Origin of the sequence: Blastococcus sp. MG754426 (genome assembly GCF_021699055.1) — a bacterium.
Lineage (GTDB): Bacteria > Actinomycetota > Actinomycetes > Mycobacteriales > Geodermatophilaceae > Blastococcus.
The window spans coordinates 1-50,953 of sequence record NZ_SSXC01000024.1 but is presented as its reverse complement, the minus strand read 5'-3'; the positions used below and the strand labels follow the sequence as shown (position 1 = coordinate 50,953).

The following is a 50,953-nucleotide window of genomic DNA, read 5'->3' as shown; positions in this document are numbered from 1 at the left end:
GGCGCAGCGGGTCCTGCAGGTCCTTCTTCCAGTCCAGCTTGACGGCGCCCTCGATGTGGCCGCCGTCGTAGGCGGTGGTGTCCTCGTCGACCTCGACGAAGACGATGCCGGGCTGGCCGAGGTGCTCCTGGACCCAGTCGACGGTGACGAGCACATCGGTACGGCTCACGGGGGATCTCCTTCTGGTCGGATGTTCAGGCTTTCAGACGGCGCACACGGACATCCACAACCGGCGCCCGCGGACGTGACCCTGCGCTCTCCGCTGCGGGCGCCGGTTCGAGAACTAGGCTATTACGATCGACCCTAGTAGTGCTTGCCGGCCATCCCCGTCGCGGCAGCTACTACTTAGCTCCGTACTATCCACGCGCGTACTGCTGTTGACGTTGAGCACTCCTCTCCCCCGGCGCCGAAGAAGGTGGAAGCTGCCCGTGTCCCCCGCTTCCCGGCTGCCGTACGACGCCTGCCCTGCTGGGCGGCAGGCTCAGCCGGATGCGGTGATCCAGCTGCACGGCATCGCGGTCGCGGTCGAGCGCACACCAGTCCTCCGGGACCTGACGCTCACCGTGGGAGCGGGCGAGGCAGTGGGGGTGATCGGGGCGAACGGGTCGGGCAAGAGCACGCTGTTGCGCCTGCTGGCCACCCTGCTTTCCCCTGCCGCCGGCACCGGTCGGGTACTCGGTTCGGCGCTGGGCAGCCGCGAGTGCGAGAAGATCCGTCCTCAGATCGCCCTGATCGGGCACTCCCCCGCGCTCTATTCCCGGCTCACGCTGGCCGAGAACCTGCGCTTCTTCTGTCGTCTGACCGGCGTCGACGTGTCGGCCGTCAGCTCGGCCCTGGACGCAGTCGGACTGGGTCGGGCCGCGGACCGGCCCGCGGACCGCTGCTCCCAGGGAATGCAACGTCGCGCGGAGCTGGCGCGGGTCATCCTCAGCGCGCCGGCCCTGCTGCTGCTGGACGAACCGCACGCCGGGCTGGACAGCGGGTCCGCCGGCCTCGTCGACGTCATCATCGACGAGGTACGCGAGCGCGAGGGCGCTGCCGTCGTCGTCTCCCACGATCGCGCCCGGCTGGACGCGGCCGTCGACCGGGTGCTGGATCTCCGGGAGGGGAGCCTCCGCGAAGTCCTTCCCGCGGCCACGATGGTCCCCGGGCAGGGATTCCGGTGACCCCGCCCGGCCCGGCGCGACAGGCTCTGGAACTGGCCCGGAAGGACCTGCTCCTCGAGGGGCGGGCCGGGGAGACTCTGCTAGTCACCGCCCCGTTCGGCGGCGTGGCGCTACTCCTCTTCCCGCTCGCCATCGGCACCGACGTCCCCCTGCTGCGCTCGGTCGGCTACGGCATCTACTGGGTCGTCGTGCTGCTCTTCGGCGTGCTGGTCAGCCTGCGGCAGAGCGCCGCGGACACGCCCGCCCAGGTGGCGCTGCTGCGGCTCACCGGAGTCCATCCCGTCGTCCGGCTCACCGGGCGGGCGGCAGCCAACGCCCTGCTGCTGCTGGCATTCGAGCTGACGTTGCTCCCGGTGGCAGTGATGATCTACGACCCGCCCCTGGACAGCTGGCCGTGGCTGCTCGCGGTCCTGCCGCTGGTCGCCGCGGGGCTGGCCGTGCTCGGGACCTTGGCCGGCGCCCTCGCGCAGGGCCTGGCAGGCCGCACGACCCTCGGCCCCCTCCTGGTGGTTCCGCTGGCGCTTCCCTTGCTCCTGTCGGCCACCCAGGTGGCCGAGGCGGTGCGCTACGGCCGGGAACCGTGGAGCTGGGTGGCCCTGCTGCTGCTCGTCGACGTCGTCGCCGCACTCGCGGTCGCCCTCTTCGCCCGATCCCTCGAGGAGTTCTCGTGACGTCCGTCTCCCGCCGGCTGACCGCCGTCACCGTCGTCGTCATGGCCGGGGCCCTGGCCGCAGCGCTGACCGCTCCCCCGGACCGGCTGCAGGGCAACCTGCAGCGGCTGATGTACGTCCACGTGCCGGCAGCGTGGCTCGCCTACCTCAGCTTCGCCATCACGTTGGGCGCCAGCGCGGGCTGGCTGTGGAAGCGCCGAGCGTCCCTGGACCGGCTCGCCTCGGCCAGTGCGGAGGTCGGGGTGTTCTTCACCGGACTGACCATCGCGCTCGGCTCGATCTGGGGGAAACCGGTCTGGGGAGTCTGGTGGACCTGGGATCCGCGCCTGGTGACGACCGCCATGATGTTCTTCGTCTACCTGGGCTACCTGGCGCTGCGCCGGGCGACCCTGGACGCCACCGTCCGAGCCCGGCGGAGCGCCGTGTTCGGGGTCCTGGCCTTCGCCCAGATCCCCGTCGTCCACATGTCCGTGGTGTGGTGGCGGGCGGTGCACCAGCCGCCGACGGTGCTCAAGCCGGCGGCCCCCACGATCGACGAGTGGATGCTCGCCGCCCTGCTGCTGAACGTCCTCGCCTTCACGCTCGTCTACGTCCTACTCCTGCGCACTCGCGTCCGACTGGCCGTCGCCGAGGAGACCTACGACGCCGCCCACGACCGTGCCGCCGGCGAGCTCGCCGGGCAGGCGATCACCACCCCGGACTACCGGAAGGAGTTCCCGAACCATGTCTGAGTGGGCATGGGTGGCGCTGGGGTTCGGCGTCACCTACGGGGCCATGAGCGGATACGCCGTCTGGTTGCAGCACCGGCTGAGTGGCGTCAACCGGCGCATCGAGAAGATCCGATGAGGCGATACCGGCTGCTGGCCGTGTCGGTGCTGGGCGTCGCGGGGATCCTGCTCGGGGTGCTCTTCGTCGGCAACATCAACGGGAACCTCGTGTACTTCCTGACGCCGCACGAGGCACTCGCGCAGAAGGCCGACTTCGAGGACGGCAGGCGCTTCCAGATCGGCGGTCTGGTGCAGGACGGCAGCGTGGTAACGACGGACGAGGGGCTGCGCTTCGTCGTCGTCTCCGGCCCCGCGGAAGTTCCGGTGGCCTACCGAGGGTCCCCCGCGCAGCTGTTCCGCCCCGGCATCGGAGTGGTGATGGAGGGAGCCTGGGACGGCGACACCTTCCGCTCCGACACCATGATCATCAAGCACGACGAGAACTACCAGCCTCCCGATAGCGCCGAGGGCGAACCCGGCGATGGGGCGCCGTGACGGTCCGGATGGTGCCCCGAGCGTCCGCCACCCGTAAGCGCTTGCTCGGACGGGCCGGTCGGGTTTCGGTCGCCGCGGCGCTGCTCACCACGGCCTGCACCGGCCCCGGTGAACCGGGGAGCGGCGTCATACCCCAGGCTCAGGAAGGCGACCTTCCCTCGACGACCCCCTGCCCCCACCCCCTGGAGGCAGGCGGCGGCGCGGGGACCCAACTCCCCGACATCACCCTGACCTGCCTGGGCCAGCCGACCGAACTGGCGTTGCGGGAACTGCCCGCGGTTCCGGTCGTCCTCACCTTCTGGGCGTCGTGGTGCGGGATCTGCCGCGAGGAGATGCCGGAGTTGCAGCGCCTCGCCGACGAGGTCGGGGACCAGGTGCTCTTCCTCGGCGTCAACGCCAAGGACGGGGAGCGGCCGGCGCGGTTCCTGCTGGACGATCTCGGCATCACCCACGCCAACCTGTACGACCCGTCGGGCCGGTCGCTCGATCTGCTGCCCAGCCCCGGGGTTCCCACCACCCTGGTCCTCGCGCCCGACGGAGAGATCGTCGACAAGGTCATCGGCGCGACGGACCAGGAACGGCTGCGCACGCTACTCACGGAGCGGCTAGGGGTCCAGCTCGCCGACGGCCCCTCCGCGGCCACCGACTGAGCAGCGCCGTCCGTGGACCTCCTGCCTCTGGCTTTCCTGTCGCTGATCGCGGGCGTGGTGTCGTTCACCTCGCCGTGCGCGCTGCCACTTCTGCCCGGCTACGTCTCCTACGTGTCCAGCCTGGCCCCTCCGGCCGGCGTCCCGGCGGCCGCCACCGGTGGGGCTCCCCCTGCGCCCGTCCGTGACCGGGTGCTGGCCGGGTCCCTGCTGTTCGTGCTCGGCTTCACCATCGTGTTCACCGCCCTGGGTGCAACCGCCTCCGGCCTGGCGCTGCTCCTGGCCCAGCACCGGGCAACCATCAACGTCGTCGGAGGCGCGTTCATCATCGCGATGGGGCTGGCCACGGCGGGTGTCCTGCGGCTGCCGCTGCTGCACCGCCAGGTACGCATGGACCTCAGCCGGATCGGGCGCGGCCCGGGCAGCGCACTCGCGCTCGGCGCGGCCTTCGCCTTCGGTTGGACGCCGTGCGTCGGCCCCGTGCTGGCCGCGATCCTCACCACCGCCGCAGGGTCGGGGACGGTCGCCAGGGGCGCTCTGCTGCTGCTCGTCTATTCCATCGGTCTGGGCATCCCCTTCCTGCTCGTCGCCCTCGGGGTCCGGCGCGGCCGGCTGCGCCTGGACTGGCTCCGGCGCAACTCCCGGAAGATCGAGGTATTCGGCGGAGTGCTCCTCGTCGCCATGGGCATCGGCATCGCCACGGGCAGCTGGACGCGGCTGATGAGCGGACTGCTGGCCTTCTACGCCCGGTTCGGCTGGCCGCCGATCTGAACCCGACCGGCTGCAGGTGATCACCCCACCGCGAGCTGACCCTGCACAGGACCGCCTCCCGCAGACACGTGGGAGGCCCGCCTGCCCAGCCGGTCCCGAGCTGCGCTACTCCCGGTCCACGTAGGGCTCCCCCGGCGCGGGCTGCACCGAGCCGGAGGTCCGGGACTGCGGGTCCCGCCCGGCCAGCACCTCCTCCACCGCGCCGGCCAGGAGGGGAAAGGTGGAGGCGCCGGTGATCTTGCCTCGGATGACGCCGTCACGGTCGATGATGAAGGTCTCGGGAACGCCGAAGACGCCGAAGTCGAGCGCGGCGGTGGAGTCCGGGTCGGTGACGTAGCGGTAGTTGTCACCACCGCGACCCATCTCGTCGAGGAACCCGACCGCGGCATCCTGCTCGTCCTGGTAGACGATGCCGACGAAGGTCACGCCGGCATCCCGGTAGGTATCGGCCACGGCCAGCAGCGCCGGGTGTTCCTCGCGGCAGGCGACGCACCACGACGCCCAGAAGTTGACGACGACGACCTCGCCCCGGAGGTCGGAGAACCGCAGCGGCGCGCCGCCCTCCAGGGCAGGCAGCTCCAGATCGGGGACGGCCGTACCGATCAGCGGCGTCTCGACAAGCGACGGGTCGGCGTCCAGCCGGCTGCCGAAGACCACACCGGTGGCGACGGCGGCAACCGCCACAACCACCGCCACCCAACGGACGGCGCGTCCCCGTCGCACCGGTCTCATCCCTCCCGGTGACTCCTCCGGCGCCACGACCGAACCCGGGGCTGTCAAGTCCTTCACCCGCCGTCACCCCCGGCCGCATCGAGCTGCGCGCGGGCAGCTGCGGCCAGCTCCTCGACCTGGTCGGCCACATCCGGCGGCAGATCCGGACGTTCCGCCATCTCGGCCAGCACCTCGAGGGCACCGCCCGGATCGTCGAGCCAGTGCAACCGCAGATTCGCGTCGAACCACAGTGCATCGAGCAGCGTGGGGTCCAGGCGCCGCGCCTGGGTGATGTAGTCCTCGGCCTTGTCCGGTTGCTCGGCGAGGAGATACGCCCAGCCGACGTACGCCAGCGCCTCCGGGTTGTCCGGCTCCCGCTTGAGCGCCTCGGTGAAGTGCAGCATCGCCGAGGGCAGGTCGCCGACCTCCACGTACCGCCGTGCCAGAGCCAATCGCATGCCCACGACATCGGGATTGGCCTGTACCACGGCCTCCATCTCGCTGTTGGTCACCGTGGAGAGGTCGCGGCCCCCGGGCACCGGCTCGGCAGCCGCGTCCGGCTGGTTGCCGTCCAGCTCGTTGCCGGTGACGAAGCCCCCGGCAGGGCGGTCCAGCACCGACTGTGGCAGGAGCACCGTGGCGGCGATGACGGCGGCCGCCAGGGTGACCAGGTAGGCCGCTCGACGTGCCCGGACAGCCCTGCCGCCTACCCTGGCCGCTGCCGGAGACAGACCTCGCTCCGGCGCATCCAGCTCACGAATGGCGGCGGCGGCCTCGGCCTCGTAGCGGGGACGTAGCCGCGCGACGTCGGCGTCGGTCAGCTCTCCCTCGGCGTGCTGACGCTCGATCTCCTCGAGATCCCGCAGCGCGTGGTCACGCCGCTCCTCCAGTTCCTCACGGCTCACGGTTCGTCGTCCTCGTCCGGGTGGCGGCGGGTCCGTGCGTCGGCGAGAGCGGCAGCGACCCTATCCCGGTCGTCATCGGACAGTTCCGGCACATCCGGGGAGCGCCGAGCACGGGTCAGAACCAGGACCACGCCCCCGATGGCGACGACGGCAGGCAGCACCAGCAGCCAGACGCCGCGGCCCTGCGCGGGCGGGTCGAGGAGGACCCATTCCCCGTAGCGCGCCTCGAAGTACTGCAGGATCTCGGCGTCGGAGCGGCCGGCCGCCACCTGCTCGGCCACGCTGCGCCGCATGGCCACCGCCGTCTCCGACGGGGATTCGGCGATCGAGACCGACTTGCACACCGGGCAGCGCAGCTGGCCTTCCAGCTCGGCGACCCGGTCACGCGGACCGGGACCGGCCGCGAACAAGCCGACCACGGTGACGGTCAACAAGGTAAGCAGCAGAGCCGACGTCACACCCACCCGGCGGCGGTCAGGCACGGTCGCGCCCTTCGCCCTGCTCGGCGGGCGGATCGGACAGCACCGCGACAGCCTGTGGAGCCCCTGCGTCTGCGTTTGCAGGCGCATCCGCCTCGACGGCGGCAGGGGTCGCGCTGCGGACGCGGCGCCGAGGCCTGCCGCCCACCGCCCAGAAACCACCGGCGGCGACCAGGAGACCGCCGGCCCACAGCGTCCACATCAGCGGATAGCGGTAGAGGTTCACCGACACCTGACCGTCTTCCAGTGAGGTGAGGGCGACGTAGATGTCCTCGCGCGGTGTGGACCAGACCGAGGGCGTTGCCACCGCCTGCTGCTGGCTGGGGTACTGGTTGAGTGAAGGCCCGGCGATCCGCACCACGTCGGCGCCCTCGCGGATCTGGAACTCCGCCGCCACCTCGGTGCGGTGGGATCGCTGGATGGTCTCGTTGCCGGTGTAGGTCACCGTGTAACCGCCGAACTCCACCGATTCCCCCTGCCGCAGGGTGGCCGTCGTGCGCTCGGACAGGTCGGCCGAGACGGCGATGGCGAGAGCGACCAGCACCAGACCGATGTGGGACAGCTGCCCACCCCAGTAGCCGCGCTGTCGACGGACCATCTGGAACAGGGTGGCCGGCCGACGATCGGGCGCGCTGGTGACCAGTTGCCGCGCGCTGGCCGCCACGATCGCCGTCGCCAGCAGGGCCACGGCGACGACCGCGACCGACCGGACTCCGGCCACCACGAGACCGGCACTGACCAGGCTGCCGGCCAGCAGAGCCGGACGCAGCCGCGCCCATAGCAGCCGGCCGTTGGCAGCCCGGTACGGGGTGAACGGCCCCACTCCCATCGCGAGCAGCAGGGCGAAGGAGATGGGCACCGCCATCCGGTCGAAGAAGGGACGTCCGACCGACGTCTGCGCCCCGGTGAACGCCTCGACGAACACCGGATACAGGGTGCCGAGCAGCACGACGAAGGCGAAGAGGGAGAGCAGCAGGTTGTTCACGAGGAACGCTCCCTCGCGGCTGGCCAGGGACTCCAGCCGGTCGGGGGAAGCCAGCCCGGGCGCGCGCAGTGCGAACAGTGTGAACCCGCCGACGACCACGACGACGAAGAAGCCGAGCAGCGCCGGACCCACCGGCGACTGGGTGAAGCTGTGCACCGAGGCGACCACCGAGGACCGGGTGAGGAAGGTCCCCAGGATCGTCAGGGCGAAGGTCGTCAGGACCAGGACGAAGTTCCAGGACTGGAGGGTCCCGCGCCGGACCTGGACGACGGCCGAGTGGATGAAGGCGGTGGCCGTCAGCCACGGGATCAGGGCGGCGTTCTCCACCGGGTCCCACGCCCAGAAGCCACCCCAGCCCAGCACCTCGTAGGACCACCAGGCGCCCAGGACCAGCCCGGCGGACAGGAAGGACCAGGCGACGAGGTTGGCCCGGCGGGTGCGGCGTAGCCAGTCGATTCCCGGCGTACGGGTCAGCAGGGCCGACATGGCGAACGCGAAGGGCACAGTGAACCCGACGTATCCGAGGTAGAGCAACGGGGGGTGGATGGTGACGAGGAGGTGGTTCTGCAGGAGTGCGTTTGGCCCGGGGCCGTCGGCCGGCGGCTGGGCGAGGACCTCGAACGGGTTCGCCACGGTGGAGACCAGCCCGAAGAAGAAGGTGGCCACCAGCCCCATGAACGCCAGCGCACCGACGCCCAGCCGGTCATCGACCGAGCGGACCTGCCGTAGCACCACGGCGGTGAAGCCGGCCAGCACCACGACCCACAGCACGATGCTGCCTTCCAGAGCCGACCAGGCTGCGGTCAGCTTGAAGAGCACCGGTGTCGCCCGCGAGCTGTTCCCCGCGACGAAGGACACCGCGAAGTCGTCGGTGAGCAGCGCGATCTCCAAGGCGATGAACGCCACCGCGGCGCCGACCACCATGCCGACGACCGGCTGTTGCAGCTGTCCCCGCGTCGCTCGGTCGGGAGTGCGCAGCGCTCGGAAGCCGAAGACGGCCAGCGCGATGGAGCTGGCGAGGCCGAGCATGACGCCTGCCCAGCCCGCGGCCGCGAGGATCACCGGTCCACCCCCACCTGCGGCCTGACCGTGGCCATGTCGTTCGTGCCTCGCTGAGCTCGAGCGCCTGCAGCCGCCGCGAACCTCAGCGAATCGCTCCCCCAGGACATCAGGGTGCGACCTCCCTCATACGAGTCCAGCATCGAAGCGCGGATCCCCTGGGCGCTGTCCGGCGGAGCGGCAGCCGCTCCCACAGAGGGGACGCGCAGTGGCGACTGGCAACTATGGCACATAGGAGAGGAGCCCCAGCGTCGGCACCTCCAGGGACGCAGGGGCCGGCGACACCGGTCCGCCGAGCAGGACGACGGTCCCGCCGTCGGCCGGGCCTCGGGCCTGGCGGTCCGCCGGGTCAGACGCTCACCAGTACCGAAAGTGCCGCCAGCAGCACCAGTCCGGCGACCGCGAGAGTCAGCCTGCGCCCGTGCTTCGTCTGCCGCGGCAGCCCCCGGAGTGGGAACAGCACCTGGCGCCCGAAGGTGTAGGCCGCCACCCCCGCCACGAAGAGCAGTCCGTCCACCCCAGGGTCGGCCAGCACCACTGCTGCGAGCGTCGCTGCGGCGATGAGGCCGGCCAGACTGGACTCGAGCAGCTGTACCGGGATCCGGCGCACGCCTACCCGACGGTCGGAGGACCAGATCCCCCACCGAGAGGCCGTGGGGCGCCCCACACAACAGCCTCCGAGCAAACACCCCAGGCGTCCGATGGTCATGCCCACCAGCAGGCCCGGCGCCGTCACGTCGAGCATCGGGCCGACCGGGATCCCCGCCCACCAACTCCCCAGGACGACCGAGCCGACCGCACCGACCACAAAACCCTGGACCGACATGCCGGCGCGCAGCAGGCCGGCCTTCTCCTCGCGGTGGGTGAGGAGGTAGTACACCTTGGCACCCACCAGCCCGATCAGGCTCGCCAGCACCGACACCAGGAGCAGTCGCGCGACCGGCAGGTCGCGGTCCGCCGCCAGCACACCTTGAAGAGCCAGTGCGAACAGCCAGCCGAGGGCCACCAGTGCGGGCCAGGCTCCGATCCGGACCCCTGGCGCGCGGACATCGGCCACGGGCTTGAAGGTCGTTCTCCCGACGGTCGTCCCACGGGGAAGTGGCCCGGGAGGTAGATTCGGAGGCGCAGGGGAGTCTGCAGGGGCGTGCCGGACGACGGGGGTTGCGGTGACCTCCCACTCCCCCGGCGCCAGTCCGGGGACACGGGCGGTCACGGCGACCCGCCCGCTTCCCGGGAGCACGTCATTCAGGGTGTGCACGACCTCGAACTCGTCGGCCCTGCCGGGGGTGTCGGGTCCGGTCAGCCGCCTACCGCTGAATCGCACGTTGACCGGATAGGGGTCGCCACTGAGCGCAGCGTCGAACCAGTAGGTCACTCCGAGCGCTTGGGGATCGACGTCGTCCATGGACTCGCACGACCAGGACGTGACCTGGACCGCGCCCGCAGGCATGTCCCGAGCCAGGACAGGACGGCGCACCGGGGTGACAGCCTCCCGTGCCGGTGACCGGGGAGCGCCTGGGACCGGCGGCGCAGACGGAGGGAGGCCAGCGGAGGGAGATCCGGTCACCGTCCCGGACGCCGCGGACTCAGGCCGAGCTCCCGGGGAGGTCGGTGTCCTCTGAGCAGCGGGATCCGGGCGGGTCGGAGGCGCTAGTGGTGCCTTTCTCGCCGGCAGGACCACCGGGAGCGACGGTGCGGCGGTCCTCGACCGCGGCACCTGTGGACGCTGGAATGCCTGTAGCGGCGCCGGCGCACGGCTGGGGACAGGTCGCGGCGGGCTGACTTGCTGGGCGGCAGTGGTGGGCCCGACCCTTGAGCCCGGCCCTGGCCTACCCGATCGGGAGGGACCGACTCGGGATGAACGCTTGTTGGACATGAGACTCCGCCTCGCGAGATCGGGTCGGCCACAGAGCCAGCTCCACCGAGTCGGCCCCAGCGGACGCTCGATCAGCCGCGCGCCGGTCAGCTCTACTATGGCGCTACGGAGAGCGTACTACTAGGCAGCTACGTAGAAGTTGCGCGCCAGGCGCCCGTCCGCGAGCGACAGCCAGATCTACTAAGGTGCGTAGTATCTGCAGCGTCATGCAGGTACACGGCAGGGCCCGTACGACGGGGGCCCCGCCGGGCGGCGGCCGCCGGCGGACCTCATGGCGGCACGCCGCTCGGACAGCCGCCGGCGGCTGTCGTGTGACCACATCGGCACGACCTACACAAGGACAGGTGGCAGGTGACCGGCCCCTCGATCTCCCGGCGCGGACTGCTCCTCGGGGCGCTGGGGCTGGCCGGAATGGCGGCGACCGGCGGCACCTGGGCGGCCTTGCCCACGACGGCCACCGCAGCGGAGGGCCGAGTGCTGGCCGGCTCCGACGCGGTGCGCCGCGTCGAGCAGGCCCGACTCGCCCGAGGCACCGGCCGTCGTGTCCGCGCATCGGTCACCGCCCAACCGGTCGAGGTCGACCTCGGAGGACGAGTCGTCCGCACGTGGTCCTACGGCGACCAGGTGCCCGGGCGGCCCCTGCGCTGCACCGCCGGAGACCTGCTCGAGGTGGACGTCCGCAACCGGCTTCCGGAGCCGACCACGGTGCACTGGCACGGTCTCCGGCTCCGGAACGACATGGACGGCGTACCCCACCTGACGCAACCCGTGGTCCCCCCCGGGGAGACCATGCGCTACACCTTCGTCGCTCCCGATCCGGGGACCTACTGGTTCCACCCGCACGTGGGCATGCAGCGCGAGCGGGGGCTCTTCGCACCGTTGATCATCGACGACCCGCGCGAAGCCGGCGACTACGACGTGGAGTTCGTGGTCGTCCTCGACGACTGGATCGACGGCGCCGCGGGGACCCCGGATGAAGTCCTGTCCGAGCTCCGCAACGGAGACATGGAAGCGAGCTACAAGGTTCCCGTCCAGGCCGGACAGATCGAGGACCGGTCAGCGTCCTGGGACTACCACCAGACCGCCGAGATGGCCAACATTCCGGCAGGGCAGACGCCGGTGTCCGCGGCGTCGCGCATGGCCGACAGCGTGCGCTACCCGTTCTACCTGCTCAACGGGCGCCTGCCCACGGCCCCCGAGACGTTCGCCGCCATGCCGGGTCAACGGGCACGAATCCGGCTGATCAGTGCCGCCGGGACGACCACCTTCCGAGTAGCTCTCGGAGGCCACCGGCTGACCGTCACCCATACCGACGGGTTCCCGGTCGAGCCGATCACCGTCGACAACCTCCACATCGGCGCCGGCGAGCGCTACGACGTGCTCGTCACCCTCGGAGACGGGGCCTTTCCACTGGTGGCGATCGCAGAAGGCCATGGGGCCCAGGCGCTCGGGGTGGTCCGCACAGCCAGCGGTGAAGCCCCGTCAGCCGCTGCGGCTCCCCGGGAGCTGAGTGGGCGACTGCTCCGGCTGACCGACCTCCGCGCGGCGCCCACCGTTGGCCAGGACAACTTGCCCCCGGACGTGACCCACACGCTCCATCTGACCGGAGACATGTTCAGCTTCGCCTGGCGCATCAATGCCCAGAGCTACGACCACGCACGCCCCTTCGCCGGCATCACTCCCGCGGAGATCCGGGAGGGCCAGCGTGTCCGACTGGAGCTGGTCAACCAGACTCCGATGTACCACCCGATGCATCTGCACGGCCACAGTTTCACCGTGCGAGGCTCTGGTGACCTCTTTCCGGGGGCAGCTGCCGGTGAGCTGCGAGATCCGGCACGGAGCCGCCTCCCGATGTTCGCCGGTGCGGTGAAGGACACGGTGATGGTGGCGCCGGGGGAACGGGTGATCGCCGACTTCACAGCCGACAATCCGGGCCAGTGGCTGACCCACTGCCACAACGCCTACCACATGGGCACGGGCATGGCGACGATCGTCTCCTACATCGCCACGTCCTCGGCCTGAACGGCGTACTGCATCCGCGGTCACCACCCGAGAGGGCCACCACGCGCCTCGCAGCGCGGTGAGAGTTCGCCCCGCCGGTGGGCGCCCGCGTCAGCGGCGCGCCTGCCGTGTCAGGCGGGCGCCTGATTGCCCCGGTCACCCAGCTGCTGGCGGGCCCGGGCGATCGAGACCTCCTCGCGCGCCTGCCGCAGCTCCTCGTCGACGTCGACGGAGGGGGCTGCCACAGAGCGGCCCCCTCCCGAGGCGCCACAACTACCGCCGCCCCGATTCATCTGCCACATCATCACTCCCATGGACAGGGGGCAGACCAGCGCGATGAGCAGCGGAAGTGCCGCGGTACTGGCGGCCGGGGCCATCAGCCAGAGCGCCACGCCTGCGGCGATCAGACCCCCGATGACCTTCGGGTTCAGGCAGCACCGCATCGACCTGAGCATGTCGTTTCTCCCTGCGCTCGCAGACGTGGTCTTACTACTATCCAGGCTAGTAAAGCCGATCGCCGGACGGCCCCGCAAGCGCATCCGCCGGCCTGTGCCCCGGCGTGGCGATCAACTAGTCCCCTGCACCTGCGGCTCAACCACGGCCGTCGCGGCACTGTGCGCAGTGATCTCCCGGGGACGCCTTCGCCGCCGCAGGATGGCGATAACGGTGGCGAAGAGCATGGCCACCCCGTAGGTCGCCGCAATTCGTCCGGCGGTCTGCTGGTCCTCGATCGGCATCGGCCCCCAGAGGCGTAGCAGCTGACTCCACCACTCCGCGGCCAGGAGTGGGCCGCTGCGGAGCACCACGATCGCAACCGCACCGTGGACCGCTGCCCACCCTGCGAGCGCCGCGAGGACGACGGGGAGCCTCGGCGCCGCCGCGGTGCCCGGTCCGGCGGGGCCGAGCAGTGCGCGGAAGAAGAGCGTCCCACTCATCAAAAACAGGGGGAAGAAGACGACGTCCGCGACCTCCGACCGTAGTAGCCAGCCGTACAACCCGGAGACGTAGACGGAGTAGTTCACCACCAGGTAGACCGGCAGAGCGACCAGTGGGTGCAGGACTGTCCCCATCACCGGACGACCACGGAGTGCCACCAGCCACTCCCGCGGTCCTCGCAGGTCCTGCCCCGTCGAGGGCCGCAGGGCGCTCATGGCAAGTCGGCCCGGTCGAGCCAGCACCATCAGCAGCGGCGCGGCGAGGGACAGAGTGAAGTGCTGGAGGACGTGCACGCTCGACAGCACCCCGCCATAGCTGGCAAGCCCGCTGCTGGTCACGAGGAGGACCAGAGCCCAACTCGCGGACCAGGCGAGGGTCCGCAGCCATGGCCACGGACGTCCTCGAGCGGACATCCGCCGGACGCCGGCGAGGTAAAACCCGATCGCCGCTGCGGCCAGAACGGGGAACACGAGGCCCGGATGGACGTCCAGCAACGCGCCGGGCGATGGTGAAGCCGGCACGACGACGTCAGGAACGGCGTGGCCCCCTCCGCCCTGGGCCGCGGCGGGGGCTGTCGGGGGCGGTGTGCGGCTGAGACCGACGGCCACCCCCATGGTGGCTCCGAAGAGCACCACCTCCACGGAGAGCAGCCGGAGGAACGCTGCCGGACGTCCGGCGACGAGGGCGGGCATGGTCCAGCGCCGATGCCACGCCCCGACCACGATCAAGCCCACGAACGCCACCAGCTTGATCAGGACCAGCAACCCATAGCTGGAGCCCAGCGCCTGGGCCGGGTCGGACAGCCGGGTCAGCGCGGTAAGTACCCCACTCCCACCGACGAGCAACGCCAGCGGTCCGGCGAGTCGGCTGAACCGGGAGACGGCGGCACCGACGGCTCCGACGCTGATCGAGCGGCAGACCAGGAGGGCGACCAGTCCTCCCGCCCACAGGACCACGCCCAGGACGTGCAGGGCGACCGCGGTCGGGCCGTAGACACCGCCAGTGCCGCCGGCGTGCCCGACAAGGGCCGGCGGAAGCGCGGCGAGCAGCGCGACCAGGAGCAGACCGAGCGTCCCCCCCATGGTGAGCACCACCCTGGCGGCCATGGCGAGCACCGCAGCGAGGACAGCCACGACGACACGGGCCTGGGCCTGAGGGCTGTCCGCCAGGAACTGGACGACCGCCGTCGGCGTGACCACCGAGAAACCCCGTCCGAGGAACTCGGCCAGCAGCGCCGGAACCGCGGCCAGCGACAGCAGGCTCCATACCAGAGCCGACCACCCGGCGGTGCGCACCCACCGGTAACCGGCGGCACCGAGCAACCGGTCGCCCGGCAGGAGGACCGCCGCACCCAGCAGGCATCCGACAGTCATGACCGCAGCCAGGTCGTGCAGCACCTGCAGCATGGGCACGAGCCAGGCCGCCCCTGCATCGGACCCGGGCAGCCCGGCGACCGACGACTCCTCTTTGGACCCGGCCGACAAGGTCAGCCAGGTCAACAGCAGCGCCGCGGCGGCCGCCGGAAGGAGTACCGGCCAGCGGCTGCGCATGCGGTCGGCTGCCTGCGCAGTCACGAGAGAGTCAGCCACGTGGTTCTCGCTCAGCCCCGAGGCCCTCGCCGGCGCAGGGCCAGCACACCGAGACCGGCGACGACGGCCACCGAGACGCCGAGCATCCACCACAGCCCTGCACCGGCCCCGCCGTCGGCTACGGCCACCTCCTCGGCGGCGGCTTCCGTCACCGGCGGCTCCGGGGAGTCCGTCGAACCCGCCACTCCGGTCGGCCCGGCGTCGGAGGCTTCTGCCCCGGCGTAGCTGAAGGTGAGCTCCCCGGTCACCGGGTGCCCGTCCTGCGAGACGACTCGGTAAGCAACCAGGTAGGACCCATTGCTGCTGAGGTCCACCGGCTGCCGCACCACGGCGTCGGTCTCGGTAGCGGGGCCGGTAGTGACGGAACGCCCGTCGGCGCCGCGGACCACGACCTCGGCCGAGCCAGCCCGGACCGCCTCGGTGAAGGTCAGGGTGATCTGCCGGGGCGGTGTGGTCAGCGTCTGCGCCTCGCTCGGCTCGGAGCTGGCGAGTTCAGCGTGAGCTGACGCGCTGCCGATCCCCAGTCCGAGGACGGTGAGGACGGCGGCGGCCAGGGTTGCCAGGCGGAGCAAGAGCGACATGGTCCTGTCTCTTCGGTGCGAACGGGAGCTGTGAAGCGGTGTCAACGGGCCAGGCGCGCCGGAGGCACAGGGCAACTGGAGTGGCTCACGGCTTGGTGCACGCCAGCCGCATGACGATGCCCAGCTTCGAGCGACGCAGATGCTCGATCTCCAGCCCGGCGGCCCGCACCGCCACCTCGGGCTCCCGCAGCAGGTGGTCGGCGGCCAGGCGCAGGAAGGCCGGTTCCAGCAAGCGCTGAACCCGCCGGATCGCCGGGAGCGGACTGGCGACGTGATCGAGCAGCACCAGGCGGCCGCCCGGCCGCAGCACCCGAGCCATCTCGGCGACTGCGGCTCGGTCGTCGGGGATGCTGCACAAGGTCAGGGTGGCGATCACCGAGTCGAAGCTGGAGTCGGGGAAAGGCAGTCGCTGCGCGTCGCCCAGGCACAGGTCTGCCGGCCGGGCCAACTGCGCGGCGCGCGCCTCAGCCCGGGCCAGCATGGCCGGACTCAGGTCGATGCCGGTCAGCTCGACCTCCGGAGGGAACAGCGGGAGGTTCCGGCCGGTGCCCACGCCGACCTCGAGGACCCTTCCCCGGACCTGCCGGCAGGCCCACGACCGGCCGCCCCGGAACAGCAGCCACTCGGCGACCGTGATGACAGCGTCGTAGTGCGCGGCCTGCCGCTCGTAGACGGCGCGCACGCGCTCCGTCGTGGGCGGCGCCGCCTCCGCTCTTCTGCGTGGTGCCATGGTCACTCCTGAAGAAGTGGAGCCGTCGAGGACTCGGGCAGTGGACCTCGGGCGACTGCGGACGGCGGACGTGCTGATGCCGTTGCGGAACCTGAGGGCTCTGCGAGTGGGAACGTGATGGTGAAGACGGCCCCTCCGTCGGGTGCGTTCGTGGCGCTCACCCCTCCGCCATGCGCGCGGACGAGGGTGGCCACGACCGCCAGCCCGATCCCCGAGCCGTTTGCCCGTGCACCCCGTCCTCGGAAGTACCTGTCGAAGACCTGCGGGAGTTCCGCGTCCGGAATCCCCGGTCCGTCGTCACTCACTTCCAGGTGCACCGCATCACCCTGGGTGCCAGTGGTCACGGTCACCCGGCCGCCCACCGGGACGAACTTCACCGCGTTGCCGAGCAGGTTGGTCACCACCTGGGCCAGCCTGACCCGGTCACCGCAGACCGGCGCTGGGGTCAGTCGTAGGTCCAGCTGGAGACCACGCTCGGCGAAGCGGTGCTGGAAACCCGCAGCGACCGATCGCACCAGTTCGGCCAGATCGAGGGTGACGCGCTCCAGGGAGAAGGAGTTGTGGTCGTCGCGGGTGAGGGTCTCCAGGTCGGCGACGAGGCGCCCCAGCCGCAGGGTCTCCTCGTGCAGGGAGGAGACCAGAGCGGGCGTCAGGTCGAGGACGCCGTCCTGGACGGCTTCAAGCTGGCTGCGCAGGATGGCCAGCGGCGTGCGCAGTTCATGGGCGACGTCCGCGGCGAACGACTGCCGGAGCGCCTCCTGCCGTTCGGCGGAGGCGGCCAGCTCGTTGAACGCCGTCGCCAGCTCCGCAACTTCATCGCGCCCGCTCACCATGGCCCGCCGGCCACGGTCACCGGCGCGCAGATCATCAGCTGCTGCGGTCAGCTCCGCGAGCGGGCGGGTGACCCGCCGAGCGAACAGCAGGCCCAGGACCGAGGCGATCAGCGCTACGGCGAGTCCCCCCACGAACAGCAGCCGATTCACGGAGCTGCGGAGCTGCCGATCAGCGAGTGGCACACTGCCCTCGGGGAGCGCGACCAGCAGGGTTCCCCGCGGCTGCCCGTCGACGGTGATCGGAACGGTGACCGGGTCGGCCAGTGGTCCCGCCGCCATCATCTCCCGATGCATCTGCGCCATCTCGCTGGTGGTGCTGCCTGCGGTCGGCCAGACCGTCTCCCCCGCCGCATCGACCAGACGGACCTCGGCACCGGCCATGGACACCGCCGGCCCGAGCTGGTCGAGACGCTCGGGGTCCCAGCCCTCCGCGGACACGTACGCACCGGTGACCGCAGCAGCGATCTGGTCCACCCGAGCCGACCGTTGTTGGTCGAGGTAGGACTCGAAGCGGCTGCTGAACGCGAGATTGACCAACAGGGCGGCCAGGAGGGCCGCGACGAGCGCGATCGCCGCGAAGCCCAGGCCCAGTCGCCGGGCCAGGGAACTACTCATCGGCGGTCGCCCCGAACTTGTAGCCGATCCCGGCAACCGTCAGGACGAAGCTCGGACGCCGGGAGTGGTCGCCGAGCTTCCGCCGCAGGTTCTTGACGTGCACGTCCACCGTGCGGTCGTACCCATCGAAGCCGTGGCCCTGCAGGCGACTGATCAGTTCGGCACGCGTCCACGCCCGCCCGGGACGGGACGACAGGATCACGAGCAGGTCGAACTCCGTGCGGGTCAGCTCGATCGACTCACCGTCGAGAGTCACCTCCCGGCTCTCCTGGTCGATAGCCAGCCGGCCACTGGCGAAGGTCGGAACACGACCGGGCCGTCCGCCGCCGGCGCGGCGGAGGACGGCCCCGACTCGCGCGACGAGCTCTCGCGGGCTGAAGGGCTTGGTCACGTAGTCATCGGCGCCCAGACGCAGGCCCGCCACGCGATCTCCCTCGCTGGCCCGGGCGGTCAGCATCACCACGGGGACGTCGCTGGACCGGCGCAGCAGGCGGAGAAGCTCTTCACCCGGGATGTCGGGCAGCCCCAGGTCGAGGACCAGCAGATCGGGGCGGAGGCGTTCGACCAGGCGCAGCGCGTCTAGACCGTTCTCAGCGAGGAGGACGTGGTAGCCCTCGCGCTCCAGGTAGGCACCGACGAGTTCCCGGATCTTCGCCTCGTCGTCGACCACGAGGACGGTTCCGCTGGCGCGAGGACCTGGCCCACCGCCGAAGTCTGGCTCCACCGCTCAGGCGGCCGCGGACGCGACCGGCTGCCTACCGGACCGGTCGCGCCTCCCGGTCGCCAGGAGACCGACACCGATGGCAACGAGGACGAGCGACCAGAGCTGGGGCTGGGTCAGCCCGAGCAGGACCTCCTCGTTGAGGCGGATCTCCTCGACGAGGAACCGTGCGACTCCGCTGAGCACCGCGTACAGGCCGAAGACGTGCAGCGGTGCCCACCGGGTGCGCAGAACCCACAGCAGCCCGCCGACGGCCAGCGCGACGGCTGCTTCGTACAGCGCTGCGGGATGCACGGGAACCATGGTCGGCATCGTCCCGTCCGGGAAGGCCACTGCCCAGGGCAGGTCAGACGGCTGCCCGTAGGAGCCGTCGCCGGAGAGGAAGCACCCGATGCGCCCGATGCCATAGGCAAGTGACAGGGGTGCGGCCGCGATCCCCGCCAGCTGCCCCAGCGGAAGCTCGTACCGGCGTGCCATCACCACGACGGTCGCGACGCCGGCGATCAGGCCGCCGTACCAGGTGAACCCGGACGGTCCGAACGAATGCAGTGACAGGCTTCCGGCGTGCTCGGCGAGGTAGTACAGCTTGCCGCCGACGAATCCCATGACGGTCGCCGCGATGACGATCGACCAGGCGCGGTCGGGATTCCATCCCAAGCGTCGGAACTCACGGGCCAGCAGGTACCCCGCCACCAGTGCGGCGGCGGCCTTGCTGACGCCGTAGCTGTTGATCGGGAAACCGAAGACCTCGAACAGGACGGGCCGCACGGGTGTGCCTCTCTGTCAATGATGTCGACCGAGCGCTGGTGGGCTCGGTCGATGCGGTCGGTCTCGATCGCTCGGGACTCATCGGGGTTCCGCGAAGGGGTGCCGCCCAGGTCGAGGACGCGCTGTCGTTCGTCCCCGGCTGGCTCTCCGCTGCGCTCGTCTTCGGCGCGCTGGCGATGGTCATCGTGCGCGCATTCCGCAACCGGAGCTCGGACGTCGACCCCTCCCCCATTAGCCCGACCGACGGCGAGGACAGCGTCGTCGAACCGACCGAGACCTCACCGACCGGGAGATCATGACCATGAGTGGACGCGGTACGACCAAGAGCCCCAGCGCAGGGCCCAGCACACGAGGCGCACAAGCCGTCGCTGCCGCCCGTCGCGACCAGCGCGGCGGCGGGGCCCGGATCTGGGTGGTTGCCGGGCTCGTGGCGATCCTGGTCATCGGCGGCCTCTACGCCCTCTACCAGAGCAGCACGAGCTCCGCAGGGGCGGCCGACCCCGAGCGCTACGACGTCGGATCACCCGGCCCCGGCGAGGAGGCTCCGGACTTCACCCTGCCGGGGACGGACGGACAGGACGTATCGCTCAGCGACTTCCGCGGGGAGAACGTGCTGCTGTACTTCCACGAGGGGCTGGGCTGCCAGGCCTGCTGGGACCAGATCCGCGACCTGGAGGCGGCGACCCCTCAGCTGGAGGAGGCCGGCGTGGACCGGCTGGTCAGCATCACCAACGCCCCGCAGGACCTGCTGGTCCAGAAGATGGACGACGACGGCCTGGAATCCCTCGCACTGGCCGACCCGGACCTGGCCGCGATCGAGGCCTACAAGGCGAACAAGTACGGGATGATGGGCGACACCACGGCCGGGCACAGCTTCATCCTCGTCGACGGTGAGGGCGAGATCGTCTGGCGGGCCGACTACGGCGGGGCGCCGGACTACACGATGTACCTGCCCGTCGAGACCATCCTCGCCGACCTCGAGGCTGCTCGGACCGACCGATGACCGTCATCACGCTCCTCACCCAGACGTCCTGCTCTTTCTGCGAGCAGGCCAAGGAGACGCTGGCCCAGCTGAGCCGGGAACAGGAGTTCGAGACCCAAGAGATCAGCCTGGAGACCGAGGAGGGTCGGGCGCTGGGGGAACGACACGGCGTCCTGTTCGCCCCCGGCATCTTGGTCGACGGGGACTTCTTCTCCTTCGGCCGCCTCTCCGAGCGCAAGCTCAGGCGTGAGCTCCAGCGTCGCAACGACGTTTCCCACGACCACCGCGGCACGAGCTGGGGATGGAGACGGCCGGGCTCGTGAGGCCAGCGCATCCGGCCGGCGCCGAGAGGGGCCGGCCGGATGCGTTGCAGCCCACACGGTGGACGATCGCGGCGCTACTGGAGGGCCTGTAACTTACTAGCGTGCTTAGTCGATCCCGCGAAGACCGGCGACCGCGGTGACCAGCACAGCTGGCTCCGATCGTGTGCTCAACCGTCGCATCTTCCTGATCGCCGCCGGAGCGCTGAGCTCGACCGCGCTGCTCGGCTGTTCCGCGGGGCTGACCGGCGACGAGGGTGGCGCCGGTGAGTTCGAATTCCGGGAGCCCACAGCCGCGGCGACCGTGATCCCGGAAGAGCGGCGCGCGCCGGCCCCTGCCTTCTCGGGGGAGCTGCTCGACGGCACCCCGTTCGAGTCCTCCTCCCTTGCCGGAGACGTCGCCGTCATCAACTTCTGGGGATCCTGGTGCACCCCCTGCCGGGTCGAGACGCCGGAGTTCCAAGCCGTCCACGCCGACGTGGCCGACCGCGGTGTCCAGTTCATTGGCATCGACGTCAAGGACGAGCGACGACTGGCCGTCGCCTTCGTGGAGAGACTGGGCGTCGCCTACCCCTCGATCTTCGACCCTCGCGGTGAGGTGGCGCTGGCCTTCCGCGGCTTCCCGGCGAACGTCGTCCCGTCCACCATCCTGTTGGACCGGGACGGTCGAGTGGCTGCCGTCTACACCGGCCAGGTCCGCGGTGATGACCTACGCGCTGCGGTGGAGCTGCTGATCGAGGAGACCGAGGCGTGAGCGACCTCGCGGCGACGTTCGCCGGGATCGTCACCGATGGCTCCCTGCTGCTCGCCATGGCGGTGGCGGCACTGGTCGGGTTGATCAGCTTCGCCTCCCCGTGCTGCCTTCCGCTGATTCCCGGCTACGTCAGCTATGTCGCCGGGCTCGCCGGCGCCCAGGCCACCGCCGGCCAGCCCCGGGTTCCGCAGCCTGCCGGCGGCAGCCCCGCGGGGACGGCATCGGCCGACTGCTCCCCCGAGACCGGCAGCACGTCCTCATCACAGGCCGGGCCGGCAGCCGCCGGCCGCGGCCGGGTACTCGCCGGTTCCCTGTTGTTCGTCGCCGGCTTCAGCGCCGTCTTCGTGTCCTTCGGGGCACTGTTCGGCGGCCTGGGCCGGCTGCTGCTGGAGTGGGCACCGCTGCTCACCCGGGTCGCCGGCGTCGTCGTGATCGCGATGGGGCTGTCCTTTCTCGGCGCGATCCCCTGGCTGATGCGCGAACGCCGCATCCACCGCCGGCCGCCGGCCGGCCTGGCCGGCGCCCCGGTCCTCGGCGTCGTGTTCGGCCTCGGGTGGACGCCCTGCCTCGGCCCGACCCTGGCCGCGGTGAACACCCTCGCCTACACCCAGGCATCCGCCGGCCGCGGCGCCGTCCTCGCCCTTGCCTACTGCCTCGGGCTCGGCATCCCCTTCGTCCTGGTCGCCCTCGGTGCCCGGCGCGCCCTCACGTTCTCCGCCTTCGCCCGCCGTCACGCCCCGACGGTGATGCGGATCGGCGGTGGCTTGATGATCTTTCTGGGAATTCTGCTGCTGACCGGCTGGTGGGACGCGCTCATGATCTGGCTGCGGGCCTGGCTGGGCGCCACCGGGCTGAGCACGTCCGCCTTGTGACCGAGAAGTCGCTTCTCCGGTGGGCAGGAATGGCACGAACCCCGACCCGGCTCCTAGCTTCGATAGTAGAGTCCGTGTCAGTTGTCCCTGACGCACAGATCGGCCGAGCCTGTCGTCCATGAGTACGGATCCTGACTCCAGCGAACGCCACGCTGCGCACCCCCGAGGCATGTCGCGCCGCCGACTCCTGGGGATCGCCGGCGGCGGGACGCTCGGCATCGTCGCTGCCGGAGCCACCGGTGGGGTGCTCGGACGGGCGACGGCCGGCACAGCCACCGCACCGGTTACCCCCGGATCCGATGCTGCAGATGCCATCCCCTTCACCGGCAGGCACCAGGCCGGAATTGTCACCCCGGCCCAGGACCGGCTGCACTTCGTCGCTCTCGACGTCACCACCCACAGCCGGGACGACCTGGTCGAGATGCTGAAGACCTGGACGGAGGCCGCCCGACGGATGACCGCGGGGCAGGACGCCGGCCCGGTCGGCGCCGTCGACGGCAATGAGCACGCTGCTCCCGACGACACCGGGGGGGCGCTCGGGCTGCCGGCCTCGGGGCTGACGTTGACCATCGGGTTCGGCCCGACGCTGTTCACCACCACCGACGGCCGCGACCGGTTCGGCCTTGCGGCACGCAAGCCCGCGGCGCTTGTCGAGCTGCCGGAGTTCGCCGGGGACCGCATCGACCCGGCGATCAGTGGTGGCGACCTGTGCGTCCAAGCCTGCGCCAATGACCCGCAGGTCGCGGTGCACGCCGTCCGCAACATCGTGCGGCTGGGTGCCGGGGTGGTCAGTGTCCGCTGGTCGCAGCTCGGATTTGGCCGGACTTCCTCGACCAGTACCAAGCAGGCCACGCCGCGCAACCTGATGGGCTTCAAGGACGGCACGAACAACCTCAAGGCCGAGAACGGGCAAGCCCTCGACAGGTTCGTGTGGGTGGCTCCCGGTGACGGTGGACCGGGAGCGGACTGGCTGGCCGGCGGCTCCTACCTGGTCACCCGACGCATCCGGATGCTGGTCGAGGACTGGGACGCCGTCCCCCTCGGGCGCCAGGAGGCCGCCATGGGACGGCGCAAGGGCAGCGGCGCGCCGCTGGGGCAGCGCGCCGAGTTCGACCCGGTGGACCTCACCCAGGTCGTCGACGGCAATCCGGCCATCCCGGCCGACTCCCACGTCGCTCTGTCCAACCCGACGAACGCCGGGACGGCCATCCTCCGTCGCGGCTACAGCTTCGTCGACGGATCGGACGGATCCGGCCGGCTCGACGCCGGACTGTTCTTCATCGCGTACCAGCGCAACCCGGAGACGGGTTTCGTGCAGGTGCAGCGGAACTTGGCCGGCGATGCCCTGAACCAGTTCATCGAGCACACATCCTCGGCGGTCTTCGCCTGTCCTCCGGGAGTCGAATCCGGTGACGACTGGTGGGGACGAGCACTGTTCACCTGACGTCAATCCCACATCACCGCCCAATGAAGCGCGGTACAGCCGCCGCGACCGTATTGGCCCTCTTGTGCTCCCCACCACGACAACCAGCGAGGACAACCAGTGGACAACAAGGCCCGACGCTCCGCACTCGTCGGACTCCTCGTGCTGACGTTGAGCGCCTGCGGCGCAGGCGACGGGACGAATGAGCAGGCAGCTTCCTCTCCGGCTCCTGCAGCAGTCCCGGGAGTTGTCGCGGTGGGCGCCGACGGCGTACAGGAGCTGACCATCCAGGTGAGCGACGACTACGTGTTCACCCCCGCGACGGTCACCGTGGCCCCCCGGCCGTTGCGCCTTACCGTGCAGAGCGTCGCCGACGAGCTGACGCACGGCTTTCGATTCACTCCCGGGGGCAACCCGCAGGACATCACCGAGGAGATCTCCGTCATCGGCCCCGGCCGCAGCGAGACGGTGGAGTTCGAGGTGGACGAAGCCGGCGACTACCTGTTCGACTGCTCGTTCCACATCGGCATGGGGCAGACCGGCGTCATGACCGTGGCAGCGGACTGACCCGACCGACCCACCGCCGAATCGGCTGGGACACCTCCCCCGGCTGGCCGCAGCGCCATGGGCCCTTCTCGGTCACGCCCCCACGTAGACGGAGATGGCGCCGAAGATGGCGAACCCGGCGGTGAGGAAGATGGGCCCCAGCCGTGAGGTCTCACCTTCGTGCGCCTCTCCGATCATCTCCTCGACCACGACAGCGGTGAGCGCACCGCCGGTGAGCGCGAGCACCGACAAGGTGACGATCTCGGGGGCGTCCCGGAGGGCGAAGTAGCCGAGCGTGGCCCCGAGGAAGATCGGGACGGCGAAGCCTGCCGCGAGCAGCACCCGCCGACCGCGGCTGATGCCGGCCCTGCGCATCGTCGCGATGGCCGCGAAGCCCTCCGGAACATCGGCGGGGACCTGCCCAAGGGCGAGGAGAAGGCCCAGAGCTGGGTTGAGGACCGTGCCGGTGCCGATCATGACGCCGTCGCTGAACAGGTCCAGCGAGACGCCGGAGAAGATCCCCAGTGCGCTCCCCTGCCTCTAACCCCTGCCCATCCTCGCCTGGACATAGCCGATGGCTCGGTCGAGACCGATGACTCCCCCCACGAACGCCAACAAGGGGCACCCACCGGAGATCCGCCGCCATGGCCGGGACGGCCGCGGGCACGCTGTCACCCCTGCTCGCGCCTCGCCGCGGCGTCCTGTCACCGCTGTCAGCCCACCGCGCGCGGTGCGTGTCGTCCCGAGCCGGGAACGCCGTCCTGCCATCGTCCCGCCTTGAGCGGCGAGCGGGCGGAGCCGGTGTGCCCGCCGGTGCACGGCACTCGGATACGAGGTGCTCATGGTGCGCGGCCAGCCTGCCTGCGGCTCGCGGACGGCGGGCACGCAGCTCGCGGAAGGCCTGCTGGATCTCCGCGACCGACAGCAGTCGCTCGTCGGGTCCGACGTCGCCGCCGTTGGCCACACCGCCCGTCACGGCGCCGGCTTCGTCGACGTCCTGCAGCAATGGGCTCACGCGACGGCCGCCAGGTACTGAGGAGCCATGCCGCGCAAGGCGGTCAGCGTGCGGTTCCGCCGGCGGTACAGGGTGCGCGTCGTGATGCCGTGTGCGGTGGCGACCTTCTGGTCGGCGCGCCGGTGGTGCCGGTCGCGGCTGCACTCGGTGGCGATCAGGAGTGCGACGTCCTCGGCGTCGACTCCTGAGCGCACCGCCCACTGCAGCAGGTCGACGACGTCGAGGTCATCCTCTTCTTCGCTGACGGTGGCTGACAAGAGTCGAGTGACATCGCCGGCTGGTGGTCAGGACCTCGACCCGGTCGCGGTGGTAGCGGCTGCCGGGGCGCAATTCGGCGAGCACGGCCCGCCGGGTTCCGGCGCGCAGGTTCGCCGCGATCGCCCGCGGCCGGCGTTGCCATGGGTAGCGGCGGATCTGGCAGGCGAGCTCGCCTGCGACCACGGCGAGGATGTCGGGGTTCAGGTCTGCGAGCTGCCTGGCCATCGTCCGCACCAGCCCGCTGAGCAGGTGCAGTGTCAGCAGCAGAGCATCGTCGTCGCGGCCACCGTCCACGGCGGCCAGCCGGACGAGCGCGGCGAGCACGGCGTCGGGGCGGTCGCCCGCGCCCCCGTCGGCCCAGACGGCGAGCAGGTCATCGATGCTGCTCACCTCTGCCAGGGCCGGCTCGGTGGCTGCCCAACGGACGAGGATCGCGTCGCCGTCCAGGCGCGCGGCGAGCGCCGGCCAACTGCCGACGATGGTGGGGTCGTGGAACATGTGCGAGTCCTCCGGCATCGGTGTGATGCCGTCGACGCTCTGCGGAGATGTTCAGCAAGCCGCCACCTCGCAGGGGTGACAGGAGACGGCCGCGTCACCGCGTGACCGGCTCGATCCCGGTATCGCGTCCGCGGACACTCGGCATCTCGCAGCGAGGGGGTGACGAGGCAAGAAGCGAGGGGTGACGTAAGCGAGGTGCGACGACGAAGGCGACCTGTTCCGGGGTGACGTCCGGCTCAGCTACTCCTCACGTCCGTCGACCGGGGTCGTCACCGCGCATGGGCACGACTCCCGTCGCCCTCGACACAGACACTGCCCGCCGATGGCGATATCCGGTCAGCGGCCCTATGCGGGGATCCCCACCGGGTGGTAATCCGGGCACTTCTTCCACGACACGGTTGTGACCTTTGCGATGTCGCCTGTAAGGCGTTGGCCCTGCGGGGCGGTGGCTCATGCATTCCCTCAGGCGGTGCCCAGGGGGCTGTCGATGAGGTGGCACCAGGCACCGTTTTGCCCGCCGGGACGGAGCTCGATCGGCAGCCCCAACTGCTGGAGTGGGCGCGTTGGCCGCAGCGCGGTTCCTCGCGCTCCCACCGTGCCGTCGGCGAGACGCAGCAAGAACGACGACCGTCTCGAATCTCAGCGCACGGGGAAGTCCACGCTGGCGGTCGTGGCGGTGAACTCGTCGAGGCGGACGGTGACCGTGAGAGTCCAGGTGCCGGCAGCCGGGATGGACATACCGTCGCCGATGAAGTGGCCGGGACCTCCCGGAAGGAGGTCCACCTCTAGTGGCCCGATCTCCTGTGCCTTCTCGCTGAGCGTGACCTCGATCCCGTCCGGCTGGGTGAGCTGCCCTGACCCGTCGAACACGTAGATGTGCAAGGTGTTCGGTCCGGTGCTCGCCGGGTCGACCGTCAACTGCACGGCACCGGTCGCTTCTACGTCGATGGCGCCTTGGAGCGGAAGAGTCACGTCGACGGGCTCGACGATCGTGGAGCGGGCCGGTGGTGTCCCGACCAGGACCGCCGACAGCGCCAGGATGACGGCTCCGATGGCGACCTCGATGAGGACCGAGCGCCGGAGGGGACGTACGTCCGGCGATCCGGCGTCGGCGGGGGTGTCGGTTCGGTGATGCACGTGCTGTTCCGCCGCGGTATCTGCTTCGCCGGCGGCGAAGGCGTGCGCGGTGACCGTCCGTCGACCCGGGCGGGGACGTGGGCCTCCGAGCTGCTGCTGAACCCAGACGCGCGACACTCCCGCCACGGCCAGGAGCACGATGACGACCAGCACCTTGGCCAGGAGCAGCTGCCCGTACGTCGTCCCCGCCAGTGCGGTGGGAGAACCGACTTCCCGTACCGACTGCAGGACGCCGGTCACCACCAGCGTGCCGACCGATCCGAATGCCAGCTGGGAGTACCGCAGCAGAGCGGTGGCCAGGTGTGCGGCCGGCCCTCGGGGCCGGACGACGACGACCAGAAGCGCGATCAGACCGCCCAGCCACACCGCCATGGCCAGCACGTGCACCGACGTGATGGAAACGGCCAACCCGGGCAGAGATCCGGCAGCGGCGTGGCCGACGGCAGCGACCGTGACCGCCAGCCCCAGAAACAGAACGGCCCCCACGATCGCGAGCGGAACGGTCGGCTGAGCCTCCCGGCGCCACACGACCGTCAACACCGCGGCCAACGCAAGGCCGCAGAGGATCCGCAACAACACGATGACGCCGAAGCTGGAACCAGTGGTGGCGGATAGCAGGGACGGATCGAACACGGCTTCCAGACCGACACCGCCCACGTACGGACCCTGCAGCAGGAACGTGAGCACAGCCGCGGCCACGATGGCCACGAGGCCGGCCGAGGTCAGTCGCCGCATCGTCCGGGCGCCCCATCCGGCCGGCCAGCAGAGGAACAGGAACACCGGGATGCCGATGGTCAATGCCATTCCGGCGAAGCCGAGCCACCGGGCGACCGGCAGCGCCACGCCCAAGGCCCCGTCGACGTCGTCTCCCCCGGCCGCCGACGAGGCAGGCACGAGCTCCCCGTCACCGACGACGAACGCGTAGGCCCCGGAGATCGGATGTGCGTCCTCGGAGACCACCCGGTACGAGACGGTGTAGCTGGCATCAGTAAGCCCCGCACGAAGTGGCGCGACGACGGTGACGCCGTCCTCCACCGGCGAGCCGGTGTCCACCCGCTCCCCGCCCGGCCCCAGCACTCGGACGTATCCGGCGCCTACCGAGACCGGTTCGGTGAACTCGAGCTCGACCTCAGCGGGTGCGGCATCCAGTCGCGCCCCGTCCGCCGGCGTGGTGGCGACCAGGGTCGCGTGAGCGGACGCGGGCGGAGCGGTGACGACATCGACTGCGAGCCCGCCGGCAAGGGCCGCGAGCGTGAGCACCGCGAGCGCCGTCCACCGCCTCCAACTGGCAGGCGCCGGCGCAGAGCGGCGGAACGTCACTGACCCCGCGGGCCGCGCCACGCGATCGAGCCGACCGCGACCAGGCCAACGCATGGCATTGCCTCACAGACTTCGACGGATAGCACGGTAGGACAGCTGACGGTGAGCCCGCCGGAATCCCGAGTTGGTCGGTCCGCGGGCGACACAGGAGGTCGCGGATAGGTGTTCACGCGGCCGGGCGCACCTCAGGAACTGCGGGAGACACGGGACCGCCAGAACCACAGGCCCCCGGCGAGCGCCGCGGCGAGGAGAACGATGGTGACGATTAATCCCGTGCTGGTCGACTCGCCCTCTGTCGAGGGCTCCGCGACCTCTTCCTGCGGCTCCACGGTCGGTGCGCTGGCCGAACTCGGAGTCGACGTCGCGGCTGGGCTCGACGGCGCGGTCGTCGTCGCACCCGCGGGGGCGGCCGCGACGGTGATGGTCGGTGCGGGGTTGTCCGGTTCCGGATCGGCCTCGGTGGGGAGCTCGATCCATGCATCTTCGCGGCCATCGGAGTACCGCAACAGGGCCTTGAACGGTAACTCGGTGACGTCGAGCGGCAGCCGTTCGATCGTGACGCCGTACTCGAGGTCTTCGCCCGGAGCGATGGCCGGACCCCCGATCTCGTATCCGTCCGCGGTGGGCGCCAGGGTCCAACCGGCCGGCCCCGAGGCCAGGGACACCTGCTCCGGGAGGATCCCCTCGGGCAGCTGCGTCTTCACTCCGGCGATACCGGCGGTATCCGACTCAGCGGCTGCCGAGAACACCACGGTCACCGGGCCCGCACCGGCCTGTGCGCCGGGCGCACTTGCTTCCACGTGCGCCCTCGCAGGTCCTGCGCCGGCGAGCACGAGGCCCAGGACGGCAGTCGTCGTGACGACGGCACGTTGGCTAAAACGAGTCAACATTCTCTCCACGGTGTCCTTAGTCGTTGGCAGTGTCCGAGAAGTTCCCGCCCGGCGACGGACCGCTGAGACGTCCACCCGAACGCTCAGGCGGGTGCACCGGCGAGCTGCTGCTCTCCGCGTCGTCCGTGAAGTGGCCTTCACCGAGGGCTGCCGCAATACCGCTGTGCGCGCCCGCCGTTCGCCGACTGGTGGGAATGGGAATGGCACCGACATCTCCTCCACAGACTCTGCGAGACGGGCGAGAACTGCTGTCCCGACGGCGTCAGCCCCCACAGGCACCGACCCGGATGCCGCGGGCGTTCAGCCAGGCAACCGGATTCGACGCTCCGCTGTACATGGCGCCGTTCGGATGGACCTCGAAGTGCACGTGCGGCCCGGTCGAGTTGCCTCTGTTGCCGACCTCCGCGATCTGCTCACCGGCCATGACACGGTCGCCGGGGCGGACGAAGTAGTCGTTGATGTGCCCGTAGACGTAGACAGCACCGTCGTCCCCGAGCAGGTAGACAGCCAGCCCGAAGCCGGTGGCCGTCCCGGCACGCTTGACGGTTCCCGATATGGGGGCATACAGCGGGGTGCCGATGGGAGAGGCGACGTCCACCCCGTTGTGCGAGGTCCCCCAGCGTGCGCCGAAGCAGCTGGTGACCCGTCCGGAGAACGGTGTGGCGTAGCCGGACGACCCCGATCCACCGGAGCCGCCGCCGGAGCTGTCGTTCCGGGCCGCCGCGGCCGCCTCGGCGGCTTCTCGGGCTGACCGTTCCGCCGCCGCTGCGGCGGCGGCCTCCTCGGCTTGCTTCTGGGCCATCCACTGCTGGTAGGCGTTCCGTGCGCCCTGCAGCTCGAGCACCTTGATCTGGGCGGCCAGCAGCTGCGCCTCGAGCGTCGCCTTCTGCGCGGCCACCTCGGCGTAGGCACGCTGCTGGTCGGCCAGCTGGGCATCGGCCCGCGCCTTGGCGTCCTGTGCCGCCTCCTCGGCGGCGGCCATCTCATCGCGGGCGGCGCGGGCGGATGAGTCGGCGTTGGCCTGGACCACCTTGGCGACCTGGAGCTGGTCGAGCACGTCCACCTCGTTGGCCGCGACATAGTCGAGCAGGGCGGCGCGCTGGATCAGCTCCGCGGGGCCCTCGGCATCCAACAGCGCTGCCGTCGTGGAGGCCGCCGACCCGTTCATGTAGCTGTCGCGGGAGAATTGCGCGATGCGGGCTTCCGCTGCGGAGACGGCAGCCGCGGCCGCCTCCAGTTCGGCTGCCATCTGCTCGGCCACCGACTGCGCCTGCAGGAGCGCCTCCTCCGCGATCATGTAGTCGGTTCCCGCGGCCTCGGCCTCGATGCCGACGCGTTCGAGCTCGGCCTCGGCGGCCGCCACCAGCCCGGCGATACGGCCGACCTCCGCCGCCGCAGCCTCCTGCTCGGTCTGCGCGGCGCCGATCTGGTCGTCCGTGGGATTCGGAGGCGCGGGAGCGGCGAGGCTCGGGGTTCCAGAGCCGATGAACGCAACGCCGGCCAGCGCACCGACCAGTGCGGTCCGCAGCGGCCGGCGGAGGCCCGGACGGCTCGCTGCAGGCCGGCGGCGGCCGGCCCGTCCCGTGCGTGTCGGGTTGACCGGCCGGAAGGGACGGTGGTGGGACATGGCTTGCTCCCCGGGGAAGAGGGTGGCGGTGCGGATGAGCCCGAGCAGAGTCCCACTATCACCATTAGTAGCGGTGGCAACACGCGGAACGACCGCCACGGATCGTCACCACGCAGTGACTCAAGCGACGTCAGGAGCGCGCAACCCGCTTCGCTCGCAACGGGGTCACGCCCCAGGTCCACGTTGACCTAGTGCGACCCCGCGGTTTCCCGATCGATCACCGATCAGCAGGAAGCTAGCTGTTCGCGCTCCCATCCCCGTGTCAGTAGTCATCACGGTGTGCGGGTCGTCTCCCGGCAGTCGCCTGGTATCAGATCGATCCACCCATCTCGCGGGTCAGCCCTCAGCCACAAGCCAGGTCGATGCCGCGCGCAGCGAGCCACGGCGTGGGGTTGACGCGGTTCGCGTAGAGCCCCCCGGTGTGCGTCTCGATGTGCAGGTGCGGACCGGTCGACTGACCTCTATTGCCCACCTCGGCGATCTGCTGGCCCGCCGTGACGACCTGACCCGAGGTCACGAAGTACTGGTTGATGTGACCGTAGACGGTGATCGTGCCGTCCGGGTGCTCGATGTAGACCGCGTAGCCGAAGCCGTTCGCCGTGCCGGCGTGCAGGACCACGCCGCCCTCGGGGGCGTAGATCGGCGTCCCGATGGGGGCGGCGATGTCGACGCCGTTGTGGTTGGTCCCGGACCGGTTGCCGTAGCAGGACGTGACACGGCCGGCGACCAGAGAAGCCGTGCCGGCTTGAGCTCTAACCAGCTCCTTGCGCTCTTCCTGCTCCCAGGCGGCGGCGGGATCGGCCACCCCCCGACTGGCGAGCAGCTGCGTCTCGGCCGCGCGGAGCTGCTCCTCCAGAGCCGCCCTCTCCGCGGCGGCGGCGTCGTACGCCTCCTGCGAAACCCCCAGCTGAGCCTGCGCGGCCGCCTCGGCCTCGGCGGCGGCACGCGCTGCCGTCTCCTGCTGCGCGACCGCGGCCTTCGCAGCCCGGTCGGCCTCCTCCTGCCGCTGCTGGACCTCCTCGAACGCCTCCAACCGTTCCGCACGGTCCTCGCCAAGCAGGTCCATGGTCGCGGCCCGCTGCAGCACCTCCTCCGGCCCTGCCGCTTCCAGCAGGACCGCCGCGTCGCCGAGTGGGTCAGCCCCCATGTAGAGCTCCCGACCCACGGCGGCGACGTCCTCCTGCCCCTGCTCGACGGCGGCCTGCGCGGCCGCGAGCTCCGCAGCCGCCGCGTCCGCCGTGGCCCGGGCCGATGCCAGCTCTGCCTGGGCGGCGCGCGAGGCCTCGGCAGCCGCCTCGGCCTCGATGGTCGCCCGCTGCACCTTCTCCTCGGCAGCGGCGAGGAGCTGGTCGATCCGCTCGATCTCCGCGGCGAGCTCACTCCCCGCCGCCACGGCCTGTGGCGGATTGCCGGGGGCGGCGAGTGCCGACTGCGCGGCCGCCGCGACGAGCAAGGCCGCCATCGCTGCGGCGACCGCGCCGCGGCGGGGGGTCCGCCGCGGGGCTCGACTGGCACGGGTGGGTACGGAGGTGCTGGCTGAGTTGACGGTCCGAGCCCCGCGTCGGGCGGAGCTGCCCTCGGATGCGACGGTGGTCGGGGCATGACAATGGTGCAGGGGCGCCAAGGCGGCGTCGCTCCGTTCTTCCTGGCCGCCTACCGGGTTAGCTGACGGGTTCGGGCGGGAAGGCGCCCTACCGGGTGCGCGCAGGCGCACCCGGATTCACCCCAGGGGGATCGGTGGGTCCCCGGTCCGTCCGGCTGGGAAGCGGACGGTTCGGCGGGGCCGGTCGAGGTCCTCGCTCTGAGGACGGGGCTCGGCCGGACCGGAGAGGACGGTAGTACGAAGACGCTTAGTTGTCACGGTCGGGTAACGGATCGCCTCAGTGATGACTGGCAGAAGGGTGCGGGGCTGGTGCCGGCCGGCACGTGCCCATGCGCGGAGGAGCCATGCCGCGCACCCCGAGAGGATCGCTGTGCGCGTGCGCCCCGCCACCTCCGACGGTCAGGAGACCCCGCCGTAGGAGTGCAGCCCGGTCGAGACCAGGTTCACGAAGAGCAGGTTGAACACCAGACTGGCGAAGGCGACGAGGTTGACCCACGCCGCGGGCCGGCCACGCCACCCGGCGGTGGTACGAGCGTGGAGATAGGCGGCGTACAGGGCCCACGAGATGAACGCCCACGTCTCCTTGGGATCCCAGCCCCAGAACCGTCCCCAGGCACTCTCCGCCCAGATCGCCCCGGCGACCACCGCGAAGGTCCAGACCGGGAAGCCGAAGACCGCCGTGCGGTGGGCGACGCGGTCCAGCGCCTCCACCGTGGGCATCCGGCCCCACAGGCCGACGGGCAGCTCCTCACCTGCGTTCCGCGACCGTTCCCGGTGCGCCGCCACCAGGAGCAGAACGCTGGCCACGGCACTGACGATGAAGATGCCGAAGGAGAGGATCGCCGCCGACACGTGCACAGCGAGCCAGTCGGAGCGCAGCGCGGCGATCAGCGGCCCCGACTCGGCATAGAGGTACAGCCCGATCAGGACCAGGCCGAACACCACGGGACCGAGCACGAACAGCCCCAGCCCCCGCAGCACGGGAGCACGGAGCCCGAACACGAGGAAGGCGACGACGCCGGCCAAGAGGGCCGCCGTGCCGAACTTGTACATGTTCCCCCACGGCACACGGCCGGTAGCCAGGCTGCGCGCCACCAGCACGTCGGCATGGGCAAGAGCGCCGACGGCGGTCACGGCCATCCCGACCGGTCCACAGCGACGGCTCGGCGACTCGCCGTCGGCGGCCTGCGGCTCCGTTGGCTGCTCCGTACCTGCACCGGCGGAGACGAGCGCGGTCCTGCGAGGCGACGGTCGCCGCCCGAAGGCGGGGTCCGCCGCGAAGGCGAGCGCCGCGACGGCGTAGACAACGATCGAGACGGTGAACAGGGTGTCGGACAGCGTGGAGAGCTGCTCTGACGTTATGGGGAGCCTTCCTGACTCGTCGAACCCGGCACTCGGGGCAACCGGGTGGGAGAGGGAATGTGGAACGCCGCTGCCTTACGGCGATGCCGGGTCAGGCGTGCAAGGAGCGGGGTGTGAACCTCCGTCGGCATGTGCACCGTCTGCAGCGGCATCTGCCCACTTCGGCGCCGAACTCGGTGACCATGTCCTCGTCCGACTGGGCGCCACGCCCGTCGGTCATCCGCAGCGGCGGCGCCGGGCGTCTGTACCCTCTCCTAAACTTCGTCGTAGCAGGAGCGAAGCCCCGGCATGAAGGCGTGCGGGCCCCGGTTCATGCCCGTCACGTCCGACTGGCCTGACCGACACACCGAGGAGAAGCGCACCGGTGAGCAGGAATCTGAAGATCTCGGCAGCGCTCGTGGCGGTGTTCGTCCTGGCTGTCACCGTGCTCCTCGGACTGAACGACGACCGCAGCGCCGCCCCCGGTGCCACAGCCGACGCCGCGCTCGTCCGGGACGACAGCCATCGGCTCTCCACTGCCGAAGACGGCCGGGTGACCCTGGTGGAGTTCCTCGATTTCGAGTGCGAGAGCTGCCGGGCGGCCTATCCCTTCGTCGAGCAACTCCGGGAAAGGTACGAGGGCGAGGTCACCTTCGTCGCTCGCTACTTCCCCATGCCCGGTCACGCCAACGCCGAGAACGCCGCTGTTGCTGTCGAGGCCGCCGCTCAGCAGGGAGAGTTCGAGGCGATGTACCACCGAATGTACGAGACGCAGCCGGAATGGGGTGAGCGCCAGGACTCCCAAGCCGCGCTCTTCCGGACGTTCGCCGCAGACCTCGGCCTGGACATGGCCGCGTATGCCGCCGCGGTCGCCGACCCGGCCACCCTCGAGCGCGTTCTGCGGGACCGCGAGGACGGGCTGGCCCTGAGGGTCGAGGGCACCCCGACGTTCTTCCTCAACGGGGAGAAGCTCGAGGTGAGCTCGACGGACGAGTTCATCGAGCGCATCGATGCTGCCCTCGCCGGCTGAGAGGGTCGACGGCCGCTCTCCGGCTAAACCCCGGCGTACCTCCACGAGCCACGAGGGCCGGAACGGACCGGGTCCTGCGGACTGCACCACCACCGCCTGGCTGCTGTTGGTCGGGGGTCTGCTCGGCCTGGCAGCTTCCTTCGTCCTAGCTGTCGAGAAGTACGCCCTGCTCGCCGACCCCGGCTACGTGCCGACCTGCAGCCTGAATCCCGTCCTCAGCTGTGGGTCGGTGATGTCCAGTCCCCAAGCCGCCTTATTCGGCTTCCCCAACCCCCTCCTGGGTGTCGCAGGATTCCCCGTCGTCGTCGTGACCGGTGCGGTGCTGCTCTCCGGAGCACGGCTGCCCGGCTGGTTCTGGGGGGGACTGCAGCTGGGAGTCACGGGGGCCGTCGTCCTCGTGCACTGGCTGATCTTCAGCAGCATCTACCGCATCGGCGCTCTCTGCCCGTACTGCCTGGTCGTGTGGGCGGTGACGATTCCCGTCTTCTGGTACGTGACCTTGCGCAACCTCGCGGCCATCCACCTCCGGTCGCCTTCTTCCCTGGCCCGGGTGGTCGAGGCAGTGCGATCGGTACACGGCGTCGTGCTGACCGCTTGGTTCCTTCTGATCACTGCCGCCATCGCGCAGCAGTTCTGGCTGTACTGGAGCACCCTCGTTGACTGACAACCTGCGTCGCGCATCGTGGGCGTTGTGCGCCCTCGCGATCACGGTTGCCCTAGCGGGATGTTCGGGGAGCGGTGGCAGCAACGCCAGCACCGCCACGGAGTCGGCGACGTTCGACTTCACGGGCAGCACCCCCCTCGGGGAGGTCATCCCCGTGGAGTCCCGCCAGTTCGCGCCGGAGTTCGGCGGTGAGCTCCTCGACGGCACCGAGTTCCGGTCGACATCCCTTGCCGGGGACATCACGGTCATCAATTTCTGGGGCTCGTGGTGCGCTCCGTGCCGCGTCGAGACGCCGGAGTTCCAGGCGGTCTACGCGGATGTGGCCGACAGCGGCGTGCGCTTCCTCGGCGTGGACGTGAAGGACCAACGGCAACTGGCACAGGCCTTCGTGGAGTCGGTGGGCGCGGAGTATCCCTCCCTGTTCGACCCACGCGGCGAGGTGGCCCTGGCCTTCCGCGGGTTCCCCGCGAACGTCGTGCCGAGCACCATCCTGCTGGACCGGGCCGGCCGGGTGGCCGCCGTCTACGTCGCCGTCGTCCCGGAGGAGGACCTGCGGCGATCCCTCGACCTGCTCCTGTCCGAGGTGACCCCACGGTGAGCGGTCTCGGCGAGTCCTTCGCCGCAATCGTGAACGACGGCTCACTCCTCCTGGCTGTAGGCGTGGCCGCCCTGGTCGGGCTGATCAGCTTCGCATCACCGTGCGTGCTGCCGCTCGTCCCGGGCTATCTGGCCTACGTCGCCGGGTTGACCGGAGCCCAGTCTGCGACCCGCTCGCCGGAGGCCACGGGGAAAGCCGGTGACACCGGTGGCCGGCCAGCCACGGTCACCGTGGCGGCGACGGCCCAGCCGCGCCGTGTGATGCTGGGCGCGTTTCTGTTCGTCCTCGGCTTCACGGTCGTCTTCGTGTCGTTCGGCGCTCTCTTCGGCGGCCTGGGGCGCCTCCTCCTCGAGTGGACGCCCGTGCTCACCCGGGTTATGGGTGTCGTCACCATCCTGATGGGGGTGGCCTTTCTGGGGGGCCTGCCTTGGCTCCAGCGCGAACGGCGGATCACCCGGCGTCCACCGGCCGGTCTCGCCGGCGCCCCGGTACTCGGTGTTGTCTTCGGGCTCGGCTGGACTCCGTGCCTCGGCCCGACGCTCTCCGCGGTGAACACCCTGGCGTACACCGAGGCCTCGGCCATGCGCGGCGCCGTCCTGGGGTTGGCGTATTGCCTGGGCCTCGGCATCCCGTTCCTGCTGGTGGCACTGGGCGCCCGTTGGGCCCTGGACTTCTCGGCCTTCGCTCGCCGGCACGCGGCGACGGTGATGCGCCTGGGTGGCGTACTGCTGATCGCCCTCGGGGTCCTGCTGGTCACCGGCGGGTGGGACCACATCATGATCTGGCTGCGCGCCTGGTTGGCCACCACGGGCCTCGGCACGTCTGTCGTCTGACGCGACACGCCACTACTATGCCCCTTAGGTCACCGTCCGATCACGCTGTGCTCTGATGGGCGGGACGTTCGGCGCGACCCACGAGGACGAGCAGTGACACGACGGCAGCCCCGCCCTGTGCGGCCTCGGCTCTCCGAGTCGCCGCCGCTCCGCCAGCGGCGGCGACTCCTGCTCAGCAGCGTCGTCCTGGGTGCCGTGGCCGCCAGTCTCTGGGAGGGCGGCTGGGGTCTGCAGACCCCGATCGCCCATGCGCACGATGCCCCTGTGCAGCCGGTGCTCTCCGAGTACGGAACCGGCGACGTTCTGGCCGACGTCGACGCGCGACCACAGATCGCGGCAGCCGAGGTGGCAGCCCGCCGCGAGGAGCTGGCGGCCTCTCGGGCGGCACGGGAGGAGGCCGCACGACCGGACGCGGTCATGCCCGTCGAGGGTCGCATCACCAGTGGCTACGGCGCTCGATGGGGCACGACGCACTACGGCTTGGACATCGCCGCGCCCATGCTGACACCGGAGTACGCGGCGGCCGACGGCATCGTCCTGCGTGCCGGTGCCGCCAGCGGATTCGGTCTGGCGGTGTACATCCTGCACGACAACGGGGATGTGACCGTGTACGGCCACATGGAGAAGATCCTGGTCGAGGCAGGGCAGGAGGTGCGGGCCGGCGACACGATCGCGCTGTTGGGCAACCGGGGGCAGTCGACCGGCCCGCACCTGCACTTCGAGGTGTTCCAGGGCGGGCTCGACGGCCGCCGGGTCAGCCCATCGGCCTGGCTGCGCGAGCGTGGCGTCGCCATCTGAGGTTCGGCGCGGGTGAGCTCAGGAGCGGCGCTGCCGGAGCACCTTCTCGTTCAGCTCGGCCAGGTAGGTGTTGTACGCGGCGAGCTCGGGATCGCCCGTGGTGTCGATCCTCGGCGCCTGGTAGAGCGCCACGGCCTTGTGCGGCTCCCCGGCGTCCGGATCCCGCTCCACCTCGATGCGCATGAACCGGCTGTAGAACCACAGCCCCATCAGGCCGTAGACCGGCCACTGGAACGCATAGGACAGGTTCTGCGCATCCCAACCGCGGATCTCGGCGCGTTGCCACTGCCACCAGCCGAGCTGCAGCGTTGCCAGGAAGAGCAGCGCGACAACGAGGTGCATGAGCAGGTAGCCCGGCCGTAGCAGGCGGGACCACAACCGTTCGGGCTTCAACGAGGCAGCCGATGCACTCTCGGGTTCCCAACTCATGTCGGCGCCCTCTCATGTCGCTGGTGCTCGAGGTGGTGCGCCGATCGGCGCCCGAGCCCCGTGGCTAGACTACTAACGTGCTTAGGCGATCCTCCCTCCGGCGACCGCTCCCGGCGCTGACAGCTCTGGCCGTCGCCACGATGCTCGCCGGGTGCGGCAGCACGGGCCAGGAAGACCACGGCGGGAACCACGTGGCCGAGCTCTCGTCGGCGGCCGACGACGGGCCTTACGCCGGCCGGGAACTCGCCGATCCCCGCCCGCGACCGGACTTCACCCTCACCGCCCAGGACGGGGCCCGTTTCAACTTCGCCCAGGAGACCGGTGGAGAGCCCACGCTGCTGTTCTTCGGCTACGCGAACTGTCCCGACGTCTGCCCGACGACGATGGCCGACGTCGCTCTCGCGCTGCGCTCGGTTCCCGAGGACGTCGCAGCCCGCACCCAGGTCGTCTTCGTCACCACCGACCCGGCGCGGGACACGCCGGAGTTTCTCGGCGAGTACCTGGCGCGCTTCGACGCCGAGCTTCCCAACCGCTTCGTCGGCCTCACCGGCACCCAGGCCGAGGTGGAGGCGGCCCAGGTGGCGGCGGAGGTCTCTCTGGCCGAGGCGGACGGCACGATGCACGCCACCAGCCTCCTGCTCTACGGCGCGGACGACATGGCGCGCGTGATGTTCTCCGCCGGGGACACGTCCGACGAGATCGCCGACGACCTGACGACGGTGACCGACAGCTGACCTCCTCCGAGGACTGACGTCAAACGAGGCGCTCCGATGATGTGGATGCCCGAACACCCGCCGACCCTGCTCCGCCTGCTGACTCCCCAACTGGACGCCACCACGGTCTTTCCGGCCGTCGCGCTGCTGGTTCTGATCGTCTACCTGGCGGGAGTCCGGTCGCTGCGCCGCCGGCGCATGCCCTGGCCCTGGCACCGGACCGCGAGCTTCGTGTCCGGCATCCTGACCGTGGTGCTCGTGACGGCCACGCAGGTGATGGGCTACTCGATGGCCCTGTTCTCGGTCCACATGTTCCAGAAGATGGCCCTGAGCGTGGTGGCGGCGATGCTGCTCATGCTGGGCGCGCCGGTCAGCCTGGCCATCCGGACGCTGCCCCGCCGCGGTATCGGCGCCATGTGCCGAAAACTGTTGCTGGCAATCCTGCGGAGCCGGACGGCGCGTGTGCTGGCGCACCCGGTGGTCACCACGACGGTGTTCATCGGCAGCCTGTACGGCCTCTACTTCACCCCCCTGTTCGACCTGCTCATGCGCAGCTCCGCCGGGAACGTCGCCATGCTGTTGCTGTTCCTGGGCACCGGCATACTGGCCTTCGGCGGGGCCTTCGCCATCGGGCCGTGGCCCCACCGGGCCTCCCCCGGGATGCGGCTCATCGAACTCTCGGTGCCCGGGCCGCTGCATGCCTTCTTCGCGGTGGTCGTGATGATGGCCAGCGCACCGCTCGTGAAGACTTTCGCCCACCCGCCGGACGCCTGGAACGTCGACGCGATGACCGACCAACTCGCGGCGGGCAACATCGTCTGGGGCTTCGGCGAGTTCCCCACGATCCTCGCGACCGTCATCATCTACGTCCAGTGGGTGCGCTCGGAACAGCGCCGCACACCGGCGGCGGACCGTCGAGCCGAGGCGGAATTCGATGCCTACAACGCCCACCTGGCCCAGCTGGCAGCGCGGTCCTCGTCGGCTACCCGGCGATGAGTCCGGGGCATGAGTTCGGTTAGGTACAGCTTGCGGTGTATTCAGCCGTTCCTGTACAAAGGCGCCGTGATGCCCGTCCTCCATGCCGAGTCGCTCGCCCGCTTCGGCCACGCTTTGTCCGACCCCACACGCACCCGGCTGCTATTGGCCCTGCGCGAAGGGCCGGGCTACCCGTCGGAGCTCGCCGACCTGCTCGGAGTGAGCCGGCAGAGCCTTTCCAACCACCTGGCCTGTCTCCGCGGCTGCGGCCTGGTCGTGGCCGCGCCTGAAGGTCGCCGTTCCCGCTACGAGCTGGCCGACCAGCGCTTGGCGCACGCCCTCGGGGATCTGCTCGGCGTCGTCCTGGCCGTCGACCCGGAGGCATGCCCGGCCGCAGCCGAGGAGGACTGCTGCTCATGAGCACTCCCTTCCTGCCGCTGGCATCTGCCTCCGTCGTGGATGGCGCGTCCGCGGCCCGCCGCGCACTGCTCGCCCGGCGCATTCGCCTGTTCGTGGCCGCGACGATCACCTACAACGTGATCGAGGCGGTCGTCGCTCTGACCGCCGGGGTGCAGGCCTCGTCGTCGGCGCTGATCGGCTTCGGTCTCGATTCGGTGATCGAGGTGTCCTCGGCACTGGCCGTCGCCTGGCAGTTCGCCGGCCGCGACCCCGAGGCGCGGGAGCGAGTGGCGTTGAAGGTCATCGCCGTGTCCTTCTTCGCGCTGGCCGCGTTCGTCACCGTGGACGCCACCCGGACCCTGCTGGGGCCGAGTGAGGCCGAGCACTCGCCGGTCGGCCTGGTGCTCGCCGCGCTGAGCCTCCTCATCATGCCCGTGCTGTCGTACGCCCAGCGGCGGGCCGGCCGCGAGCTAGGCTCCGTCTCGGCCGTGGCCGACAGCAAGCAGACCCTCCTGTGCACCTATCTGTCCGCGGTCGTCCTCCTCGGACTGGCGCTCAACAGCCTCTTCGGGTGGGCGTGGGCCGACCCGATCGCTGCCCTCGTGATCGCCGTCGTCGCGGTGACGGAAGGGCGGGAGGCCTGGCGAGGTGACGCATGCTGCTCTCCCGCGGCGTCGCTGCGCGGCAGCCCGACTGGTGGCGAGGAGGCCTGCTCCTGCTCTCCGGGGTGCGACTGCTGCGCTTCCGGAGGGCCCTCATGAGCGTGGTGGCCCTGGCGCTGTACGTCCTTGGGCTGGTCGTGGTGTTCGGGGTTCGCACGTGGGTGCAGATCCGGCGGACCGGTTCTTCCGGTTTCCACGGCATCTCCGGGAGTCCGGGGTCGCTGCGCTGGTGGGCCGGTGTCCTGTTCGTGCTTGCCCTGGTCTCTGGCGCGGGCGCACTCGTCCTCGCGGCGACCGGTGTGGCACGAGCGCCCTTCGGGTCCATTCCCTCGTCCGTGGCGGCCGGCGGGCTGACCATCGCGGTGCTGGGCTTCTTCGGCGTCGTCGCCGCCCAGACCGGGATGGGCACGTCCTGGCGGATCGGCGTCGACGAGTCCGAGCGCACGGATCTGGTCACCGACGGACTGTTCCGCCGAGTGCGGAACCCCATCTTCACCGCGATGGTCATCGCGCAGGTGGGGCTGACCGTCGCGGTTCCCACCTGGTTGTCGGTCGCCGCGCTCGTCTGCCTGGTCACGGCCGTGGAGCTCCAGGTGCGTCTCATCGAGGAGCCGTACCTCCTGCAGGTGCACGGAGCCACCTACCGCGAGTACGCCGCGGACACCGGCCGGTTCTTGCCAGGAATCGGAGCCCTGTCGTCTCCGGCGGCGGCGCTATGAGCGGCGGCCATTCCCACGGACACAGCCATGGGCCCGGCAGTTCGAGCCCTACGGACCACCGCCGCCGGCTCGCGATCGTCCTGGTTCTGACGTCGACCGTCCTCGTCGCCGAAGTGATCGGCGCCGTCATCTCCGGCAGCCTGGCCCTGCTCGCCGACGCAGGGCACATGTTGACCGACACCGCCGGCCTGGTGATCGCGCTGATCGCCGCGACGCTCGCCGTGCGGCCCGCCACGGCGAAACGGACCTGGGGCTACCGTCGGGCGGAGGTCCTCGGGGCGACCCTGCAGGCGGCTGCCCTGCTGGCGGTCGGTACCTACGTCCTCATCGAAGGGATCCGCCGGCTGTTCGAGCCGCCGGAGATCGAGACCACCGCCGTCCTCGTCTTCGGGCTGGTCGGCCTGGTGGCCAACGTGATCGGGATCGTGATCCTGACCAGGGGCGGGCGCAGCGACAACGTCAACATGCGGGCCGCGTTCCTGGAGGTCCTCAACGACACCCTCGGGTCGGTGGCCGTCCTGGCGGCCGCCGGCGTCATCGCGTTGACCGGTTGGCAGCGGGCAGATGCCGTTGCGTCGCTGGTCATCGCCGTCCTGATCGTGCCGCGAACCGTGATACTGCTGCGGGAGACGGTGTCGGTACTCCTGGAGACGACGCCGCCCGGGCTGGACCTGGATGACGTCCGCCGCCACCTCCTGGCGGTGCCGCACGTGCTCGAGGTCCACGACCTGCACGCGTCCCAGATCACCAGCGGGCTCCCGGTGCTGTCCGCACACGTGGTCGTGGAGGACTCCTGCTTTCGGGACGGCCACGCGCCACAGATCCTCGACCAGCTGCAGGACTGCCTGACCGGACACTTCCCGGTCAGCGTGGACCACTCGACGTTCCAGCTCGAGAGCCCGGCACATGCCGCGCACGAGCTCGCCGCTCACCAGTGACGGAGCGGCAGCCCCGCCTACTCGATGACGACGAGCAGCCGTTCAGGCTGCGGTGACCGTCATGACGCCGATCTGCCCGAGGGCGACGTGGAAGGAGCACTCGTACTGGTAGTCGCCGGTCTGGTCCACGGCGAACTCGATCGTGTCGCTGTCCCCCGGCGCCACGATGGGGATCTCCTCGACGATCGGCGCAGGGCCGCCGTCGGGGGTGAAGCGGAAGTTGTGCGTGAGCTGCTCGGCCTGGCTGGCCAGTGTCAGCCGCACTCTGCCGGTGCTCACCGAGAAGGCCGCAGGGTAGAACTCGTAGTCGTCCCTGACGAGGACGGTAATCTGCTGTGTCCCGTCGGGAGCGACGGTGACGGTTCCCTGCGTGCCGCCGCCCGAACCGGATCCGGCATCGACCTCCTCGGCTGCGCCCCCGCACGCGCTGAGCACCGTCGCGCCGAGCCCTGCGACTCCGGCGATCAAGAAGCCGCGTCGAGCGAACTCCGCCGATTGGCTCAGCACCCGCGCGAAGTCGTCCGAGGATGGCGAGGTAGGAGCCATCAGATGTTGCACAGGTCGCTGAGCGCAGCGGAGAGAGCGGGATACCCGGCGATGAGCAACGGGACGACGGCGACCGCCAAGGCGCCGAAGGCACCGAGCCGGTAGCGCCATGGGGTCATCGGCGGCTCCGGCTGCAACAAGCGGGACACGCGGACCGCAGCAGCGTCCTGGGCCATGGCCAGCGCTGCGCTAGGCGCCTTCATCTCCACCAGGCTCACGATGGCCGAGGCCACACTCAGCCGGTCGACCCGCTGCACGGCGACATCGTCGGCGAGCAGTTCGATCAGCTTCCGGGTCTCCCGTGTCGCGACCTCGAACACGCGTACCCGCGGGAAGGCGCGGGCGAGGATCTGGGACAACGCCACCGCCAGGTTGTGCCGCCCCCGAAGGTGAGCTGCCTCGTGGGCCAGCACACCGTCGAGTTCCGTTGCGGTCAGCCGCTCCAGCGCGCCCCGGGTGACGACGATGCGACCAGCCCGCCCGGGAACGCAGAAGGCCGCCGCGGCCGGCGCCTCGAGGACCACCATCCCGGACTCGTCGTTCGGCTGAGCAATCAGGCTCAGCGACCGGTGGAGTCGTCGGCGATCGCGCCACCCACCCGCGAGGACACGCACGGCACAGACCGTGAGCCACGCGGGCAGTACCCCGGCGAGCACCGCGCCGAGAAGCCTGCCGGGGAGAAGGCCTGACGATCCGTAGGCGGTCGCGACGCTGACCGCGCAGGCATGCACGATCGCGCCCAGGTTCCCGGCGAGGGCCGTGATGGGGATCAGGAGGGTGACGCCCGCGAGGACGACTGCAAGAACCGTGCTGACGGTGAGGGCCTGCCAGGTGAAGATCGCCAGGCGGGGCGCCCGCCGAGTCCAGGCTGCAGAGGACAGACGTGGCCCGGCGAACAGAATCACCGCCGCGACACCGAGCAGGCTCAGAGTGGCCGTCATACGCCGTCGTCTCCGCCCCGACTCCTCGCCTTCCGAGCGGAGTCGACCGCAGAGCGGAGCTGAGCGACACTGTCGGCGTCCAGGTCGGCAACGAAGTGCATGAGCACTTCCTGGCGGTCTCCCGACTCCTCCAGAACATTCTGCAGCAACGCGGCCGCATGCTCGGCCCGCGTGCGAATCGGGCGGTAGAGCCAGGCGCGACCGCTCATCTCGCGAGTCAGCTGACCCTTGCGGTGGAGGTTGTCCATGACCGTCATGACCGTCGTGTACGCCAGCGTTCGGGATCCACTGAGGGATTCCAGGATCTCGCGGACGGTCGCCGGCTGACCCCGATCCCACAGATCCCGCATGATCGCCGCTTCGAGCTCTCCGAACGGTCGCACAGGGCCGCCTCTCCTCCATCACGCCGACGGCGCGGGCCGTCGCTTGCGACCCACTCCTCCACACCGAACAAGCGACGGTGTGCCAGATCGCATCTACTAGTCTAGGTGGTCCTTGACAGCTGCCCACGAGGTGCGCGGTACGGCAGGGACCAGCAGGTCCTTGCTGTCGACGACGCCTGAAAACTGACCCCCTCGCGACGGTCGAAAGTTGACCCCCTCCCGAGACCCTGGCTCGAGCCGAGCCGGGGAGGGACGAGGTGCTGGCAGTGGAGGACTGGGCGGAGATCCGTCGGCTGCATCGGGCCGAGGGGCTGCCGATCAAGCAGATCGCGCGACTGCTGGGCGTCTCGCGGAACACGGTGCGAACGGCGCTGCGGGCCGACGGGCCGCCGAAGTACGAGCGGGCCGGTCAGCCGTCGATCGTCGATGAGGTCGAGCCGCGGATCCGGGAGCTGCTGCAGGCGTTTCCGACGATGCCGGCCACGGTGATCGCCGAACGGATCGGCTGGAGCAGGTCGATGACCGTGCTGAAGAAGCGGGTGGCCGAGCTGCGGCCGGTCTACCTGCCGCCCGATCCGGCGTCGCGCACCCAGTACGTGGCCGGCGAGATCGCGCAGTTCGATCTGTGGTTCCCGCCGATCACGCTGCCGGTCGGGCACGGTCAGAGCCGCACCGCCAAGCAGCTGCCGGTGCTCACAATGGTCTGCGGCTACTCCCGCTGGGCAGCCGCGGTGCTCATTCCGTCCCGGAACGCGGAGGACTTGTTCGCCGGCTGGTGGCAGCTGCTCGCCGGGCTCGGGGCGGTGCCGCGGGTGCTGGTCTGGGACGGTGAGGGTGCGGTCGGCCGCTGGCGCGCCGGGCGCAGCGAGCTCACCGCGGAGTGCCAGGGCTTCCGCGGCACCCTGGCCACGAGAGTGCTGATCTGCCGGCCGGCCGATCCGGAGGCCAAGGGCCTGGTCGAGCGGCTCCACGACTACCTGGAGCGATCCTTTCTGCCCGGCCGGTCGTTCACCGGGCCGGTCGACTTCAACGCGCAGATGTCCGCCTGGCTGGGGCTGGTGAACACCCGCACCCGGCGGGCGTTGGGGTGCGCGCCGACCGACCGGATCGCCGCCGACCGGGAGCGGATGCTCACCCTGCCGCCGGTCGCTCCGACGACGGGCTGGCGCAGCAGCACGCGGCTGGCCCGGGACCACTACGTGCGGATGGACGGCAACGACTACTCCGTCCATCCGACCGTGATCGGCCGGCGGGTTGAGGTGCTCGCCGACCTGCACCGGGTGCGGGTGCTCTGCGAGGGCCGGGTCGTGGCCGACCACGAACGAGCCTGGGCCCGCCACCAGACCATCTCCGCCGATGAGCACGTCACCGCGGCCAAGGCGTTGCGCGCGGCCCGGGTCGGGCTGCTCCGTCCGGCCCCGCCCGCCGGCGAGGTGGAAATCCGACCGCTGAGCGACTACGACGCCGCCCTCGGCCTCACCGAAGACGCCGCCGCGGGAGGCGTGGCATGAGCCGGGATCTCGGCGCGGAGATGGCGTTCCTGACCCGCGCCCTGAAGGCGCCCACGCTGCGGGAGGCGGTGCCGCGGCTGGCCGAGCGCGCCCGTGAGCAGTCCTGGTCGCACGAGGAGTTCCTCATCGCCTGCCTGCAGCGGGAGGTCTCCGCGCGGGAGTCCCACGGCGGTGAGGGACGGATCCGCGCGGCCCGGTTCCCGGCCCGCAAGAGCCTGGAGGAGTTCGACTTCGACCACGCCCGCGGCCTCAAGCGGGACCTGGTCGCGCACCTGGGCACCCTGGACTTCGTCACCGCCAAGGAGAACGTGCTGCTCCTTGGCCCGCCCGGGACCGGCAAGACCCACCTGGCCACCGGACTGGCGATCCGCGCCTGCCAGGCCGGCCACCGGGTGCTATTCGCCACCGCCACCGAGTGGGTCACCCGGCTCGCCGAGGCTCATCACGCCGGCCGGCTGCACGACGAACTGCGCCGGCTCGGCCGCTACCCGCTGCTGGTCGTCGACGAGGTCGGCTACGTGCCCTTCGAACCGGAGGCGGCCAACCTGTTCTTCCAGCTGGTCTCCAGCCGTTACGAGCGGGCCTCGTTGATCGTCACCTCCAATAAGCCCTTCGGCCGCTGGGGCGAGGTCTTCGGCGACGAGGTCGTCGCCGCCGCGATGATCGACCGCCTGGTCCACCACGCCGAGGTCATCTCGCTCAAGGGCGACAGCTACCGGCTCAAAGACCGAGACCTCGGCCGCTCCGCGGCCGCCACCGAAGACGCATGACCACGAGGGGGTCAATTTTCAGCCGTCGCTAGGGGGTCAACTTTGGGCCGTCGTTGACACTTGCACCGGTCAACGCCGGCTGCCGACGATGTCGGTTGCCTGAGTGAACGGCGTGGCCGGACGCAAGACCGGCAGGGACGTCGTGTCCTGACCGAAGATGGGCTGACCGGGCGCCTACGGTGACCGAGTGCCGTCGCCGCGAAGCATGGGAGCCTGGGCTCTCCGGCTGTCGTCGGTCCTGCTGGCTTCCGTCATCCTCGTCCTCACGGTCGCGACGCCCGCGGGCGCGCACTCCGACCGCGGGGTGGCCGGGAGCAACTTCGCCGGCCAGGTGCTCAGGACGTCGGGTCCGATGCCTGCTGTGAGCCTGCGCGTCACCGAGTTCGGCGACAGCCTCGAACTCATGAACGGCTCCCCGGCCACCGTCACGGTCTTCGGGTACTCCGATGAGGAGTACCTGCGCATCGGCCCGGATGGGGTGTGGCGAAATGCCAACAGCCCGGCGACGTACCTGAACCTCGGCCGCGACGGCAACGTGGAGCTGCCGGCCCACGCCGATCCTCGCGCCGACCCGGACTGGCGTCAGGTGTCCACCCAACCCGAGTACTCCTGGCACGATCACCGCACTCACTGGATGCTCGACAGCCCCCCGCCCCAGGTGGTGGCCGACCCGGACTCCGAGCACACCATCATCGAATGGCAAGTGCCCGTCGCCTATGACGGTCGTCCCGTCACCGTGGACGGAGAGCTGACCTGGTCACCGCCACCGGCCAAGGGCCTCTGGTGGCCCCTTTATCTGCTCGTCGGACTGGCCGGAGCACTGGCCGGCTTCCTGGGCAAGAGCCCGCGACCGCTCGCGCTCCTGCTGGCGATCGTGACGGCGGCCGCGACCTGGCACCTGCTGGCGACACCACAACCGGGGCTGACTGCCGCCGACCGTGTCCTGGCGATGGGCGCCGCCTCGCTGCCCACGCTGGCGCTCATTGGCATCACGATCCTCGGTGTGCGGGCCGCTTTCCGCGGCAACGGACTGCTGGCCGGGATGCTCGCGGCGATTGCCGGATTCATGCACTTCGTCCAGGGGCTACCGGACATGGACGTCCTGTGGAGCGCCAACGTGATCACCGGTGGCCCCACCCCTCTGGCGAGAACGTCGGTGGCCCTGCTCATTTTCGGCGGCCTGGGTCTGATGCTCGGCTCCGTCGGTGCCGTCCGGCGGTTCCGCCCCGATCTGGCGGAGTCCGCTCCGGACACCCGGCAAGCCGTCGGGACGACCTGACGCAACTGCCCCCCGTCCGTCGACGTCAGCGAGTCGGCTCGAAGAGCCCTCGCCCCCACCAGTCGTTCCCATCGACCACCCCGGGCGGGCAGGCGAACACGGCCGTGGAGGTGTGCCGGATGAAGCGGTTGAGCGCGTCACCTGCGAGGTTGCGCTGGACCTGGACGAAGCCTGTCTCCGGGTTCCGCTGATAGGCGATGAAGAACAGGCCTGCGTCCAGGCGACCGTCCTCGTCCGTGCCGTCCACGAAGCTGTAGCCGCGCCGCAGCATCGCCGTTCCCGCGTTGGTCGGGTGAGAGAGGAAGACGTGCGAGTCGTGCGGGATGGCCGGCCGGCCATTCGTCTGCGTAGTGAAGTCCGTCGGGTCGAACTCACGGCGCTGGCCGAGTGGCGCACCGGCCTCCTTGGTCCGACCGATCACTGCCTCCTGCTGGGCGGTAGCGACGCCGTCCCAGTCCTCGATGAGCATGCGGATCCGGCGTGTGACGAGGTAGGACCCATCTAAGAGCCAGTCAGCATCGTCCTCACCCACCCAGACGAAGCGGTCGAGCGCCCGTCCGTTCTCCGCTTTCAGGTTGGCCGTGCCGTCCTTGAAGCCGAGGAGGTTGCGTGGGGTCTCCTGTGCCGCGCTGGTGGACGACGTCCGGCCGAAGCCCAGTTGCGTCCACCGCACCTTCACCACGCCGACCCCGAGCCGGACCAGGTTTCGCACGGCGTGGACAGCGACCTGGGGATCGTTGGCGCAGGCCTGGATGCAGAGATCGCCACCGCTGATGGCGGGCTGCAAGGCATCGCCGGGAAAGGGCGGCATCTCGACCAGAGGTAGCGGCCGGTGCGCGGCCAACCCAAAACGATCCCTGCCGTCGGCCGTCTCGAACAGCGTCGGACCGAAACCGATGGTCAGCGTCAGGCTTGAGGCGGGCAGCCCCATGGCCTCGCCGGTGTCCCCCGGCCCGGACGGCCGTCCCGCCGTCAGCTCCCGGGCAGCCGTCGTCCAGGCGCGCAGCATGTCGGCCAGCGCCTCGCGGCTGTCCGTGACGACGTCGAACGCGACGAAGTGAAGCCGGTCCTGCGCCGGCGTGACGATGCCTGCCTGGTGGACGCCCGTGAAGTCGACAGCCGCGCTCGGGTCGCTCACCGGTGCCCCGGTGGCCTGGGCCGTGGAGGGGCTCGCGGTCGCTCGACCGACCACTCCCCCGATGGCGCCCGACGCCACGGCACCCGCAGCGCCCAGGCCGGCCAGTCCGAGGAGCCGGCGGCGGGATACGTGCGGCGGGGAGGGGGTGACGGCCTCGTGCTCGGGAGAACCACCGGCAACTGAGTGGGCCGGCGAGTGCGACGGAGTTTCGCTCATCACGGCCAGGCTACTACTGGCTGTAGGACCGGGGCGGGACGCTGGTGGCTGCTGCCCGGGCCGCGTCAACCTCCGACCCCGGTGGCCGGCACTGCTCCGCCCGAGAACGCTCCGCCGGCTCGGAACCCTGTGGGCGTCCCCGCAGGTGGCTGGCGCAACTCCGGTAGAACGCCGATCAGGCGGGAAAGGCCCTTCGGCATGTCCGAGTTCTTGCTCGTCCTCGGGTTCGCTGCGCTCCCGGCGGCCGGGAACTTCTTCGGCGGTGTGCTCGCGGAGGTCTTCCGCGTTTCCGAGCGCGCGTTGAGCCTCGCTCTGCACCTCGCCGCCGGCATCGTGCTGGCTGTCGTGGGCCTCGAGCTCATGCCCGAGGCCTTGGCAGCCGGCCTGCCGTGGGTCCCGCTGCTCGCCTTCGTCGTCGGCGGGGCGATCTTCATCGGGCTCGACCGGACGATCGGGTACGTGCAGGCCCGGATGGGTGGCGGTGGGGAAAAACAGTCAGGAGCCCTCGCCATCTTCTCGGGCGTGTCGATGGACCTCTTCAGCGACGGCGTGATGATCGGCACGGGCGCCGTGGTCAACCCGGCGCTCGGTCTCCTGCTGGCGGTCGGCCAGGTGCCGGCCGACGTGCCGGAGGGCTTCGCCGCCATCGCCACCCTGCGCAACGCCGGGATCAGCCGCAAGAAGCGGATCGCGATGGCGGCCGCCTTCGCCATTCCCATCCTGCTCGGTGCCACCATCGGCTACTGGGCGCTACGCGACGCTCCCGAGATCATCACCCTGTCCGTACTGGCCCTGACCGGCGGTGCCCTGACCGCGGTCGTGGTCGAGGAGATGATCGGCGAGGCTCACGAGGGTGAGACCTCACAGCTCGGTCCGGTGTTCCTCACCGCCGGCTTCGCCCTGTTCGGCGCCATCTCGGTCTATCTCGGCTCGTGACAACATCCGCCACCGCTGCTTGCGGGCGCCAGCGCCTGATCACCGTCCCGACAAGGAAGGCAACGCAGTACGGCCGGCTGGGGCCGCGGCCAGGGAGGAGCGACCGGTGAAGCGCTGGCTCATGCGGATTGCGATCGCGCTCGGAGTGACGATCGTGCTGCTGCTCGTCTACGGGGCCGCGGTGGAACCACGGTTCATCCTGGATGAGGAACGCTGGCGGGTGGCCCTGCCGGAACTGGGCGAGGAGTGGGCCGGCACTGACATCGCCGTCATGTCGGACCTGCAGATCGGCATGTGGTGGTCCAACGAAGGCATGGTGGAGAAGGCGGTCGGGGAGATCGTGGAGGACGAGCCTGACCTTGTGCTCCTCGGTGGGGATTTCCTCTACAGCAACGAGCCGGACGTCTCCACCCAGGTCGACCGCGTCGTGGAGCTCCTCGACCCGCTGGTCTCGGCGGATATCCCCACCTACGCCGTCCTGGGCAACCACGACTACGTCGTTGGCGCGGCCGATGAGCTCACCACCGCCCTCGAGGACGCCGGGATCCGGGTCCTGCGCAACGCCGCCCTCCCCGTCCCCTCC

At 70.6% G+C, this 50,953-nt stretch carries 58 protein-coding genes and 1 riboswitch; of the genes, 32 read left to right on the top strand and 26 right to left on the bottom strand.

Features of this window, described 5'->3' with window-relative positions:
* Positions 1-169 (bottom strand): rhodanese-like domain-containing protein (locus tag E9549_RS24135; RefSeq protein WP_374201389.1); only part of this gene is annotated, 169 nt, incomplete at its 3' end.
* Positions 170-494: 325 nt separating this feature from the next.
* Between E9549_RS24135 and ccmA the strand changes: the two genes are divergently transcribed.
* Genes ccmA through E9549_RS10470 form a run of 7 tightly spaced genes read left to right on the top strand, consistent with a single transcriptional unit; the run spans position 495 to position 4,517 of the window.
* Positions 495-1,166 carry a heme ABC exporter ATP-binding protein CcmA gene (gene ccmA / locus E9549_RS10495; RefSeq protein WP_113801658.1) on the top strand — a complete coding sequence of 224 codons (672 nt, stop codon included), beginning with the start codon at positions 495-497 and terminating at the stop codon, positions 1,164-1,166.
* Positions 1,163-1,837, top strand: a complete 675-nt coding sequence (locus tag E9549_RS10490) for a heme exporter protein CcmB (protein WP_113801657.1) — start codon at positions 1,163-1,165, stop codon at positions 1,835-1,837. The genes ccmA and E9549_RS10490 overlap by 4 nt, the downstream gene beginning before the upstream one ends.
* On the top strand, positions 1,834-2,568 hold the full coding sequence (ccsA, locus tag E9549_RS10485; RefSeq protein WP_113801656.1) for a cytochrome c biogenesis protein CcsA: 735 nt from the start codon (positions 1,834-1,836) through the stop codon (positions 2,566-2,568). The genes E9549_RS10490 and ccsA overlap by 4 nt, the downstream gene beginning before the upstream one ends.
* Positions 2,561-2,683 (top strand): hypothetical protein, encoded by a 123-nt coding sequence (locus E9549_RS23345; RefSeq protein WP_255411561.1) that lies wholly within the window; start codon positions 2,561-2,563, stop codon positions 2,681-2,683. Before ccsA ends, E9549_RS23345 begins: the two co-directional genes overlap by 8 nt.
* On the top strand, positions 2,680-3,099 hold the full coding sequence (locus E9549_RS10480) for a cytochrome c maturation protein CcmE (RefSeq protein ID WP_113801655.1): 420 nt from the start codon (positions 2,680-2,682) through the stop codon (positions 3,097-3,099). Before E9549_RS23345 ends, E9549_RS10480 begins: the two co-directional genes overlap by 4 nt.
* Positions 3,096-3,749 (top strand): TlpA disulfide reductase family protein, encoded by a 654-nt coding sequence (locus E9549_RS10475; protein ID WP_113801654.1) that lies wholly within the window; start codon positions 3,096-3,098, stop codon positions 3,747-3,749. Before E9549_RS10480 ends, E9549_RS10475 begins: the two co-directional genes overlap by 4 nt.
* Positions 3,750-3,761: 12 nt before the next feature.
* Entirely contained in the window at positions 3,762-4,517 is a 756-nt protein-coding gene (locus E9549_RS10470) for a cytochrome c biogenesis CcdA family protein (protein ID WP_113801653.1), read from the top strand.
* A gap of 105 nt (positions 4,518-4,622) precedes the next feature.
* Here E9549_RS10470 and E9549_RS10465 read toward each other — a convergent pair whose 3' ends face one another.
* The 5 genes from E9549_RS10465 to E9549_RS10445 form a co-directional block, all read right to left on the bottom strand.
* Positions 4,623-5,213, bottom strand: coding sequence for a redoxin family protein (locus tag E9549_RS10465; protein ID WP_236826475.1), 591 nt, complete (start codon positions 5,211-5,213; stop codon positions 4,623-4,625).
* 89 nt (positions 5,214-5,302) lie between these two features.
* Entirely contained in the window at positions 5,303-6,133 is an 831-nt protein-coding gene (locus E9549_RS24130) for a tetratricopeptide repeat protein (RefSeq protein WP_113801651.1), read from the bottom strand.
* Positions 6,130-6,615: a cytochrome c-type biogenesis protein gene (locus tag E9549_RS10455; RefSeq protein WP_236826474.1), complete on the bottom strand. Its 486-nt coding sequence runs from the start codon at positions 6,613-6,615 to the stop codon at positions 6,130-6,132. Before E9549_RS10455 ends, E9549_RS24130 begins: the two co-directional genes overlap by 4 nt.
* Positions 6,608-8,659: a heme lyase CcmF/NrfE family subunit gene (locus E9549_RS10450; protein ID WP_205730289.1), complete on the bottom strand. Its 2,052-nt coding sequence runs from the start codon at positions 8,657-8,659 to the stop codon at positions 6,608-6,610. Before E9549_RS10450 ends, E9549_RS10455 begins: the two co-directional genes overlap by 8 nt.
* Positions 8,660-9,005: 346 nt before the next feature.
* Positions 9,006-9,713 carry a prolipoprotein diacylglyceryl transferase family protein gene (locus E9549_RS10445; protein WP_236826473.1) on the bottom strand — a complete coding sequence of 236 codons (708 nt, stop codon included), beginning with the start codon at positions 9,711-9,713 and terminating at the stop codon, positions 9,006-9,008.
* Positions 9,714-10,883: 1,170 nt separating this feature from the next.
* Here E9549_RS10445 and E9549_RS10440 point away from each other — a divergent pair.
* Positions 10,884-12,554: a multicopper oxidase family protein gene (locus E9549_RS10440; RefSeq protein ID WP_236826472.1), complete on the top strand. Its 1,671-nt coding sequence runs from the start codon at positions 10,884-10,886 to the stop codon at positions 12,552-12,554.
* A gap of 110 nt (positions 12,555-12,664) precedes the next feature.
* Here E9549_RS10440 and E9549_RS10435 read toward each other — a convergent pair whose 3' ends face one another.
* The 7 genes from E9549_RS10435 to E9549_RS10405 form a co-directional block, all read right to left on the bottom strand.
* The gene (locus tag E9549_RS10435; RefSeq protein WP_113801648.1) at positions 12,665-12,988 is read right to left on the bottom strand and encodes a DUF2933 domain-containing protein; all 324 of its coding nucleotides are present in this window, start codon (positions 12,986-12,988) and stop codon (positions 12,665-12,667) included.
* 111 nt (positions 12,989-13,099) lie between these two features.
* Positions 13,100-15,019 (bottom strand): cytochrome c oxidase assembly protein, encoded by a 1,920-nt coding sequence (locus E9549_RS10430; protein WP_236826471.1) that lies wholly within the window; start codon positions 15,017-15,019, stop codon positions 13,100-13,102.
* Positions 15,020-15,069: 50 nt separating this feature from the next.
* Positions 15,070-15,639, bottom strand: a complete 570-nt coding sequence (locus tag E9549_RS10425; protein WP_236826470.1) for a copper resistance CopC family protein — start codon at positions 15,637-15,639, stop codon at positions 15,070-15,072.
* An 85-nt stretch (positions 15,640-15,724) separates the two neighbouring features.
* Entirely contained in the window at positions 15,725-16,369 is a 645-nt protein-coding gene (locus tag E9549_RS10420; RefSeq protein ID WP_236826469.1) for a class I SAM-dependent methyltransferase, read from the bottom strand.
* Between the two features lie 2 nt (positions 16,370-16,371).
* A complete protein-coding gene (locus tag E9549_RS10415) occupies positions 16,372-17,817 on the bottom strand; it encodes a cell wall metabolism sensor histidine kinase WalK (protein ID WP_236826468.1) in 1,446 nt (481 codons plus the stop codon).
* Entirely contained in the window at positions 17,810-18,487 is a 678-nt protein-coding gene (locus E9549_RS24125) for a response regulator transcription factor (RefSeq protein WP_236826467.1), read from the bottom strand. The genes E9549_RS10415 and E9549_RS24125 overlap by 8 nt, the downstream gene beginning before the upstream one ends.
* Before the next feature lie 57 nt (positions 18,488-18,544).
* Positions 18,545-19,306: a prolipoprotein diacylglyceryl transferase gene (locus tag E9549_RS10405; protein WP_113801642.1), complete on the bottom strand. Its 762-nt coding sequence runs from the start codon at positions 19,304-19,306 to the stop codon at positions 18,545-18,547.
* 38 nt (positions 19,307-19,344) lie between these two features.
* On the opposite strand from E9549_RS10405, the gene E9549_RS10400 reads away from it, so the two are divergent.
* From E9549_RS10400 to E9549_RS10370, 7 genes are all read left to right on the top strand, one after another.
* Entirely contained in the window at positions 19,345-19,605 is a 261-nt protein-coding gene (locus E9549_RS10400; RefSeq protein ID WP_236826466.1) for a hypothetical protein, read from the top strand.
* A 128-nt stretch (positions 19,606-19,733) separates the two neighbouring features.
* The gene (locus tag E9549_RS10395; protein ID WP_236826465.1) at positions 19,734-20,309 is read left to right on the top strand and encodes a peroxiredoxin; all 576 of its coding nucleotides are present in this window, start codon (positions 19,734-19,736) and stop codon (positions 20,307-20,309) included.
* The gene (locus E9549_RS10390; RefSeq protein WP_236826464.1) at positions 20,306-20,611 is read left to right on the top strand and encodes a glutaredoxin family protein; all 306 of its coding nucleotides are present in this window, start codon (positions 20,306-20,308) and stop codon (positions 20,609-20,611) included. The genes E9549_RS10395 and E9549_RS10390 overlap by 4 nt, the downstream gene beginning before the upstream one ends.
* Before the next feature lie 136 nt (positions 20,612-20,747).
* A complete protein-coding gene (locus E9549_RS10385) occupies positions 20,748-21,362 on the top strand; it encodes a TlpA disulfide reductase family protein (RefSeq protein WP_236826463.1) in 615 nt (204 codons plus the stop codon).
* A complete protein-coding gene (locus E9549_RS10380) occupies positions 21,359-22,234 on the top strand; it encodes a cytochrome c biogenesis CcdA family protein (RefSeq protein ID WP_236826462.1) in 876 nt (291 codons plus the stop codon). The genes E9549_RS10385 and E9549_RS10380 overlap by 4 nt, the downstream gene beginning before the upstream one ends.
* 118 nt (positions 22,235-22,352) lie before the next feature.
* Positions 22,353-23,678: an iron uptake transporter deferrochelatase/peroxidase subunit gene (gene efeB / locus E9549_RS10375; protein WP_255714164.1), complete on the top strand. Its 1,326-nt coding sequence runs from the start codon at positions 22,353-22,355 to the stop codon at positions 23,676-23,678.
* 234 nt (positions 23,679-23,912) lie between these two features.
* Positions 23,913-24,224 carry a plastocyanin/azurin family copper-binding protein gene (locus tag E9549_RS10370; protein WP_236826460.1) on the top strand — a complete coding sequence of 104 codons (312 nt, stop codon included), beginning with the start codon at positions 23,913-23,915 and terminating at the stop codon, positions 24,222-24,224.
* 72 nt (positions 24,225-24,296) lie between these two features.
* Here the strand turns inward: E9549_RS10370 and E9549_RS10365 are convergent, their stop codons facing one another.
* Complete coding sequence (locus E9549_RS10365; RefSeq protein WP_236826459.1) at positions 24,297-24,680, bottom strand: ZIP family metal transporter; 384 nt, start codon at positions 24,678-24,680, stop codon at positions 24,297-24,299.
* A 358-nt stretch (positions 24,681-25,038) separates the two neighbouring features.
* Between E9549_RS10365 and E9549_RS10360 the strand changes: the two genes are divergently transcribed.
* Positions 25,039-25,239: a hypothetical protein gene (locus tag E9549_RS10360; RefSeq protein WP_236826458.1), complete on the top strand. Its 201-nt coding sequence runs from the start codon at positions 25,039-25,041 to the stop codon at positions 25,237-25,239.
* Here the strand turns inward: E9549_RS10360 and E9549_RS10355 are convergent.
* The 7 genes from E9549_RS10355 to ccsB all read right to left on the bottom strand — a co-directional run bounded on the left by E9549_RS10355 (position 25,215) and on the right by ccsB (position 33,691).
* Entirely contained in the window at positions 25,215-25,475 is a 261-nt protein-coding gene (locus E9549_RS10355) for a hypothetical protein (protein ID WP_236826457.1), read from the bottom strand. The two genes, E9549_RS10360 and E9549_RS10355, sit on opposite strands and share 25 nt — an antisense overlap.
* A complete protein-coding gene (locus E9549_RS10350; protein ID WP_236826456.1) occupies positions 25,444-25,974 on the bottom strand; it encodes a hypothetical protein in 531 nt (176 codons plus the stop codon). Before E9549_RS10350 ends, E9549_RS10355 begins: the two co-directional genes overlap by 32 nt.
* Before the next feature lie 639 nt (positions 25,975-26,613).
* On the bottom strand, positions 26,614-28,371 hold the full coding sequence (locus tag E9549_RS10345; RefSeq protein ID WP_236826455.1) for a copper resistance protein CopC: 1,758 nt from the start codon (positions 28,369-28,371) through the stop codon (positions 26,614-26,616).
* 245 nt (positions 28,372-28,616) lie between these two features.
* Positions 28,617-29,189, bottom strand: a complete 573-nt coding sequence (locus E9549_RS10340; RefSeq protein WP_236826454.1) for a DUF1775 domain-containing protein — start codon at positions 29,187-29,189, stop codon at positions 28,617-28,619.
* A 394-nt stretch (positions 29,190-29,583) separates the two neighbouring features.
* Positions 29,584-31,047: a peptidoglycan DD-metalloendopeptidase family protein gene (locus E9549_RS10335; protein WP_236826453.1), complete on the bottom strand. Its 1,464-nt coding sequence runs from the start codon at positions 31,045-31,047 to the stop codon at positions 29,584-29,586.
* Between the two features lie 244 nt (positions 31,048-31,291).
* A complete protein-coding gene (locus tag E9549_RS10330; protein ID WP_236826452.1) occupies positions 31,292-32,410 on the bottom strand; it encodes a M23 family metallopeptidase in 1,119 nt (372 codons plus the stop codon).
* Between the two features lie 174 nt (positions 32,411-32,584).
* Positions 32,585-32,738: riboswitch (cyclic di-AMP (ydaO/yuaA leader) on the bottom strand.
* 212 nt (positions 32,739-32,950) lie between these two features.
* Positions 32,951-33,691 (bottom strand): c-type cytochrome biogenesis protein CcsB, encoded by a 741-nt coding sequence (ccsB, locus tag E9549_RS10325; RefSeq protein ID WP_236826451.1) that lies wholly within the window; start codon positions 33,689-33,691, stop codon positions 32,951-32,953.
* 586 nt (positions 33,692-34,277) lie between these two features.
* Here ccsB and E9549_RS10320 point away from each other — a divergent pair.
* The 5 genes from E9549_RS10320 (at position 34,278) to E9549_RS10300 (ending at position 37,815) form a co-directional block, all read left to right on the top strand.
* On the top strand, positions 34,278-34,922 hold the full coding sequence (locus E9549_RS10320) for a thioredoxin domain-containing protein (RefSeq protein WP_236826450.1): 645 nt from the start codon (positions 34,278-34,280) through the stop codon (positions 34,920-34,922).
* Positions 34,923-35,028: 106 nt separating this feature from the next.
* Positions 35,029-35,586: a vitamin K epoxide reductase family protein gene (locus tag E9549_RS10315; protein ID WP_236826449.1), complete on the top strand. Its 558-nt coding sequence runs from the start codon at positions 35,029-35,031 to the stop codon at positions 35,584-35,586.
* A gap of 154 nt (positions 35,587-35,740) precedes the next feature.
* A complete protein-coding gene (locus E9549_RS10310) occupies positions 35,741-36,184 on the top strand; it encodes a TlpA disulfide reductase family protein (RefSeq protein WP_236826448.1) in 444 nt (147 codons plus the stop codon).
* On the top strand, positions 36,181-37,017 hold the full coding sequence (locus tag E9549_RS10305) for a cytochrome c biogenesis CcdA family protein (protein WP_236826447.1): 837 nt from the start codon (positions 36,181-36,183) through the stop codon (positions 37,015-37,017). Before E9549_RS10310 ends, E9549_RS10305 begins: the two co-directional genes overlap by 4 nt.
* A gap of 195 nt (positions 37,018-37,212) precedes the next feature.
* Positions 37,213-37,815 carry a M23 family metallopeptidase gene (locus tag E9549_RS10300; RefSeq protein WP_236826446.1) on the top strand — a complete coding sequence of 201 codons (603 nt, stop codon included), beginning with the start codon at positions 37,213-37,215 and terminating at the stop codon, positions 37,813-37,815.
* An 18-nt stretch (positions 37,816-37,833) separates the two neighbouring features.
* Here E9549_RS10300 and E9549_RS10295 read toward each other — a convergent pair whose 3' ends face one another.
* Positions 37,834-38,157: a metalloprotease gene (locus E9549_RS10295; RefSeq protein ID WP_236826445.1), complete on the bottom strand. Its 324-nt coding sequence runs from the start codon at positions 38,155-38,157 to the stop codon at positions 37,834-37,836.
* Between the two features lie 164 nt (positions 38,158-38,321).
* On the opposite strand from E9549_RS10295, the gene E9549_RS10290 reads away from it, so the two are divergent.
* The 6 genes from E9549_RS10290 (at position 38,322) to E9549_RS10265 (ending at position 42,650) form a co-directional block, all read left to right on the top strand.
* Complete coding sequence (locus tag E9549_RS10290) at positions 38,322-38,978, top strand: SCO family protein (RefSeq protein ID WP_236826444.1); 657 nt, start codon at positions 38,322-38,324, stop codon at positions 38,976-38,978.
* A gap of 36 nt (positions 38,979-39,014) precedes the next feature.
* Complete coding sequence (locus E9549_RS10285; RefSeq protein ID WP_236826443.1) at positions 39,015-39,953, top strand: cytochrome c oxidase assembly protein; 939 nt, start codon at positions 39,015-39,017, stop codon at positions 39,951-39,953.
* A gap of 69 nt (positions 39,954-40,022) precedes the next feature.
* The gene (locus tag E9549_RS10280; RefSeq protein ID WP_236826477.1) at positions 40,023-40,352 is read left to right on the top strand and encodes a helix-turn-helix transcriptional regulator; all 330 of its coding nucleotides are present in this window, start codon (positions 40,023-40,025) and stop codon (positions 40,350-40,352) included.
* Complete coding sequence (locus tag E9549_RS10275; RefSeq protein ID WP_236826442.1) at positions 40,316-41,092, top strand: cation diffusion facilitator family transporter; 777 nt, start codon at positions 40,316-40,318, stop codon at positions 41,090-41,092. The genes E9549_RS10280 and E9549_RS10275 overlap by 37 nt, the downstream gene beginning before the upstream one ends.
* A complete protein-coding gene (locus E9549_RS10270; RefSeq protein ID WP_236826441.1) occupies positions 41,089-41,712 on the top strand; it encodes an isoprenylcysteine carboxylmethyltransferase family protein in 624 nt (207 codons plus the stop codon). Before E9549_RS10275 ends, E9549_RS10270 begins: the two co-directional genes overlap by 4 nt.
* Positions 41,709-42,650, top strand: coding sequence for a cation diffusion facilitator family transporter (locus E9549_RS10265; protein ID WP_255714167.1), 942 nt, complete (start codon positions 41,709-41,711; stop codon positions 42,648-42,650). The genes E9549_RS10270 and E9549_RS10265 overlap by 4 nt, the downstream gene beginning before the upstream one ends.
* Positions 42,651-42,692: 42 nt before the next feature.
* On the opposite strand, the gene E9549_RS10260 is transcribed toward E9549_RS10265, so the two are convergent.
* From E9549_RS10260 to E9549_RS10250, 3 genes are read right to left on the bottom strand one after another with little or no spacing between them, the layout of a single operon-like run.
* Entirely contained in the window at positions 42,693-43,196 is a 504-nt protein-coding gene (locus tag E9549_RS10260) for a cupredoxin domain-containing protein (protein ID WP_236826439.1), read from the bottom strand.
* Entirely contained in the window at positions 43,196-44,137 is a 942-nt protein-coding gene (locus E9549_RS10255; protein WP_236826438.1) for a M56 family metallopeptidase, read from the bottom strand. Before E9549_RS10255 ends, E9549_RS10260 begins: the two co-directional genes overlap by 1 nt.
* Complete coding sequence (locus tag E9549_RS10250; protein WP_236826437.1) at positions 44,134-44,520, bottom strand: BlaI/MecI/CopY family transcriptional regulator; 387 nt, start codon at positions 44,518-44,520, stop codon at positions 44,134-44,136. Before E9549_RS10250 ends, E9549_RS10255 begins: the two co-directional genes overlap by 4 nt.
* A 257-nt stretch (positions 44,521-44,777) precedes the next feature.
* Here E9549_RS10250 and istA point away from each other — a divergent pair, with 257 nt between their 5' ends.
* The 3 genes from istA to E9549_RS10235 all read left to right on the top strand — a co-directional run bounded on the left by istA (position 44,778) and on the right by E9549_RS10235 (position 48,080).
* Positions 44,778-46,031, top strand: coding sequence for an IS21 family transposase (gene istA, locus E9549_RS10245; RefSeq protein WP_236826436.1), 1,254 nt, complete (start codon positions 44,778-44,780; stop codon positions 46,029-46,031).
* A complete protein-coding gene (gene istB, locus E9549_RS10240; protein ID WP_236826435.1) occupies positions 46,028-46,801 on the top strand; it encodes an IS21-like element helper ATPase IstB in 774 nt (257 codons plus the stop codon). The genes istA and istB overlap by 4 nt, the downstream gene beginning before the upstream one ends.
* Positions 46,802-46,988: 187 nt before the next feature.
* Positions 46,989-48,080: a hypothetical protein gene (locus tag E9549_RS10235; RefSeq protein ID WP_236826434.1), complete on the top strand. Its 1,092-nt coding sequence runs from the start codon at positions 46,989-46,991 to the stop codon at positions 48,078-48,080.
* Positions 48,081-48,105: 25 nt separating this feature from the next.
* Here E9549_RS10235 and efeB (E9549_RS10230) read toward each other — a convergent pair whose 3' ends face one another.
* Complete coding sequence (gene efeB / locus E9549_RS10230; protein WP_255714168.1) at positions 48,106-49,434, bottom strand: iron uptake transporter deferrochelatase/peroxidase subunit; 1,329 nt, start codon at positions 49,432-49,434, stop codon at positions 48,106-48,108.
* A gap of 210 nt (positions 49,435-49,644) precedes the next feature.
* On the opposite strand from efeB (E9549_RS10230), the gene E9549_RS10225 reads away from it, so the two are divergent.
* Positions 49,645-50,370 (top strand): ZIP family metal transporter, encoded by a 726-nt coding sequence (locus E9549_RS10225; RefSeq protein WP_236826433.1) that lies wholly within the window; start codon positions 49,645-49,647, stop codon positions 50,368-50,370.
* Between the two features lie 106 nt (positions 50,371-50,476).
* On the top strand, positions 50,477-50,953 hold a 477-nt coding region (locus E9549_RS10220; protein ID WP_236826432.1), incomplete at its 3' end, for a metallophosphoesterase.

Coding starts and splice junctions, on each gene's coding strand:
- efeB (WP_255714168.1), bottom strand. CDS start 49,434: ATGAGCGAAACTCCGTCGCACTCGCCGGCCCACTCAGTTGCCGGTGGT.
- efeB (WP_255714164.1), top strand. CDS start 22,353: ATGAGTACGGATCCTGACTCCAGCGAACGCCACGCTGCGCACCCCCGA.
- E9549_RS10365 (WP_236826459.1), bottom strand. CDS start 24,680: ATGATCGGCACCGGCACGGTCCTCAACCCAGCTCTGGGCCTTCTCCTC.
- ccsB (WP_236826451.1), bottom strand. CDS start 33,691: ATGGCCGTGACCGCCGTCGGCGCTCTTGCCCATGCCGACGTGCTGGTG.
- E9549_RS10390 (WP_236826464.1), top strand. CDS start 20,306: ATGACCGTCATCACGCTCCTCACCCAGACGTCCTGCTCTTTCTGCGAG.
- E9549_RS10255 (WP_236826438.1), bottom strand. CDS start 44,137: ATGACGGCCACTCTGAGCCTGCTCGGTGTCGCGGCGGTGATTCTGTTC.
- E9549_RS10260 (WP_236826439.1), bottom strand. CDS start 43,196: ATGGCTCCTACCTCGCCATCCTCGGACGACTTCGCGCGGGTGCTGAGC.
- E9549_RS10295 (WP_236826445.1), bottom strand. CDS start 38,157: ATGCACCTCGTTGTCGCGCTGCTCTTCCTGGCAACGCTGCAGCTCGGC.
- istB (WP_236826435.1), top strand. CDS start 46,028: ATGAGCCGGGATCTCGGCGCGGAGATGGCGTTCCTGACCCGCGCCCTG.
- E9549_RS10435 (WP_113801648.1), bottom strand. CDS start 12,988: ATGCTCAGGTCGATGCGGTGCTGCCTGAACCCGAAGGTCATCGGGGGT.
- E9549_RS10430 (WP_236826471.1), bottom strand. CDS start 15,019: ATGCGCAGCCGCTGGCCGGTACTCCTTCCGGCGGCCGCCGCGGCGCTG.
- E9549_RS23345 (WP_255411561.1), top strand. CDS start 2,561: ATGTCTGAGTGGGCATGGGTGGCGCTGGGGTTCGGCGTCACCTACGGG.
- E9549_RS10270 (WP_236826441.1), top strand. CDS start 41,089: ATGAGCGTGGTGGCCCTGGCGCTGTACGTCCTTGGGCTGGTCGTGGTG.
- E9549_RS10425 (WP_236826470.1), bottom strand. CDS start 15,639: ATGTCGCTCTTGCTCCGCCTGGCAACCCTGGCCGCCGCCGTCCTCACC.
- E9549_RS10420 (WP_236826469.1), bottom strand. CDS start 16,369: ATGGCACCACGCAGAAGAGCGGAGGCGGCGCCGCCCACGACGGAGCGC.
- E9549_RS10330 (WP_236826452.1), bottom strand. CDS start 32,410: ATGGCGGCCTTGCTCGTCGCGGCGGCCGCGCAGTCGGCACTCGCCGCC.
- E9549_RS10350 (WP_236826456.1), bottom strand. CDS start 25,974: ATGTTCCACGACCCCACCATCGTCGGCAGTTGGCCGGCGCTCGCCGCG.
- E9549_RS10280 (WP_236826477.1), top strand. CDS start 40,023: ATGCCCGTCCTCCATGCCGAGTCGCTCGCCCGCTTCGGCCACGCTTTG.
- E9549_RS10480 (WP_113801655.1), top strand. CDS start 2,680: ATGAGGCGATACCGGCTGCTGGCCGTGTCGGTGCTGGGCGTCGCGGGG.
- E9549_RS10285 (WP_236826443.1), top strand. CDS start 39,015: ATGATGTGGATGCCCGAACACCCGCCGACCCTGCTCCGCCTGCTGACT.
- E9549_RS10415 (WP_236826468.1), bottom strand. CDS start 17,817: ATGAGTAGTTCCCTGGCCCGGCGACTGGGCCTGGGCTTCGCGGCGATC.
- E9549_RS10275 (WP_236826442.1), top strand. CDS start 40,316: ATGCCCGGCCGCAGCCGAGGAGGACTGCTGCTCATGAGCACTCCCTTC.
- E9549_RS10265 (WP_255714167.1), top strand. CDS start 41,709: ATGAGCGGCGGCCATTCCCACGGACACAGCCATGGGCCCGGCAGTTCG.